Annotated in this window: 48 protein-coding genes and 3 tRNA genes (1 of these 51 running past the window's edge); 23 read left to right on the plus strand and 28 right to left on the minus strand. The window is 42.6% G+C overall.

Annotated elements, in window-relative coordinates; translation table 11 throughout:
* Positions 1 to 126: 126 nt before the first annotated feature.
* The gene (locus AC59JO_RS22775) at positions 127 to 588 is read right to left on the minus strand and encodes a hypothetical protein (RefSeq protein WP_413667142.1); all 462 of its coding nucleotides are present in this window, start codon (positions 586 to 588) and stop codon (positions 127 to 129) included.
* Between the two features lie 334 nt (positions 589 to 922).
* Here AC59JO_RS22775 and AC59JO_RS22780 point away from each other — a divergent pair, with 334 nt between their 5' ends.
* Positions 923 to 1171 carry a helix-turn-helix domain-containing protein gene (locus AC59JO_RS22780; protein ID WP_497308203.1) on the plus strand — a complete coding sequence of 83 codons (249 nt, stop codon included), beginning with the start codon at positions 923 to 925 and terminating at the stop codon, positions 1169 to 1171.
* 348 nt (positions 1172 to 1519) lie between these two features.
* Here AC59JO_RS22780 and AC59JO_RS22785 read toward each other — a convergent pair whose 3' ends face one another.
* Both AC59JO_RS22785 and AC59JO_RS22790 read right to left on the minus strand, forming a co-directional pair.
* A complete protein-coding gene (locus tag AC59JO_RS22785; RefSeq protein WP_497308205.1) occupies positions 1520 to 2074 on the minus strand; it encodes an RNA 2'-phosphotransferase in 555 nt (184 codons plus the stop codon).
* Positions 2075 to 2098: 24 nt separating this feature from the next.
* Entirely contained in the window at positions 2099 to 3160 is a 1062-nt protein-coding gene (locus tag AC59JO_RS22790) for a helix-turn-helix transcriptional regulator (RefSeq protein WP_497308207.1), read from the minus strand.
* 400 nt (positions 3161 to 3560) lie between these two features.
* Between AC59JO_RS22790 and AC59JO_RS22795 the strand changes: the two genes are divergently transcribed.
* From AC59JO_RS22795 to AC59JO_RS22810, 4 genes are all read left to right on the plus strand, one after another.
* A complete protein-coding gene (locus tag AC59JO_RS22795; RefSeq protein WP_497308209.1) occupies positions 3561 to 5015 on the plus strand; it encodes an RtcB family protein in 1455 nt (484 codons plus the stop codon).
* Between the two features lie 344 nt (positions 5016 to 5359).
* A complete protein-coding gene (locus tag AC59JO_RS22800; protein WP_497308211.1) occupies positions 5360 to 5830 on the plus strand; it encodes a DUF4145 domain-containing protein in 471 nt (156 codons plus the stop codon).
* Positions 5831 to 5950: 120 nt separating this feature from the next.
* Positions 5951 to 6760, plus strand: coding sequence for an ion channel (locus AC59JO_RS22805; protein WP_497308213.1), 810 nt, complete (start codon positions 5951 to 5953; stop codon positions 6758 to 6760).
* 45 nt (positions 6761 to 6805) lie between these two features.
* Positions 6806 to 7549, plus strand: a complete 744-nt coding sequence (locus tag AC59JO_RS22810; protein ID WP_497308215.1) for an AAA family ATPase — start codon at positions 6806 to 6808, stop codon at positions 7547 to 7549.
* Between the two features lie 180 nt (positions 7550 to 7729).
* Here the strand turns inward: AC59JO_RS22810 and AC59JO_RS22815 are convergent, their stop codons facing one another.
* Positions 7730 to 8323, minus strand: a complete 594-nt coding sequence (locus tag AC59JO_RS22815) for a dihydrofolate reductase family protein (protein WP_497308217.1) — start codon at positions 8321 to 8323, stop codon at positions 7730 to 7732.
* Positions 8324 to 8713: 390 nt separating this feature from the next.
* Between AC59JO_RS22815 and AC59JO_RS22820 the strand changes: the two genes are divergently transcribed.
* From AC59JO_RS22820 to AC59JO_RS22850, 7 genes are all read left to right on the plus strand, one after another.
* Positions 8714 to 8905 carry a cold-shock protein gene (locus AC59JO_RS22820; protein ID WP_413667131.1) on the plus strand — a complete coding sequence of 64 codons (192 nt, stop codon included), beginning with the start codon at positions 8714 to 8716 and terminating at the stop codon, positions 8903 to 8905.
* 70 nt (positions 8906 to 8975) lie between these two features.
* On the plus strand, positions 8976 to 9428 hold the full coding sequence (locus AC59JO_RS22825; RefSeq protein WP_413667130.1) for a cold-shock protein: 453 nt from the start codon (positions 8976 to 8978) through the stop codon (positions 9426 to 9428).
* A 118-nt stretch (positions 9429 to 9546) separates the two neighbouring features.
* The gene (locus AC59JO_RS22830; RefSeq protein ID WP_413667129.1) at positions 9547 to 9891 is read left to right on the plus strand and encodes a hypothetical protein; all 345 of its coding nucleotides are present in this window, start codon (positions 9547 to 9549) and stop codon (positions 9889 to 9891) included.
* A 290-nt stretch (positions 9892 to 10181) separates the two neighbouring features.
* Positions 10182 to 10784 carry an NUDIX hydrolase N-terminal domain-containing protein gene (locus AC59JO_RS22835; protein WP_497308220.1) on the plus strand — a complete coding sequence of 201 codons (603 nt, stop codon included), beginning with the start codon at positions 10182 to 10184 and terminating at the stop codon, positions 10782 to 10784.
* A 236-nt stretch (positions 10785 to 11020) separates the two neighbouring features.
* Complete coding sequence (locus AC59JO_RS22840; protein WP_497308222.1) at positions 11021 to 11200, plus strand: hypothetical protein; 180 nt, start codon at positions 11021 to 11023, stop codon at positions 11198 to 11200.
* Positions 11201 to 11281: 81 nt separating this feature from the next.
* Positions 11282 to 12721: a tetratricopeptide repeat protein gene (locus tag AC59JO_RS22845; protein WP_497308224.1), complete on the plus strand. Its 1440-nt coding sequence runs from the start codon at positions 11282 to 11284 to the stop codon at positions 12719 to 12721.
* A gap of 285 nt (positions 12722 to 13006) precedes the next feature.
* Positions 13007 to 14140: a glycoside hydrolase family 76 protein gene (locus tag AC59JO_RS22850; RefSeq protein WP_497308226.1), complete on the plus strand. Its 1134-nt coding sequence runs from the start codon at positions 13007 to 13009 to the stop codon at positions 14138 to 14140.
* 54 nt (positions 14141 to 14194) lie between these two features.
* Here AC59JO_RS22850 and AC59JO_RS22855 read toward each other — a convergent pair whose 3' ends face one another.
* Both AC59JO_RS22855 and AC59JO_RS22860 read right to left on the minus strand, forming a co-directional pair.
* Positions 14195 to 14854, minus strand: a complete 660-nt coding sequence (locus AC59JO_RS22855) for a DUF4844 domain-containing protein (RefSeq protein WP_497308228.1) — start codon at positions 14852 to 14854, stop codon at positions 14195 to 14197.
* A 101-nt stretch (positions 14855 to 14955) separates the two neighbouring features.
* The gene (locus tag AC59JO_RS22860) at positions 14956 to 15291 is read right to left on the minus strand and encodes a hypothetical protein (RefSeq protein WP_497308230.1); all 336 of its coding nucleotides are present in this window, start codon (positions 15289 to 15291) and stop codon (positions 14956 to 14958) included.
* Positions 15292 to 15449: 158 nt separating this feature from the next.
* On the opposite strand from AC59JO_RS22860, the gene AC59JO_RS22865 reads away from it, so the two are divergent.
* Together AC59JO_RS22865 and AC59JO_RS22870 are read left to right on the plus strand one after the other, a co-directional pair.
* Complete coding sequence (locus tag AC59JO_RS22865; protein ID WP_112573716.1) at positions 15450 to 15605, plus strand: lmo0937 family membrane protein; 156 nt, start codon at positions 15450 to 15452, stop codon at positions 15603 to 15605.
* 122 nt (positions 15606 to 15727) lie between these two features.
* Positions 15728 to 16048 (plus strand): hypothetical protein, encoded by a 321-nt coding sequence (locus AC59JO_RS22870; RefSeq protein WP_497308232.1) that lies wholly within the window; start codon positions 15728 to 15730, stop codon positions 16046 to 16048.
* A 21-nt stretch (positions 16049 to 16069) separates the two neighbouring features.
* Here the strand turns inward: AC59JO_RS22870 and AC59JO_RS22875 are convergent, their stop codons facing one another.
* Positions 16070 to 16756 carry a DUF2461 domain-containing protein gene (locus AC59JO_RS22875; RefSeq protein WP_497308234.1) on the minus strand — a complete coding sequence of 229 codons (687 nt, stop codon included), beginning with the start codon at positions 16754 to 16756 and terminating at the stop codon, positions 16070 to 16072.
* Between the two features lie 172 nt (positions 16757 to 16928).
* Here AC59JO_RS22875 and AC59JO_RS22880 point away from each other — a divergent pair, with 172 nt between their 5' ends.
* From AC59JO_RS22880 to AC59JO_RS22890, 3 genes are all read left to right on the plus strand, one after another.
* Positions 16929 to 17720, plus strand: coding sequence for an NIPSNAP family protein (locus AC59JO_RS22880; protein WP_497308236.1), 792 nt, complete (start codon positions 16929 to 16931; stop codon positions 17718 to 17720).
* 230 nt (positions 17721 to 17950) lie between these two features.
* Entirely contained in the window at positions 17951 to 19168 is a 1218-nt protein-coding gene (locus AC59JO_RS22885) for a multiheme c-type cytochrome (protein WP_497308238.1), read from the plus strand.
* 42 nt (positions 19169 to 19210) lie between these two features.
* Positions 19211 to 19435 carry a DUF4287 domain-containing protein gene (locus AC59JO_RS22890; protein ID WP_497308240.1) on the plus strand — a complete coding sequence of 75 codons (225 nt, stop codon included), beginning with the start codon at positions 19211 to 19213 and terminating at the stop codon, positions 19433 to 19435.
* A gap of 659 nt (positions 19436 to 20094) precedes the next feature.
* Here AC59JO_RS22890 and AC59JO_RS22895 read toward each other — a convergent pair.
* The 3 genes from AC59JO_RS22895 to AC59JO_RS22905 all read right to left on the minus strand — a co-directional run bounded on the left by AC59JO_RS22895 (position 20095) and on the right by AC59JO_RS22905 (position 20334).
* Positions 20095 to 20168: transfer RNA gene (locus tag AC59JO_RS22895), tRNA-Cys, on the minus strand.
* 3 nt (positions 20169 to 20171) lie between these two features.
* Positions 20172 to 20247 (minus strand) — tRNA-Ile (locus tag AC59JO_RS22900).
* 13 nt (positions 20248 to 20260) lie between these two features.
* Positions 20261 to 20334, minus strand: a tRNA-Pro gene (locus tag AC59JO_RS22905).
* Positions 20335 to 21038: 704 nt separating this feature from the next.
* Between AC59JO_RS22905 and AC59JO_RS22910 the strand changes: the two genes are divergently transcribed.
* The 4 genes from AC59JO_RS22910 (at position 21039) to AC59JO_RS22925 (ending at position 26109) form a co-directional block, all read left to right on the plus strand.
* Positions 21039 to 22610, plus strand: coding sequence for a TROVE domain-containing protein (locus AC59JO_RS22910; protein WP_413667117.1), 1572 nt, complete (start codon positions 21039 to 21041; stop codon positions 22608 to 22610).
* Between the two features lie 908 nt (positions 22611 to 23518).
* Entirely contained in the window at positions 23519 to 24271 is a 753-nt protein-coding gene (locus AC59JO_RS22915; protein WP_497308242.1) for a nucleotidyltransferase domain-containing protein, read from the plus strand.
* Entirely contained in the window at positions 24271 to 25347 is a 1077-nt protein-coding gene (locus AC59JO_RS22920; RefSeq protein WP_413667115.1) for a DNA polymerase beta superfamily protein, read from the plus strand. The genes AC59JO_RS22915 and AC59JO_RS22920 overlap by 1 nt, the downstream gene beginning before the upstream one ends.
* A 78-nt stretch (positions 25348 to 25425) precedes the next feature.
* Positions 25426 to 26109, plus strand: a complete 684-nt coding sequence (locus tag AC59JO_RS22925; protein WP_497308244.1) for a TIGR02117 family protein — start codon at positions 25426 to 25428, stop codon at positions 26107 to 26109.
* 105 nt (positions 26110 to 26214) lie between these two features.
* Here AC59JO_RS22925 and AC59JO_RS22930 read toward each other — a convergent pair whose 3' ends face one another.
* From AC59JO_RS22930 to AC59JO_RS22940, 3 genes are all read right to left on the minus strand, one after another.
* Positions 26215 to 28503: a GH92 family glycosyl hydrolase gene (locus AC59JO_RS22930; protein WP_497308246.1), complete on the minus strand. Its 2289-nt coding sequence runs from the start codon at positions 28501 to 28503 to the stop codon at positions 26215 to 26217.
* A 162-nt stretch (positions 28504 to 28665) separates the two neighbouring features.
* Positions 28666 to 29337 carry a basic secretory protein-like protein gene (locus AC59JO_RS22935; RefSeq protein WP_497308248.1) on the minus strand — a complete coding sequence of 224 codons (672 nt, stop codon included), beginning with the start codon at positions 29335 to 29337 and terminating at the stop codon, positions 28666 to 28668.
* Between the two features lie 332 nt (positions 29338 to 29669).
* Positions 29670 to 30698, minus strand: a complete 1029-nt coding sequence (locus tag AC59JO_RS22940) for a LacI family DNA-binding transcriptional regulator (protein ID WP_413667111.1) — start codon at positions 30696 to 30698, stop codon at positions 29670 to 29672.
* Positions 30699 to 31095: 397 nt separating this feature from the next.
* On the opposite strand from AC59JO_RS22940, the gene AC59JO_RS22945 reads away from it, so the two are divergent.
* Together AC59JO_RS22945 and AC59JO_RS22950 are read left to right on the plus strand one after the other, a co-directional pair.
* On the plus strand, positions 31096 to 32424 hold the full coding sequence (locus AC59JO_RS22945; protein WP_497308250.1) for an APC family permease: 1329 nt from the start codon (positions 31096 to 31098) through the stop codon (positions 32422 to 32424).
* A gap of 3 nt (positions 32425 to 32427) precedes the next feature.
* Entirely contained in the window at positions 32428 to 33585 is a 1158-nt protein-coding gene (locus AC59JO_RS22950; protein ID WP_497308252.1) for a trans-sulfuration enzyme family protein, read from the plus strand.
* A 59-nt stretch (positions 33586 to 33644) separates the two neighbouring features.
* Here AC59JO_RS22950 and AC59JO_RS22955 read toward each other — a convergent pair whose 3' ends face one another.
* The 15 genes from AC59JO_RS22955 to AC59JO_RS23025 all read right to left on the minus strand — a co-directional run.
* Positions 33645 to 34247, minus strand: a complete 603-nt coding sequence (locus AC59JO_RS22955) for a hypothetical protein (RefSeq protein ID WP_497308254.1) — start codon at positions 34245 to 34247, stop codon at positions 33645 to 33647.
* A gap of 150 nt (positions 34248 to 34397) precedes the next feature.
* Positions 34398 to 35789, minus strand: coding sequence for an outer membrane beta-barrel protein (locus AC59JO_RS22960; protein ID WP_497308256.1), 1392 nt, complete (start codon positions 35787 to 35789; stop codon positions 34398 to 34400).
* A gap of 440 nt (positions 35790 to 36229) precedes the next feature.
* Positions 36230 to 37570, minus strand: coding sequence for a sigma-54-dependent transcriptional regulator (locus AC59JO_RS22965; RefSeq protein WP_497308257.1), 1341 nt, complete (start codon positions 37568 to 37570; stop codon positions 36230 to 36232).
* Positions 37545 to 38717 carry a M20/M25/M40 family metallo-hydrolase gene (locus AC59JO_RS22970; RefSeq protein WP_497308259.1) on the minus strand — a complete coding sequence of 391 codons (1173 nt, stop codon included), beginning with the start codon at positions 38715 to 38717 and terminating at the stop codon, positions 37545 to 37547. The genes AC59JO_RS22965 and AC59JO_RS22970 overlap by 26 nt, the downstream gene beginning before the upstream one ends.
* A 6-nt stretch (positions 38718 to 38723) precedes the next feature.
* Positions 38724 to 39269 (minus strand): GNAT family N-acetyltransferase, encoded by a 546-nt coding sequence (locus tag AC59JO_RS22975; protein WP_497308261.1) that lies wholly within the window; start codon positions 39267 to 39269, stop codon positions 38724 to 38726.
* A 208-nt stretch (positions 39270 to 39477) separates the two neighbouring features.
* Entirely contained in the window at positions 39478 to 39660 is a 183-nt protein-coding gene (locus AC59JO_RS22980) for a hypothetical protein (RefSeq protein ID WP_497308263.1), read from the minus strand.
* Positions 39661 to 40069: 409 nt separating this feature from the next.
* Positions 40070 to 42019: a sigma 54-interacting transcriptional regulator gene (locus tag AC59JO_RS22985; protein ID WP_497308264.1), complete on the minus strand. Its 1950-nt coding sequence runs from the start codon at positions 42017 to 42019 to the stop codon at positions 40070 to 40072.
* Between the two features lie 4 nt (positions 42020 to 42023).
* Complete coding sequence (locus tag AC59JO_RS22990; protein ID WP_413667101.1) at positions 42024 to 44336, minus strand: histidine kinase dimerization/phosphoacceptor domain -containing protein; 2313 nt, start codon at positions 44334 to 44336, stop codon at positions 42024 to 42026.
* A gap of 297 nt (positions 44337 to 44633) precedes the next feature.
* On the minus strand, positions 44634 to 45962 hold the full coding sequence (locus AC59JO_RS22995; protein WP_413667100.1) for an ATP-binding protein: 1329 nt from the start codon (positions 45960 to 45962) through the stop codon (positions 44634 to 44636).
* A 1-nt stretch (position 45963) separates the two neighbouring features.
* A complete protein-coding gene (locus AC59JO_RS23000; protein WP_497308267.1) occupies positions 45964 to 46914 on the minus strand; it encodes an eCIS core domain-containing protein in 951 nt (316 codons plus the stop codon).
* 7 nt (positions 46915 to 46921) lie between these two features.
* Positions 46922 to 47905 carry a tetratricopeptide repeat protein gene (locus AC59JO_RS23005; RefSeq protein ID WP_497308269.1) on the minus strand — a complete coding sequence of 328 codons (984 nt, stop codon included), beginning with the start codon at positions 47903 to 47905 and terminating at the stop codon, positions 46922 to 46924.
* On the minus strand, positions 47902 to 51516 hold the full coding sequence (locus AC59JO_RS23010) for an eCIS core domain-containing protein (RefSeq protein WP_497308271.1): 3615 nt from the start codon (positions 51514 to 51516) through the stop codon (positions 47902 to 47904). The genes AC59JO_RS23005 and AC59JO_RS23010 overlap by 4 nt, the downstream gene beginning before the upstream one ends.
* Complete coding sequence (locus AC59JO_RS23015; RefSeq protein WP_497308273.1) at positions 51513 to 53021, minus strand: contractile injection system tape measure protein; 1509 nt, start codon at positions 53019 to 53021, stop codon at positions 51513 to 51515. Before AC59JO_RS23015 ends, AC59JO_RS23010 begins: the two co-directional genes overlap by 4 nt.
* 9 nt (positions 53022 to 53030) lie before the next feature.
* Positions 53031 to 57254: a hypothetical protein gene (locus AC59JO_RS23020; protein WP_497308275.1), complete on the minus strand. Its 4224-nt coding sequence runs from the start codon at positions 57252 to 57254 to the stop codon at positions 53031 to 53033.
* Between the two features lie 18 nt (positions 57255 to 57272).
* A protein-coding gene (locus AC59JO_RS23025; protein ID WP_497308277.1) for a baseplate wedge protein crosses the window boundary here: on the minus strand, positions 57273 to 57671 show its final stretch. Its footprint extends 2313 nt past the window's final position; the window shows 399 of its 2712 coding nt (coding positions 2314-2712); the start codon falls outside the window, past its right edge; its stop codon occupies positions 57273 to 57275.

Below are 57671 nucleotides of genomic sequence, written 5' to 3' on the forward strand. Positions count from 1 at the left end.
AGGTGAAAGGTGAAAGGTGAAAGGTGAAAGGTGAAAGGTGAAAGGTGAAAGGTGAAAGGTGAAAGGTGAAAGGTGAACACTTACGAAGTTCTTCAAACTTCGTAAGTGTTCATTACAGCATAATTATTAGGCCGAAACCAGATCTGGATTGTGGTTTACCTGGCTTATAGTAAGGGCCTGCTGAATATTGAGCCCGGCACCCTGCTGGTCCGACATCCATTTTTGGATGAGGGCATTCAAGGTATTTAGCTGACCTGCGTAAGCATCTGGATTGACGCCTTTCAGTTTTGCCAGATAAGCCACAGCATCGGCTATCTTTTGTTCATCGGTTTTGCCGTCTTCCTGCACAGCCCAATTCAAGTCTGTAACCACTTTAGGCAGCCATAATTTAATACCATTTACAATCACGGCAGATGCCGGCACCAGGGTTTCAAGTGTTGATTCCAGGAATTGACCAGCCTGACTTGCTTCAAGGTTTTTGAGGGTATTGGCAACATTATCGGCCACAGTGATAATTTCATGCACAGCGCCAGAAGCGTTGTGGAACAGGGATTTTACATGGTCCCAAAGGTTTGATAAAAAAGACATAGGTTGTAATTTAAGGTTTATATAATTTGATGTTGATTAGTTCGCACAGATATTCAGCAACAAGCCATCTCATCGGTTAAGAAAACCGCAAATTGATGTTACGGCCAGCCGGTTTTAATTAGAGAAGATAAAATTGAGGATAAAAATCCCCGGTTGGCACCGTGTTTATACGCTTTCGAAATGCGGGTTTTACGTTATTTAACGGTGCCGGTGTAACCATACCCCTCCTCAAATAACAAGACGAAGCCTGTAGTTTCATAAACTATTTTCAGGTTCAAAAATCCAATCCGATAAAAATTTCGTAATTAGATATATTTTATACTACTATGAAATAATGAAGAAAATAAACATACCATATGCGGAGATTAAGGATAAGCTTAAACTGATAACAGATAATATCAGAAAGCTACGGGAAAACAGAAACTACTCGCAGGAGTATATGGCGGCCAGGCTTGATATTTCTCAAAATACGTATAGTAAACTTGAACTTGGTTATACAGCCTTAACGCTTGAGCGGCTTATATTAATTGCGGATATTTTCGGGGTTAGGGTGATAAATCTTGTAAACATCACCGAAGGATAGCCAAAAACCGGATAGTGTTTTGCAGCAGGTCCCGCTTTGATTACAAGACCTGCTATGTTAACGATAAAACTTCAGGAACGGTTAACGGATTTCAGCATCCGCCTTTGTTCGGCTCTTTTACTTAACCAACATTTTACAAATGCGTTAATCATAATGCCCAGGATACAGCAGGCAACCAATACGTAAATAATCAGGATGTGTTTTGGCATTTCAGTTTATAATTTCCTAAATGTAACAGGTTTGCTACATGTGCTGCAAGTGTTTTGAAAAATAAAGTTTCGACTAATTTGGTACAAAAGTCAATTTTGATTTCGGAATTCGGATATTCGATTTCGGATTTATTTAAGCTTAAGAGGAATGTTTTCCGATAAAATCTGTTGGTACAAAATCAGTAAGCCACACTTTGTTTTCTGACAGATAGAATTTGTGACCTTGCAAATGCATTGTTCCTGCCGCAACGGTTAATATAACAGGTTTGCCATGACGCTGCCCAACTTTAACAGCTGTATCAATATCGCTGCTCAGATGCACATGTTGCCGGCTTCGTTTTTCGAGCCCTGTTTTCAAAATAGATTCGACCGACTGTCTCCCGGTTCCATGATACAATATATCAGGGGGCGTTTGCGGCTCATAACCAAGCTCCACTTCAACCGAATGTCCCTGGCTGGCACGGATCTTCTTCCCGGTATCATCAAACGCGAAACGTTTTTTTGCATTAGTTTCAACTATATGGTTCAGTACATCCGGGGATATATTTTTACCATGTGCCTGCGCTTTTCGTAGCAGCTCATCAACTGTTACCCAACCTTGTTCATCAAGTTTGATATCAATTGTTTCGGGCTGATGACGCAATACAAGACTTAAAAATTTACTTAGGGAGGTAGTTTCTTTTTCACTTATCATAATAGTACTAAGATAAATTTTATATCATGAATTCAACAAACCACTCAAATTCTTTCCCTGCAGAACCGGGCTATCGCCTGTGTAATGCTCCAGTGATCTCCGGTACAGGTCTTTCATTTGCTTAACCAATATCCGCGGACCAAGCACTTTTAGTTTAGGCCCAAAACCAAGCAGCTCGCGTTCCAGTTCAAAATTCATGACCACTTTTATACTGAATATTGTCCCGTCCACTGTAACCTTTAATATTTTTTGCGTGTGATGCAACGGTTTGGTAATAACATACGGGGCATTTTTATCATCTACCCAAAAAGTTACCTCAACATCGCGCTGTCCTGCCGACTTAGTTACACCCAACACATCATTGTAATACGTAGCGAGGTTAACCTGTTTATTTTCAATATATTCATCTGTGTGTACTTCAACAGTCTGGATCCTGTCGAGTGCCAGCGTAAGCAATTGTTTATTCCCTAAATTCTTTACGCCCAGCACAAACCAGCGGTTACGGTACTCCTTCAGCAAATAAGCGCTGAAACAAAATGTGCTGGCTTCCCTGGCCTTGAACGACTGATAGGTAATACAAACTGTATTTTTAGCCACAATTGCCTTACGGATAATCTCTATCCATTCCAACCCTTTCAGGTTATCATTTTTTTCAAAATCTACCACCGGTACGCTATGTGTTTTCTGGCTGTAGATCTTGTCTTCCAGTTTGGTAACCATTTCGTTAAGATCAGCAAAGTGGCCGAGGCCTTTAAATTGGCCCAGCAAACCGGCAACCTCACTGAGCACCTGCATATCCTGGTTGTTAAGCGGAATGTTGTTGATACTGTAATTTTTATCCGAATAGGTATAGTATTTTTTATCGATCACTACAATGGGGGCTTCGTAACCAAGCTTATTACTGCGCATCATTTCAATATCGGCCTGTACCGTACGGCGGCTTACACCACTGTCAATCCCCTGGTACTCATACAAAGCTTCGGAGCAGGCTTCAATCAGGTCGTCAAGCGTCCATTGTTTGCGGCGGTTTTGCAGGCAACTGTCAATGGTTCGGTATCGGATAAGGGCGTTGCGGTTTACAGGCATATTTTGATTTCGGATGTGGGATGTTCGATTTCGGATTTATTTAATTCGGATTTATGGCTGTGTTTACTCACCCTGTCTGCGCTGCGCTGGACATCCCTCTCTTCGCCTGCGGCGAAAAGAGGGAATTTTCCCTGTTTTTTCTTCCCCTCTTTGCGGCGAAGCCGGAGAGAGGGGCGACAAGCGAAGCGATGTCGGGGTGAGTCGGCACCAGGGTTCCTCATTTTTTTTATAATATTATTAAATTATTTTTCACTACGCAAGTACATTGCGCAGTTGTGATATTACTTTGTATCGTTAACCCGCCCCCCTCCCTAAATGGGAGGGCTTTAGAAAAGGTGGGAGTAAAAAACAATTAAATTAATCAATCCCCTCTCCTTTGGAGAGGGTTAGGGTGAGGTTTATGGAAAAGATAAAAATAAGCAACAACGAATTAACCGCATTAGGTATTAACGACGTAAAAATATTAGAGAACTTTAGCCGTGTGGCCAATGGCCTGTTAAAACATGGCGTAATGGATAAGGAACAGATCCTGGCTAATTTGGAAGCCCTTATTGACGACCCTATGCCTTATGCCCTTAAAAAAGGCGGTAAATTTAAAAACCTGGCCGAAGCGGTTATCGATTTGCGTAAAGAAGGAAAATTCCTGAAACAACCGCGAACTACTTTTGCCCTGAAACAGGAGATTGCCGATTTCCCGGTTTACGGTCTTGAGCATATTGAGGTAGGTGCGCTTGCGCAGATGAAAACCGCGATTAAATTACCGATAGCCGTGGCAGGAGCTTTAATGCCCGATGCACATCAGGGTTACGGCCTGCCTATCGGCGGCGTACTGGCTACAACTGCCAATACCATCATTCCTTTTGCAGTTGGGGTAGATATTGCCTGCCGTATGTGTTTGAGCATTTTTGATTTGCCTGCAGGTGTGGTTGATACCGAAACCGACATGCTTAAAGGGCTTTTGCTTGATCATACCAACTTTGGCATTGGCGGAGTTACCAAAACGCATTTTGATACCTCGCTGTTCGACCGCCCTACCTGGAGCGAAACCAAAGCGATCCGGAACCTGAAAGACAAAGCTTATGCCCAGTTAGGTACATCAGGAACCGGTAACCATTTTGTTGAATGGGGTGAGCTTAGCGTTACCGAAGGTGCGCTTGAAGGCATCCCGGCCGGTAGTTACCTCGCTTTATTGTCGCACTCGGGTTCACGCGGATTTGGGGGTAGCATTGCCGATCATTACTCAAAAATAGCCATGAGCAAAACCAAACTTCCGCAGGAAGCCAAACATTTGGCATGGTTAAATTTAGATAACGACGAGGGGCAGGAATACTGGATTGCCATGAACCTGGCCGGCGATTACGCCAGCGCCAATCACCACGAAATCCACAACAAGATTGCCCGTGCCCTCAACCTTAAACCGGTAATGATGATCGAGAACCATCACAACTTTGCCTGGAAAGAGCAGCTTGCCGATGGTACCGAAGTAATGGTGCACCGGAAAGGCGCCACCCCGGCCGGTGAAGGTGTATTAGGGGTCATCCCTGGTAGCATGAGCACACCGGGCTTTGTAGTGCGTGGTAAGGGTAACGCGACTTCCATCAATTCGGCATCGCATGGTGCAGGCCGTTTAATGAGCCGAAGCGCCGCCTTTAAAACTATCGATCCAAAAGCGGTGGCTGCTAATCTCGTAGATAAACGTATCACCCTGATGGGCAGCGACCTGGACGAAGCACCGATGGTTTATAAAGACATCCATGCCGTAATGGCCGCCCAGCATGATCTGGTTGATATATTGGCAAGCTTTCAGCCGAGGATTGTGAGGATGGCGGATGCTAAGGAAAAGCCGGAGGATTAAGCCCCCCGGCCCCCTAAAGGGGGAGTTTGTATTTTAATTTAGACGCTTGCAGAAGCGGGGATGACATTGGTATCCCCCCCTTTTTTCAGGCTATTTTTGTTATTTTTATTACCAGATATACTAAACAACAAACGAAGTATTTTAATATCTTAATTTTATCTCAAATGGACATTCGAGTTAGTTCTCCTAATGGAATCGTAGAAATATATGTATCAACTTTACCAGATTATTGCCCACATTGTCACTATTCTTTGGTTCCCAATTATATTTTTGGATACGTAAATCATGATGCGCTATTCGCATCTTTTACATGCGTGAGAAATGAATGTTTGAAATACTTTGTCGTGAAATACGAAACTGACTTTAGAAACACTCATCACCTTTCGAGATATCTTTTAGGAAGCCCTCTTCCGACGGAACACCCTGATATCATTAACAAAATATCTCCATCTTTTGTTAATTTATATAATCAAGCCGAAATATCAGAACAAGGTGGTTTAGATGAAATTTGTGGGATGGGTTTTAGAAAAGCTCTCGAATTTCTAATTAAGGATTATATAATATTTAAGGACCCTACCAAAAAAGATTCAGTAGAAAAGAAATTGCTTGGTGATTGTATTAAAAATAATATCGACAGCCAGAAAATAAAAGAAATTGCAAGTAGGGCGGCTTGGTTAGGCAATGATGAAACCCATTATGTTAGAAAATGGATTAACATGGATGTGACACATCTTAAACAGTTAATACAATTGACTACCCATTGGATAGAAACCGAGTACCTAACTGATCAGATGATCAATGCAATGCCGTCATAATATTATAAAGCTGCTATTCATTATCCGTAGACTCAGTCCACGGATAATGAATTAGAAAATCTCAAATGATATTCGTTGATTAACGGAGAAAGATTCTTACTAAACGATAACCATAGCCAAATGTCAGAAAATAAAAGATGGCGGTCTATAAAAAAAACAATCGATAAAATACTGTTATTTTTTACGATACTACTATTAGGCCAGGATCACGCTCGTCCGACCAACAACTTACGTCCGGCAATAAAAAATCATTGTTTAAATGTCAAACGAATATGGAACAATAAATATTACAAAGACTTTGGAATTGAAAGATTAATTCGGCTGTCTTTAGCATTACTAATCTTTGTATTTCCAGGACTATATATTCGTTCTTTATTTGGCAAATTAGGTTTACTTGGTAGAAAACTTGGAGTTGAGTTCTATGTAATATTAAAACTTCTCCTGCCAATTTTATTTTTCAAGTTAACTTTAACAAATTATCCGGCCACAGCTTTAATTGTTGGATATCTGGGATTAGAAACGCTCGTATATTTAGCTGCATTGATTTTCTTATCAAATGAATTTGCCGCTCCAATTTCTTATCGACGTTCTCTTACAAGTCTCTTTATAAATTACATAGAGATATGTCTTGATTATGCTGTAATTTATAGCTATTGTAATTTTTCTAATCCTAATTTTTTCAACTCTACATTAACAACACATTTACAGGCTATTTATTTTAGCTTTGTTACCTCCGCAACGGTGGGTTACGGAGACCTATACGTCAAAAATTCCTTTGGACAATATTTGGTCATTTCCCAAATAATTGTTTTTTTAATATTTGTAGCTCTTTTCCTAAACTTTTTTGCGTCGAAAGTACAAGACCCAACTTATTATAACGCAAAGGTCAAATATCCTAACAAATGGAATAACACTCGAAAACCAACCTAAATTTGTTAATTCTCATAGCCTCCGACTACAATATCAGTCCTTAACATGCAAGCCAAACCCTTTCTCAAAGAGATCCAGCTAAAACGCGATATGGTGCCATCTTTCAACGCCTATCCTTTTCAGATCCCGGCTATCAGGAGTTTAAACTCATTAAAGTTTCACCCCGATGTTACATTTATCATCGGAGAAAACGGCTCGGGGAAATCAACGCTGATTGAGGCTATTGCTTTACATATGGGTTTTAGTACCGAGGGCGGCTCAAAAAATGCACAGTTTCAAACGCATAATAATTCGTCGCAGCTTTTCAATTATTTAACAAGCATCAAAAGCTTTAAAAAGCCAACCGATTATTTCTTTCTGCGCGCCGAAAGTTACTACAACCTGGCTACTTATATGGAAGATGTTTATGAAAATGATAAAGGTACATTTGAAAGGCAATATGGAGTAAGGTCGCTCCATGAATGCTCGCATGGCGAATCGTTTATGGCTACGCTCACCAACAGGCTTACCGGCAACGGTCTTTATATATTTGATGAGCCCGAGGCCGCGCTTTCGCCCAACCGGCAAATGGCAGCACTCTCGCTGATCAATACATTGGTGAATGAAAACTCACAATTCATTATTGCCACGCACTCCCCTATTTTATTAGCCTATCCGGGCGCAACCATTTACCAGCTGGACGATTCGGGCATCAAACAAGTGCGCTACGAAGAAACAGAACACTACATGGTTACCAGACATTTCCTGAATAACCATGCCGAAATGACCAGGATTCTTTTTGGAGAATGAGTGTTTCTAAAATAATCCGGTATGAGTAAAACCTATTTCTGAAATTTCTACACGAATGCTTTTCAAACCTGCCACAATTAATCGAATTACACGAATCTCCAATTTGGCTCAAATCGTGTAATTCGATTAATACGTAAAAATTCGTGTGAAAATTTTTCGCCTATAAGCAGTCATGCCGTTTTAAGCCCCCATATTACCAGTCTTAACCTCTCCGCCCCGTTTATAATTAACAAAGATCACTCCGCTTGGCGTAACGGTGCTTTCTGTTAACTCCAATGTTGTTGGTACGGTGTCCTGGCTGAATATAGTTTTCCCTTTACCAAGCAGTACCGGGTATATTTTGAGCCAGAGCTCATCTACCAAATCATGTTTCAGTAACAACTTAACCAGTTCTCCGCTCCCCCAAACTTTAATATCTGCACCTTCCGAATCTTTAAGCTTTTTAATATCTGCTATGCTTGTAAGGAATACGCTGTTGTTCCAGTCGGATTTGTCTTTTGTGTTGGATAGCACATATTTGGTTACCTCGTTAATACCTGGCCAATAATCTGCATGCTTAGGCCAATACTCCTCAAAAATATCAAACGTTTTCCGCCCCAGCAGAATATCTGTCGCTTCCATTTGTTTTTGCATCATTTTGCCCGAAACTTCATCGGTAAAAGGTGCCGACCAGCCGCCATATTTAAAACCACCTGATTGATCTTCTTCCGGGCCACCGGGTGCCTGCATTACGCCATCTAATGTCATGAATGTTAAAACGATTATCTTTCTCATAAGATTTTAATTTAATGTTTAAGTTATTGCTTTGGTGATGACACAAATCTCCATAACAGAACGATAATACCTGCGGTGTGTATGCGACAAATAATAGGATGATTGCGACGGAAAAAAATATAAAATAGAAAACTGAAAGACGAGAGCTTATAGATGGCAACCCATACTTTAAAACCACCTTTTAACAATTCTTTTCACTGCAGAATTAACCGCAAAATTTACATCTCAGCCTTATAAGAATGAGAAATGAATAAGCCAATTCATTCTATTATGAACAATTATTAAAAACACTTCAAATATAGCATTTGATAATTATTGTTAAATTTTTTTACCAAAAGGAAAATGTATCAATTTTTATACTTACCTTGCAGACTTATTAAATAAAATATAATGCAACAAGGAACAGTAAAATTTTTTAATGAAACAAAAGGTTTCGGATTTATCACACCTAATAGCGGTGGCAGCGAGATCTTCGTTCATTCTACAGGTCTGATTGACAACATTCGTGAGAACAGCGTGGTTAGTTATGACGTAGAGGAAGGCCGTAAAGGTCCTAACGCAGTAAATGTAAAAATAGCTTAATACACTATATCATCATTGTAAAAGCATCCTCTATTCGGGGATGCTTTTTTTGTTACACTTAATCAAAAGCATGGGTAGATCCACCGAAACATTCAATAAAAAAGAGCGTGAAAAGAAAAAGCTCAAAAAACAACAGGGTAAGAAAGAAAAGTCCGAAGATCGTAAAACAAATTCGGTAAAAGGCTTGGGCTTAGCAGATATGATGGCGTATGTTGACGCTAACGGCAATATTACTTCAGTGCCGCAGGAGCTTGGTAACCGGCAAAAAGTATCCGTAGAGGATATCCGGATAGGTACACCAAAACAGGAAGATATCGAAGTGGAGGTTATAAGGAAAGGGACGGTCACTTTCTTCAATGAATCCAAAGGCTTCGGTTTTATCAAAGACCTTCAAACCCAGGAAAGCATCTTTGTGCATGTCAATTCATTAGCATTCGCAATCAAAGAAAATGATAAAGTTACCTTTGAGGTAGAAGCCGGACAAAAAGGGCCTACCGCCGTCAAAGTCACGAAAGCTAATTAATTATGAATAGGGAGTAGCCAATTAAGAACGAAGGCCGTAAATAGAATTACCTACGCTGAACTACGATTGTTTTGCTTTGAGCGCCTCGATGATGGGAGCCTGGTATAATTAGAAGAAAATGGAAAGATTAACTATGACTAACGATAAACAAACCGCAAACTACAAAGCCAGTGAATATATTTATGACCTGGGTAATACAGCACTGGAAAATGGATTTAAACCCGAGGAGCATTGGGACGTACAAATAGCTACTGCCGCTGAGAAAAAGGCGTTTGAGAAACAGTATTATCCAACGGTAGCAACAAGGGTATTACCTGAACTATTGAACGAAACTTTTGCGTTGGTTAAGGCCCGATTGAACCAGGTGGTTAAGATTCAGAGTGCAGTAATTCTGGACCGCTTCGCGCCTGAGCCATTGTACGAATATTTAGTTGCATTTAATTCGGCCCGCATCAGGCGTTAACACTAATTTGATTTTGCCCTAAAAGGAACTTTCGGGTCTCCGCTACACAAGCGTCAAGCCGGCTTCTCTGTATTTGAGGCCGGCTTTTTAATATCCGATAAATAAACCTGGAATTCTGCTCCTTTACCCAATTCGCTTTTTAGGATAATTTTTCCACCGGAAGCTGTTACGATTTCGTTGACGAGGTACAAAAAGTAACAAATCCCCTCCATCCGCAAAACACTTAAACAATGATTTTATAATTTCTTTACCCCGGTTATATCAGCTGTTAGTTATATTGCGGTCTCCATATGAAAAAGAACTATATCGATCTGCTTGAAAATATTTATGCCCTGGCGCAAACCGGCATCAGGTACACCAAAAGTCCTTTCGATATGGAGCGCTATCAAAAACTGTTGGATATAGCCACACAGGAGTATAGCGAATTTACCGGTCTGCAAACTGAAGTATTAAAGGAACGGTTTAATAAAGACCTTGGATATGCTACGCCCAAAGTTGGGGTTAACGGCATTTTGTTTGATGAGCAGGGCCGCTTACTGGTTGAGCACCGCAGTGATGATTTTTTATGGGGACTGCCCGGCGGTTGGGTTGATGTTGGCGAAGATCCGGAAACAGCCATGAAACGCGAATTTTGGGAAGAAGCCCGGCTGGTTGTTGAACCTATCGAGATCATTAAATTTTTCTCCGTGCCAGCCGGACAATTCGGACAGCCACACAGCTCGGTAGTTGTGCTTTACTTATGCAGATACATCAGCGGCAACATCGAAACATCTATAGAAAGCCTCGAAATTAAATTTGCTGACCCGGCCGAAATAACCAGCTGGCATAAAAACCATGGCGAATATGTACAGGCTGCTTTACTCCACCAAAAAAAGGGCCCTCCGCAATTATAAATTAGCTTTATTGCCGGTTAACTTCTGTTTATCTCCCATATTACAGGCTCATTTTTCTTCCTTTTTCGGCTCTCCACAGCCACTCATATCGCTTGCCGGGCAAATAAGGCCTCAAAGCATCACATTTGCTTCACATAATTCGTAAAAATTTGACTATCAATAAAATATAATTGTATATTTATATACCTGCCTGCTGAGTTATTAACTGAATTTAAACTGATTTTAACGTTAAAGCCATGAGCACATCAACCAAAGCATTCGACAAAAACACCTCCATGGGTTTTAGGGACAAAAACACCTCCATGGGATTTGCTGAAAATGAAACAAGCCTGGAGCCCGAAATTGAAGCTGCCGACGGATTTGTAGCCTCTCCTGAGCCAGATGATGCAACCGAAGAACCGTCGATGGATAGTTAGTAACTGTTTTACCCGGCCGGTACCATTACCCTGTATATCTGTCCCCCGTTGTAAAATGGGGCTTTGTTTTATTTAATAATTATGCTTAACCACATACTAAAGGGAATGGTTTGCGTATGCCTTTTAACCGGCATCGCCTCGAATACCTACGCTCAAAAAAAACCACTAAACGAATTAAGGGCACAGGCAGCACTGCATAAAAATGATACCGCAGGTGTTGAACCTTTACGGCAACTAAGCTTGCAACTGCAAGCTACCCGGCCCGACAGTGCACTCATGTACGCCCAACAGGGACTTGAGCTGGCCCGTAAATTTTCGTTCAAAAAAGGCGAAGCCGATTGCATGAACAGGCTGGGCGTAGTTTTATGGAAAAATGGCAAGTACGATCGGGCGCTTTCTTTTTTACTCAGCTCACTAAAAATACGCGAGGAGATTAACGACCGTCTCGGCATCTTAAAAAGCCTGAGCGATATAGGTATTGTTTATTCCGACCAACTGGATAATGTAAAAGCCCTATCCTATCATTTTAAGGCCAAAGCTGTAGCCGAAGAACTGCATGAAACCGCACGCCTGGGTATTATTCTGGCCAATATCGGCAACTGTTATATTAAGCTTAATAAAGTAGATTCTGCTTTAAACTATGAGATGCAGGCTTATGCCATAAAGCAAACCCTGAAAGATACGGCTACCATGCCCAATACACTCTCCATTTTAGGCGATATTAACTATAAAATGGGGCACACTGCGCTGGCGCTTGATTACTACCGAGTTAGTGTAAACTATGCCACCAAAATAAACGACAAAAACAGCCTTGCAGATAGCTATAACAGCATAGCCCAGCTCTACAAAGAAACCGGCGTAACAGATTCCTGTATCTATTATGCAACGCTTGCCCTTAATGCTGCAAAAACTGCTGTGTACCCGGAAGGGATTTTTCATGCCAGCAACCTGCTTACTGACGTTTACAGGGGCAAAAACGATCATCTCGAACTGCAATATCTGAAAACTTCTATCGCTGCAAAAGACAGCATGTTCAATGCCGAAAAAATAAAACAGATCCAAACCCTGAGCTTTAACGAAGCCGCCCGGCAGGAAGAAATTGCCGAAGAAAAGCACCGCGAAGAAGAAGCACGGATAGTTAACCTGCAAATGGTTGGCATCGCTGTGTTTATACCCACTTTTTTCCTGATTGTATTATTATTAAGCAAGAGCCGCACCCATCGCAAAGTAATTGAGTTCATGAGCGTTTTGGCCCTTTTGCTGGCCTTCGAGTTTCTTACCCTGTTTATTCATCCTTTTGTGCAGCGCATTAGTAATCATTTACCCGTACTTGAACTGGTGATCCTGGTATGCCTGGCCTCGGTACTGGTACCTTTTCATCATAAGCTTACACACTTTATGCATGAACGACTGGTGCACGGGCATAAGCCACAGCACCCGGCAACGCCAGCCTCAGCACCTTCGCCAGAGAAAAAAGAAAGTAAAGTACATGCTGCAAAGCGTAAACCCGCACAGGGTTAAAGCTTTGCATTAGTTGTCTACAGTAATACATACGCTTGATGCTAAAAAACACTGCGTCTTCGCGCCTTTGCGAGAAAAACATTCGCTAAACATAAGATAGCACAAGAGCTCCCGGTTAAAATCACGGTTAAAAATTGGGTTAACGATTTTTTGTTGGTTAAAACCTCAGTTAGCGCGCGTTTTTAGCCTATAATTGCCCCACCGGTGATTAATTAACCAATAATTAAATAACCTTATTACACCACCAATCAAAACCAGGCCAATTTCCAACCAACATCCATAATTATGAAAAAACCGATCTGCTTTTTAGCCCTAAGCTTATTTATTACCATTGTAAGCTGCAGCAAGGGCAAAGAGATTACACCCACTACCTCAAAGCCTGATACGAATACCACCACCCCAACCGATAATAGTACAGGCTTTAGCAGCGCCGATGCCGACCTTGCTTATACCGCCTTCAACAATGCCTTTTACGATCCAAACAATAAACTTTACTTCAGCACCTCTAAAAAAGATGGTGTAGCCGCCATTTGGACACAGGCCATTTACTGGGACATGGCTATGAATGTGTATGAACGCACCAAAGCCCCGGCTCAGCTTACCAAAATAGCCGACATATACCAGGGCAATTACAACCATTACGATGGCTATAACTGGAACAACACTACCGTTTGGTTTATTTATGATGATATGATGTGGTGGGTTATTGCCCTGGCACGCGCTAACCAGCTTACAGGCAATGCCACTTATCTTGAAAAAGCCAGAGCAGGGTTCGACAGGGTTTGGAACGGCTCATACGACCCTGTAAATGGCGGCATGTTCTGGGATTTTCAGCACAGCGGCAAAAATTCATGTATCAACTTCCCTACCATTATAGCAGCCATGAAATTGTACAGCATCACCAAAGATGCCTCATACCTTGATAAAGCCAAATCTATCTATACCTGGTCCAAAACTAATTTGGTTGACGCCTCGGGCAAAGTGAACGATAACAAAATTGGCAACAACCCTCCGGGCGGTCAGGATTACACTTATAATTCAGGCACAGCTATAGGTGCAGCGATGGCGCTCTATAAGCAAACAAACGATGTAGCTTATCTCAATGATGCCAAACTATATGCCGACTACGTAAAAAACAACCTTTGTACCAACGGCATCCTCCCTGCCGAAGGTGATTTTAATGAACAGGGGGTATTAAAGGCTATTTTTGCCCAGTATATAGTACAACTGATCAACGATGGGAGCCAAAGCCAATACCTTGGCTGGATCCAAACCAACGTTAACACAGGCTGGAAAAACCGCGACAGTCGTAATCTCACCTATCGTAATTATGCAGTAAATACCCCAACCGGTGATATTCAATCATACGAAGCCAGCAGCATTGTAACCTTTATGCAGCTGATACCGCCAACCAAATAATTCTATGGCTTTAACAAGGGGCTCAATTCATAGGGCCTCTTGTTCTTATTCACTTCATTTCCTGTATAGCCGAATCTGTTCAAGCCTCATCACTGCCTGTTCATAACTATACTTCGCCTTTAACAATGTTTCTATGCACTCGTAGTTGGCAAACTGTACTCGCTTTGCCCCCTCCATAAGGCTTAATAAATTGATTCCCTTGCAATTGTGGCAACGAACAATCATCCAGCTTGCATTGTCTATACCTGCCTCTTTTTGCAGAATGTGGGTTTCCAATTCAACTTCGCATTGCACACAGGGTTCTGATTGCACTTCTGTCCTGCTCGGTTTGTTAAATAAATCTCCTAATCTTTGCAAGGTATTAAACGTCCGGCCATAAAGCCAATCATTCAAGCTATCCGAAAATTCAACATTTACAATTTTTTGCAGTTGATCGAACATATCGCATATAAACTCCCGCTCTTCAGTGTCATATTCAAACTTATCTAACTTGCGAAGATTGTCTTTTAATACTGATTTCAGCACCTTTAAAGAAGATTCACTCCTTACAGCATTAATAAGTTCGGCGGCGCAATCATTAAAAAACCGCTGCAAGTATGTACACATTTCATATGACGATGGATTTAACCCCCGCTCTTCCCAAGCCGATTCTGAAAATTTATCTATGTTCTGAAATGAAATAAGTTTGTTTATAACATCCTCGCTATTGTGCATTGATTTAGTTTATAAAGCAAACCTACACAATCAAACTTATTAATGTTAAACATTATTAAAGTCAGTTAGGTCGCAGGCATAAAATATAATCTGCACTAACACTAAATAGTCCACAATTGCGGCGTATTTCTAAAATGATTTATCTCCTCAATTACCTCCACTACTTCATCTGCCGATAGCGCATCTTCGCCGTCGGCAACGTAATTAAATACTTTACCGGGCTGCTCAAATGTGATGTAACCCAGGTAATCAGGATTATTTTTTTTGCTGAGCTGCAAAAGTTTGTCGGGTTGATTAAGCTGGCTTAATGTGTAAGCATCGCGGCGGTAAATACTGTATGAGTAAGTTAACACCGGATGCCCGTCCATATGAGCGTCACTTTCGGGCATAATTATAAGTGTTAAGTTTTTGGCTGTAGTAATAAAGAATGGTTTCATATCCGGATTCGTAATTGCAAAATACAACAAGCGCAATGCCACAAATCCACTTTCGATAAAATTAATTAAATATCGAAATAAATAATATTTTTCAAGGAAGATTGATTTATGGCATGATTTTTAAAGTGATATACATAACAAACTAAATACATCAAACTATGAGATCACTATTGTATATCATCGCAGTTATCCTGATAATAGGATGGGCGATCAGTGTGTTTGCTTATTCGGCAACAGGTTTAATACATGCTTTACTGGTAATAGCCGTAATTTCATTTTTACTGGGTGTTATCAGAAACCCATCAACAGTTTAAAAATCATTTTTATAAAGAACAGAACGCGGGCCATAAGCCCGCGTTTTTTGTTTTAGGATTTAGCTAAAAACATCACACAAACTTTAATAACATTTGTTTAATACACAATAAGATGTATTACAATGACATTAAGCGACGAAGAATTCAGAGAAGAGTACAAACCACTGCACATCCCATCACATTTTGATCCGCAGGATACCCAGCAAAACAAGGCCATTTATGCGCTGGCGCAGATTGGACAGGGTAACGTAAACAGTGTATTGAAGGAGATGGAAGTATTGCAACCGGGCATTGTTGATGAGCAGGTTACTGCGCTGGTTAAAGCTACACTGGCTAATTTATACAACAAAGGACTGCTTAAGGGCGAAGAACATAACGGGCAGATGCACTACAATCTCAGTAAAATCACCGAGGCTAATGATGGTTCAACCGGGCATGAATAAATCAACCAAAAAAATATTTAATCAATCTTCCTCGCCGTTTACATTTGCAGTGAGCACATCGCTCATATAATCAAAAAACGGACGCATAGCTTTAAACGTATCAGAAGCCCGGTTCAGGAAATCCGGCTTTAAAGCTTCAGCATCTGTAAAACGTCTCCTCACTAAAAACTGCTTATAGCGTAGCAGTTCTATCGCTTCATGATCTGCAGCGTAGCCCTTTGGTGCAGTTTTTAGCTGCTCACCTTCCAAAACACCAAAAGTTGTTTTAAACTCCGTGCTGCTTATGATTTTTTGTAAGGGAGAAGCATCAAAAGCAATATCGTCACGAATACGCTTCAGATCCGGGTTGTTGGGTGCCCAAAAGCCGCCTCCTATAAAGGTATTACCCGGTTCCAGATGAAAATAATAACCGCCACGACGATGCTTGCCCGCCCGTTTAAAATTACCGCTCCAGTTAGTTTTAAAAGGCGTTTTATCCTTCGAGAAACGGATATCGCGGTAAATGCGGTGTAAAGCCTTTTTTGCACTCGGCGTTTCAATAACATCATGCGTATTCATCAAATTCAATAACCCGCCAGCGAATACTTCCACCAGTTCAAGTTGCTGCTGATAGGTTTCTTTATTTTGTGCAAACCACTCCCGGTTATTGTTTTGTTTAAGTTGCCTCATAAAGTCAAAGCAGGAGGCTGATAATAATAGCTGGCTCATAGTAAAAGGTGATCTGCAAAAAGCATGATGGCCAAATTAGAGAAATTTGCAACCCGGCCAAAATCAGTTGCAGTTGTATTACATTCAAATGATGCACCTGTATCCGAAAACCATAAATAGGTTATCGCATTCTTAACTAAAAACTTATCTTAGCCAAACAATCAAACCTACTATGAAAAGGCGCTCCTTTGTTAAATCAACTCTGTTAACCGGCGTTACCGCAACTGTTTTACCTGCTATGAGCAAAGCTACCGAACCCGCCCCCAAAACCGCTGAATACTATGAACTAAGGGTATATAGCCTTAAAAACGTTGAACAGCAAAAGATAGTTGAGGATTATTGGAGAGATATAGCTATACCAGCACTTAATAACTTGGGTGTAAAACATGTGGGCGTATTTAACGAATTTAAGCCCGATGCCCAAACCAGGCTTTTTGTGTTAATACAGTTTAACAGCCTTAACCATTTCAGCACGGTGACCGAAAGTTTTGACAGCGATACTAAATTGCAGACAAAAGGAGCTGCCTATCTTAACGCCCCTGCCGCTGCACCGGCTTATGAACGCATTGAAAGCTCATTGTTAAAAGCATTTGTACATATGCCACACCTCGAAGCACCCGAAAACAAAACGCGGATTTTTGAGTTGAGGCAATATCAAAGCGCCACCGAAGCGGCGGGCAAAAAGAAAATAGAAATGTTTAATGATGAAGGCGAAATAGATGTATTTAAACGCCTTGGCTTCAAACCTGTTTTTTGGGGCGAAACGGTGATCGGCCCGCAAAGGCCTAATCTAACTTACATGATCACCTTTGATGATCTTGAGGCCAAAAGCGCCCATTGGAAAGCTTTCGGCAGCGACCCGAAATGGAAAAAGATCAGCGCTGTGCCCGAATACGCAGATGCTTTGTTGGTTAGTAAAATAACATCAACCATGCTGGCGCCTACAATATACTCTCAGATTTGATCATTCTTCCCAGACTTACGAAGTTTTTAAAACTTCGTAAGTCTTTGTGCACCCTGATCCATCAAACCGAAATCAAAATTCCCAATTCCGAAATCCCCTATCCCCTACATTACCTCTACTGCCTGTTTCGGCATTTGTTTTATATAATTATTGGTTTAAATTGGATTTGGATTTTTCGGGGTTAACCCAAATTCAAAACCAGTTTATAACCAGCCATATAACCGTAAACAATGCTCAAAAAAAGATATCTTTTTTTAGTTCTTATCGCTCTTGTACCTTTTAGCTTCATTTTAACCCAGTGCTATACATCAACTTCAGCTGATCCTCGTGGCGAGATTTATGCCGGATCCGAAAGTTGTAAAAAATGCCACAGTGATGTTTACAACTCATTTCTGCATACCGCGCATTTTCAAACATCGCAATTAGCCAACATCCATAATATCAGGGGCAGTTTTGCCAATGACTCAAATACTTTTGAGTTTGGTATGGGCCAGAAAATAAAAATGGAAAAACGGAATGACAGCCTGTACCAGGTGGGTTATATTGATGGCAAGGAAACTGAGGCCGAGCCGTTTGATGTTGCCATAGGTAACGGAAAAGCGCAAACTTATATGTACTGGAAAGGCAAAATGTTGTACGAACTGCCAGTATCCTACTTTGCAGCTATTCATAACTGGGCAAATAGCCCCGGCTATCTACCTGATCATATGAATTTCGGTCGCCCTATTTTACGCAGGTGTTTGGAATGCCACAGTTCGTACGTAAAAGAAGCCCCTCCCCAGGCCGGAGATTTCGGTTTTGAAAAAGCGTCTCTTATTTATGGAATCGACTGTGAGCGCTGCCATGGGCCTGCTGCCAATCACGTTAATTACCACACCGATAACCCGGACGATAAAAAGGCCAAATACATTGCTACGTATGCCTCCCTGTCGCGCGCGCAAAAAATGGATGCCTGTGCCGTTTGCCATTCGGGCAATAAAAACATCCCTCAGCGCTCGTCATTTGAGTTTGAAATGGGCGACACCCTGCTAAAAGACCGCACGCAGCCACGCGTTACGCCGGGCAGCAATATGCCCGATGTTCATGGCAACCAATACGACCTGCTCATTGCCAGCAAATGTTACACCATGAGTAAAATGGATTGCGGCAACTGCCATAATCCGCATGTAAGCTTACCCCAAAGTATGGCAACCTATACACAAAAATGCCTGAGCTGCCACAGCGAGACTAATCACAACTTCTGCAAACTGGCCCCGCAAATGGGCAGCGCTATTAAAACATACTGTATCGATTGCCATATGCCAAATAAAGCATCAAACGTGATCAGGCTTGAATCGGCACAAAGCAAAATGAAGGTACCTTATATGGTTAGGAGCCACTACATTGGCATTTATCCCGAAGAAACTAAAAAAATCCTCGATTTTGTGAAGGGCAAAAAAGGGGCTTAATTTTTGTTAACGCTTACTACATTTACTTAAAACTTGCAAACCATGTCATTCCAGGGATATCTAAAAACAATAAAAGAAAAAACAGGCAATGGCCCCGCTGATTTTCGCCGGTTGGCCGAAGAAAAGGGCTTTACCAAAAATGGCGAACTGCTTGCCAAAGCCGGCGACATCACTAATTGGCTCAAGACCGATTTTGAATTGGGACATGGTCACGCCATGGCTATTTATGCACTGTTGAAGGGTATAAAGAACGAGGACAGCGAGTAAACTTAGTGCCAGTCGTACCCGCAGAATCGGCATTGTTTAGCACGTGGCGTACGGGTAAGTTTACCACATATTTTACAGCAATTAAAAAACACCTTGCCGGGATGGTTTTTCAATACATTTTCGGCAGCTGATAAACGCAGTTGCTCATAACCGTTATCAAGTAACTTCAATATCTCAGGATCGTCCGTAATCTTTCATTTTTTTATCAACCACCTCCTCGCTTTGCTATCTGGCCCGGTCTTATATTCATCCGAAAAATTGTAATGGCTTAAAGCAATCATTTCCCTGCTGTTAATCAGGTCACTGAAATACCAAATAATATAATCTACTTCCTCTGCGGTCATCAAAATAAAAGTACAAATCCAATGTCAATTATAAAAATGAAGTCGGCTTGCTATCCTTTTAAGTATTTGAGGATATATATTGATATAAAGCTTTTCGGTGTTTTTTGGCACTTTAGCAATAATGCCTGCAGATCGTTCAACAATGAAAGATATTATTCAAACAAGCAAAACAACTATTACAAAATAAAAAATATAAAAATATCATTATAAATACAAATTAATAAGTATTTAATAACAATAAAACCCTAATCCCGGATCAGGATACCCGGCAATCAGCTCCGCAGCGTAATACAATTACGCATCAATAAATAAAAGAGGCCGGTACAAGATTCGAACTTGCGGACATTCCTTTTGCAGAGGACTCCCTTGAACCACTCGGGCAACCGGCCTTGTGGTGGAAATAAAAGGACTTGAACCTTTAACCAACACCGTATAAGGGTGCTGCTCTTACCATTGAGCTATATTTCCAGCTGTAAATCAGTAGGGTAACCCGGACTCGAACCGGGAGCCTCCACATCCCAAATGTGGTAATCTGACCAATTGATATACTACCCTGTAAAGCAAAAAATCCCCTTAGTTTTTATCTAAGAGGATTTTTCAATGTTGTTATATACTTACTATATATACATAGCTATCTCCTCTGATAAATCAGTATGGGTGATGGGCACTGTATACATATTGTTGTTTTCATGATGCAATTATACAAACAATATTTAAATTAAAAAATAATTATTAAAATATTTTTTTTCTTCGCAAAGGCTGCGTTAGCGATAGTAGCGGATACCGGCCCGTGGTTAAGGCCTGTGCAGTATGAGCGGATAGCGCGGGCCGCAGGTAACGCCATTATTGATTTCGGAGTTGGGATTCTCGATTTATATCATACTGAATTAAATGAATTAAGGAATGTTTTCTATTGGTTAAGCATTCATTCAATTCTCAGATTCTGTAAATTCTGATTCGGACAATGGCATTGCCTGCGGCCCGGGCTGTACGTTCCAAGTCCTCGCCTGGCCTCCTCGCTATACCAATACACGCTGCGGGCTTTCCACTGCCATCCCTAACGCTGCCCTGCGCACCGAAAGTTCAAAACCTAAAATATATTCCGTTTCTACCGACTTTTTAAAGATCATGAGATATTCACAACTACCCCGGCGTGTTAACAATTTTAAAAAAAAATAAAATATTTTCCCACTGCGCAAATACACTGCGCAGTAGCCTCCAACCTTTGTATCAACAAAACGAAATAAAGGAGGTTCAAAATGAAATTCAACCTGTTAAGCAGAGTAAAAACCAAAACGACAAATCATGAAGGTGCAAAAGCCTTTGCCATGAGTGCCGAAATGGAATTATACACCACGGTAGTAACCTGGAGCTTAAACGACACCTTTTACGAAAAAGACCAGGCACGTATGGAACGCCTGCGCAACCTGATAGCTAAATGCAACCCGGTATTTGTTGGTAAACTGGCAGTTTATGCACGTACCAAAATGTATATGCGTTCGGTACCGCTGGTTTTGGTTACCGAATTGGCTAAGCTGCACTCGGGCAACAATCTGGTTGCCCGGGTTACCGACGGGGTCATAGGTCGCGCCGATGAGATCACCGAGTTACTGGCTTGCTATGAAATATTAAACCAGCGCAAGGGCGCTAAAAAGCTCAACCGCTTATCAAAGCAAATGCAAAAAGGTTTATCACAAGCATTTAACCGCTTTGATGAATACCAGTTTGCTAAATATAACCGCGACGGCGCTATCAAAATGCGCGACGCTTTGTTCCTGGTGCACCCACGTGCCAAAGACGATTTGCAACAGCTGATCTTTAACAAGATAGCGGCAAATGAACTGCAAACGCCTTACACCTGGGAAACAGAACTCTCGGCCCTTGGTCAGCTGAATTTTGACAGCGCCGAAGCTAAAGCAATTGCTTTCCGCGCCAAATGGGAAGAATTGATTGACAGCGATAAAGTTGGTTATATGGCCTTGCTGCGTAACCTGCGTAACATACAGGATGCCGGTGTAAGCTATGCACACTTTAAAAAAGTATGCGCAACATTAGCCGATGGCGGACAGGTGGCTAAAGCCAAACAGTTCCCATTCCGGTACCTGGCGGCTTACCGCGAGTTGATAACACCTGCATCGGCGGTACAAAATATTGCGAGGGCAGCCAAAGCAGCCATAACCGGCAATAAAGGCTACACCGGCGAGCTGCTGGATGCGTTGGAAAAAGCGGTACAGGCAAGCGCCTCCAACATTAGGGGATTTGACGAAAATACCCGCGTGTTACTGGCCTGCGACGTATCCGGCTCAATGCAGAAGCCCATATCGGCAAAGTCAAAAGTGCTGTTATATGATATTGGTTTGATGCTGGCTATCCTGCTGCAATCGCGCTGTAAAAATGTGGAAGTGGGTATGTTCGGTAACTTCTGGAAAACCATTACGGTACCACGCGGTAACATTTTAGGCAACGTGCAGGAGTTTTACCGCCGCGAAGGTGAAGTGGGTTACTCCACCAACGGTTACCTGGTTATCTATGACCTGAGTACCCGCCGTGTGCAAATGGATAAAATAATGCTGTTTACTGATTGCCAACTGTGGAACAGTAACGGAGGTAGCAATCACATACAGGAGCAATGGGTTTATTATAAACAACACATTGCGCCAGAGGCAAAACTGTACCTGTTTGACCTGGCAGGTTATGGCCAGGCACCATTGCAGCTATTGCAAAACGATGTGTATTTAATTGCAGGCTGGAGCGATAAAGTTTTTGATGTGTTAGCGGCAATTGAAAACGGAAGCCCGGCACTGAACATCATTAATAATATAGATTTATAAAACGTGCAGGGAGGCTAACATCCCTGCATTTTAAAAATAAAGATGCCGTAGGTGAGAGTTACTTCGCAGCCAATTTCGGGGGAGGGCATTGTAGCGTAAGCTGTGATGGAGGTTCGAGTCCTCGCCATGCAGGTCCCCTAAGTCTCTTGCCGCCTGTTGCTCTTTATAAAGAAGGTGTCGTTTATTAAGTGTTACTTCGATTTCCAAAACTGAGGCGTCGGTTCGAGTCCGGCCCCGTAAGGGTAGTTAAGATGGTTAAAACGCAGAGTAAGCAAGCACTTATAGCCTATTACCCTTCTTTTAAAATATTAAAAATAAAATAAGGTGCCGTAAACAAGTACTACTTCGATTTGGGACGTTAGGGTCGCCGGTTCAAACCCGGCCCGCTGGTAACCACGGTAGCTCAGTTGGTTAGAGCATAATGCAGAAGATTTGTTGACCATTGCCCTTATTTTTAAAAATGAGCAACAGGTTAAAGTGCCGTAAACAAGTATTACTTCGCTTTTTAACCCCAGGGTCGCCGGTAAAAATCCGGCCCTTAGCCACAAGCTAAGGTAGCTCAGACAGTTTGGAGCATGGGACGACTGAACCACTTGTTAGCCATTGCCTTTAGCCTGTTGTTCATAAATTTCTTTTACCTAAACCTGCTGCAATCAGGAATAAAGATGCCGTTGGTAAGCGTTACTTCGCCTGTCACGCAAAATTACAACACTTGCTGCTTATTGCTCTTTATTCCCTGATTTTTAAACTAAGCATTTTTTCTTTCGGGAAAGAATAATGAGAGATGCCGTAAGCAGGTGTTACTTCGATGGTTGAAAACATGTAGAAATACATGTAGCCAGGTTCGAATCCTGAAAGCCACCCGCTGCCTTTTGCTCTTTCATTTTTAACTTTTAACATTAAAAACAATGACTGAAACTATACAACAAAAACTGCTTGAATTGGAGCAGACCGAAAACATAAAAATACTTTACGCCTGCGAATCGGGAAGCCGGGCCTGGGGCTTTGCCTCACCCGATAGTGATTTCGATGTGCGTTTTATATATGCGCGCCCGTTAGATTATTATCTTGGCATAACTGACAGACCCGATTTTATAGACTTACCTATAAATGACGTACTGGATATACGCGGCTGGGACATACGCAAAGCGCTGAAGCTTTTCCTAAAATCAAACATATCATTGTTTGAATGGATACAATCGCCCATAGTTTATAGGGAAGACAATGACTTTGCGGCTGAGATAAGAAACATCATGCCGGAATATTTTTCACCGAGGGGCTCAGCCAACCACTATTCGTCGTTGGTATTTAATACCTTGCGCGATGATCTGCTGGGCAGCGAAGTTAAATTGAAACGCTACTTTTATGCGCTGAGGTCAACACTGGCCTGCCTTTGGATAGTTGACCTTAAAACAGTACCGCCAATGGAGTTTAGTAAATTGAGACGTTTGGTAACCGACCTGAGTTTCCAGGATACTGTAGATGATTTACTTGTTCAAAAGCAAACAGCCGATGAAAAAAAATTGATAAGTCCGCTGCCGTTAATACAAACCTGGTTGCAGGATACGCTAACTTATTGCAAAGAGCGGATAGCATTGTTTCCTTCGGAAAGAAAGCAACCGGATGAATTGAACCAATTGTTCAGAAAACACATACTATAATGACCTTTGATCATCTGCAACAAAACCGGCAACTGCTCCTGCTTGATTGTATCAGCGGGAGCACTGCTTATAACCTCAACGTTAAGGGATCTGACACGGATAAGAAGGGCATATTTATCATGCCTCAAATGCAATTGTATGGCTTTACCCAAACCGATCAGGTTGCCAATAATACTAACGATGAGGTTTATTTTGAAATCAGGCGTTTTCTGGAACTGCTTACCAAAAACAATCCTAACATACTGGAGCTGTTAAGTACACCCAGACAATTTGTATTATACCGCCATCCGCTGATGGATTTGATAAAACCGGAAGATTTCCTTTCAAAACTTTGCCTGGATACTTTTGCCGGTTACGCACATTCGCAGATAAAAAAGGCGCGTGGTTTGAATAAAAAGATCAACAGACCGATGGATGAGGAACGCAAGTCGGTATTGGATTTTTGCTACGTGATCCATAATAACAGCAGTATATCGTTAAAAGATTGGCTTAAGGAAAATAACTTCACGCAGCAGCAGTGCGGCCTGGTAAATCTGGATCATTTCAGGAATGTATACTTACTATATCATCAAAAGCAGTTAACAGGCGGGGTTTTCAGGGGGATCATATCCGGTGCCGATGCCGATGATATACAACTGAGCTCGGTACCAAAAGGGATAGAACATTTAGCCGTAATAAATTTTAATAAGGATGGCTATTCGGTATACTGCAAGGAGTACAAGGAATATCGCGACTGGGAAGCCAAGCGAAATGAGGCACGCTATCAAAGCACTTTGTCGCACGGTAAAAGCTATGATGCTAAAAACATGATGCACACTTTTCGTCTGCTTAATATGGCGGGTGAGATAGCACAATACGGGCAGGTAATTGTAAACCGGCCCGACAGGGGTTTCCTGTTAAAGATCCGTAACGGTGAATTTGAGTTTGATGGGCTAATGAAAATGGTTGACGAAAAAATGCAGCACATCAATGAACTATATAGAACCTCGACCTTGCCCGACAAACCGGACGTGCAAAAAGCTGAAGCTATCTTATTGCAAATAAGAACAGAATTTTATAGCCTCAAGCGCGTTTAACAGACAAAATCTGCGGCAGGGTCACCTTCTGCTAATTCCGGTATTAATTAAGGTAAACCAAACCTAAAAACCTTAATTATGAAAACCATTAAAAAAATTGCAAAAGTAATTTTAAGGCTTGTACTGGGCTTTGTAGCATTTGTACTGCTTTACATCTTTGCGGCTTTTGTATTTTCTGTATGGACTGTTAAAAAAGAGACAGAAACATCAAATGATGTAGCCATTTATATCCTAACCAATGGCGACCATACAGATATCGTTGTACCGGTAAAAAATGCCGTTACCGATTGGAGCAAAGAGATCAGCTACCAAAACACGATAGCCAAGGATACAACAAACCAATATTTGGCCATAGGTTGGGGCGATAAAGGTTTCTACCTCAGTACGCCTAACTGGGCCGATTTGAAATTTAGCACAGCATTGAAAGCGGCGTTCGCGTTAAGTACATCCGCTATCCATGCTACTTACTACCAAGCCATGCCTGAAAGCAACGACTGCAAAAAAATAATGATCAGCAATGAACAGTATAAGCGATTGATTGCCTATGTGGACAGCAGTTTTAAAAGAAACACCGCGGGCAACATCATCAATATAAAAACAAATGCCAATTATGATAAAAACGACGCTTTTTATGAAGCACATCGTAGATACAATTTGTTTTACACCTGCAACACCTGGGCCAATAACGCGCTAAAATCATGCGGGCAAACTGCCTGCGTATGGACACCGTTTGACAGGGGCATTTTTTATCATTACAGGTAGATAAATATACACAGCTTTAATTTTTCATTTTCAAACAAAAGGGCCTTCCAATGCGGAAAGCCCTTTTTAACTCCGAAATCGGAAACCCGAACCCGAAATCAATCACTATTTATGCTTCGAACTCATGTAAAAAGTGATCTCGCCGCCATTCATGATCTCATCATGGCTGATGAACAACTTATCAAGCGGTTTGCCATTTAATACCATCTTTTGCACATAAACGTTTTTAGCGCTTTGGTTCTTCACGTTGATGGTAAACTTTTTACCGTTATCCAGGTTGATAACCGCATGGTCAACAGCCGGGCTGCCGGTTGAATATTGATCTGAACCAGGCGCTACCGGGTAAAAACCAAGCGAGGTGAAAATGTACCAGGCGCTCATCTGGCCGGTATCATCGTTACCGCCCAAACCATCAGGGGTTGGCTTATACATCATCGGCAAAATCATGCGTACGCGCTCCTGCGTTTTCCACGGTTTATCCGTCCAGTTGTACAGGTACGCTACGTGGTGTGATGGTTCATTACCATGTACATAGTTGCCGATAATACCATCACGTGTAATATCTTCTGTTTCGGCAAAATATTTATCGGGCAGGTTCATGGTAAATAATGAATCAAGATAACGCACAAAACGCTTATTGCCACCCATCAGTTTGATCAGGCTTTCAGGATCCTGAGGCGCAAATAGCGTATAGTTCCAGCTGTTACCTTCAATAAAACCCTCATTAATAGTGCTCAACGGATCAAACTTGGTTCTGAAGCTACCGTTAGCCAGTTTGGGGCGCATGAAACCAACAGCAGGGTCATAAACATTTTTATAGTTTTCCGAACGTTTGATAAACTCTTCATAAATGTCGTTCCTGTTTAACTTTTTGGCAAGCTGAGCTATGGCCCAGTCGTCAAAAGCATACTCCAGGGTTGAAGACACTGATACGCCACTTTTTTCATCAGGAATGTAGCCTTTATCCATATACTCGCCAATACCTTCGTAATCGCGGTGGCGGGCTGTGGCAACGCAGGCATCAAGCGCTTTATTAGCATCAAAGTTTACATTGCCTTTTATCACAGCATCGGCAATTACAGCAACGCTGTGGTAGCCACTCATACACCAGTTTTCGTTGCCCGAGTTTGACCATACCGGCAACATATGCTCCGGGCTTTGATCAAAGTGAGCCAGCATCGACTGGATCATATCAGCATTACGTTTTGGCTCTATGATATTGAACAGCGGGTGTAATGCGCGATAAGTATCCCAAAGTGAAAACGTGGTGTAGTTGGTAAAGCCATCTGCCTTATGTACATTTTGGTCGAGCCCTTTGTACTGGCCATCAGCATCCATATACAACGTAGGGTTGATCATGGTATGGTACATAGAAGTGTAGAAGTTTTGCTTGGTTTCTTTGCTTCCGGCAATCTCAATTTTATGCAGTTCTTTTTCCCAAAGCTGCTGACCGTCATTTTTTACTTTATCAAAATCCCAGCCCGGTGCTTCGGTACGCATATTATTCATAGCGCCGTCCATGCTTACAGGAGATATCGCAAATTTGATCTTGATCTTCTCCCCTTCTTCAGTTTTAAAGTCGAAGTAGCTGCGGATCTGCCTGCCTGCAATTTCAGGGAAGTTTTTGGTTTGATTGAATTTACCCCAGAACCCGCCATACACCTCGCGTTTATCATACTTTTTATAGCCATGCTGATAAAAAGGTTTTGAAAAACTCATAGCGAAATATAGCGTACGGGTACGGGCCCAGCCATTGGTTTGACGGAAACCAACAACGGTTGAATCATTAACTACCTTAAGGTAAGTCCATATATTTTTGTCGGGATAGTTATAGATCCCCGCCATAAGGTCAAGTATAATGTGCGACTGATCAGACTTAGGGAAAGTATACTGATGAAAACCAACCCTGGTTGTGGTCGTAAGTTCGGCAGTTATGTTATTATCATCAAGCTTTACTTTGTAGTAGTTAGCAGCACTTACCTCATTTTGGTGCGAAAATGCCGAACGGTAACCGCTTCCTGACTTGTCTGCAGTACCTGGATTAAGTTTCAACCGGCCAACTGTAGGCATAATTAAAAAATCCCCCAAATCTGAGTGCCCCGTACCACTGAAGTGTGTATGACTAAAGCCCACTATGGTTTTGTCGTCATACTGATATCCCGCGCAGTATTTGTACACATCAGGATTATAGTGACCGTCTTTTTCATAACTGGCGGTATCCGTTTCAGGGCTTAATTGTACCATACCAAATGGCACCGTAGCACCCGGATAAGTATGCCCCATGCGTTGAGTACCTATAATAGGGTTAACATAATCAACCAGCTTTTCTGTCTTGGTTTGAGCCTGGCTGTAAACGGCCGAACCTATTAATAATGCTGTAAGAAATCTTTTCATTTGTACTTTTAGTATATCATTGCTTCTGGCTGCGCAGGAAAACATCCATCGTCACCGGCCTTACTATTATTTCAGCCATTAGCTCTTTTTTGTGATAAGTTGGCTAATTTATATAAAACACAGCGCCCAATATGATTGAACTGTATTTGTTACATATATAAATTAAACAGTAGGGTTAGCCGCATATGCAGCCCACAATTCATCTACTGTTTTGCCGGTAAGGTTTTTCCAGCTATCGTTGGTAAAAGTATGCTCACGCAGTTGCTTGTCAAGTATTTTCACCAGATCAGGCTTTATATTTTTCTCTGCCCAAACCAAAAAGCGCGCAGTTACACGGTAGGCATTATCATAGTTTTGGGTCGACTTAAATGCCGGCAATGCCCATTTAGCTCCGGCGTTATCAACGCCAAATTTAAAGCGTGCATAATCAGCAATCCCTTCGGTAAGCCATCCCGGGCCATCGCTGTTGCCATAGGCCTGTACAATGTGCATTACCTCGTGTGTAACCACATCAATATCACCGGGATGCTTGGTCATATATTTTGCACTAAATACTACGGTATCATTACCGGTAGCCGCTACGCCATCATAGGCAGTATCAATAACAAAGGTCACTTTTTTAGATGTTTTTTTGTTGTACTCCTTTGCCAGTTTAGGGTATACTTCAAAAAATGTTTTAATCAGCCTGTCTTTCAAACCGGTGCTGAATGCTGCATCTTTATTGATAAAAGTTACCTCGTAACCCTTTTGCTTAAAAACTTCCTGTGCATTAACTTTAAAGTTGGCGAGTGAACCCGAAATTAAGAGGAGTGAGAAAATAAATATTTTTTTCATGAATAGTTTTGGTTTTTGCGATTGTGATAGTGGTAAAACCGTTCAAATATAGATAAAACGTTTTATCATTAAAACACAATCTTATGTAATATTATTAATAGTTTCTGCTTTGCTTATTCAAAATAAGCGCCTGTTGCTCTTCAAACAACAGGCGCTTTTATTAATTAAACAATATTAGTAAAAAAGAACTATGAAGCATTTGAATCACTGGAGATCCCACTCTCCTGTTGCATTACCACCCGATTTGGACAGTACATTATTCAAATGTAAATAAATAAAACGTTTTACCAACCTGTTTTAACATTTTTTGTTTACCAATACTAAACTCAGTTTTACGCTGAAGTCCTGGATACCGTTGATCCCCGCTCAATCAGTTTAGAGGGAATCTGGAGATCGATTTTGGAAGCATCAAGTCTATGGGTATTGATCTGCGCCATCAAAATATCAATCGCTGATTTTGCAATGTCATAAGTTGGCTGCTGGATAGTGGTAATACCCGGCGGATACAGACTAAATACCTCATTATCATCAAAGCTAATTACGGCAAGGTCTTCGGGGATTCGGAGCTTAAGGTCTTTAATGGCTTGCAAGCCCATGGTGCCCAAATAATTGGTAGTAAAGAAAACGGCATCCATCTGCTTTTGCTTTTCAATAAATGCTTTAATGGCCTCTACCCCTTCATTTTTATCCATGTCAAACGGGATCTTTAAAACCTGCTTACTGGTGTCTTTCAGTTTATGATCCTTTAACGCCGCCTTGTAGCCGAGGCTCCGATCATTAAGCTGAATCAGGCCCAAATCTGCCGTTACCATCCCGATATTTTTATAGCCCGAACGTACAAAGCAATCCACCACATTATAGGCGCTTGCAAAATTATCAACCAGTACATGGGGAATACTTGTTCCGGGGAAATATCCGTCAATCAACACCACCGGCTTTTCATTATCAACCAGGTTCTGGATATCCTTTTCCAGGCCTTTCATTGGGGTGATGATATAACCATCAACCAATTGCTGGCTTAGCATCCTGATCATATCCCTACCTTTTTGCAGGTTATTGTTGGTGCTGCAATATATAATACGGTAGCCGCTTTTTTCGGCCTCCTCTTCTATCACTTTGGCCATCTCTCCAAAAAAAGGCCCGCCAATACTCTCAACCACAAGCCCGATAACTTTTGAAACACCTGTACGCAACCCCACAGCCATACGATTGGGCTCATAGCCGTTCTTCTGTGCTACATCTAATATTTTTTTGCTTATTTCTTTGCTAATACGGCCTTTACCATTTAAAACAAATGAAACAGTGGTTATTGAGGTATCGGTAAGTTTGGCTATATCCTTAATGGATATCTTTTTTTTCATCATTGTTTCTCAAATTCAGGTTAAGGTTTAGTACGCCCGCCGTTTTAAAAATTCTGTCAATTTTATGCTCAATCAATAATCAGTCAAAATAGGGAAATTTCTATCAAAACCCGGATTTCTGTCTCTTTTTTGGTCAAAAATGGCAAATTTATCCTACTAACTGCCAATATTTTGTCCACACGATCAAAAGATTTCGAACCGAAATGGTAAATATAGTGCATGACTTCCATTTTCGACCTTTTTCGCAACAATTTGTTACAAAACGCTCAAAACGGGGATAATTTACGGTGAGACCAAGGACGCATTCAATAAAAGCCTTCATGTTATCAAATGATAACGAATTAATGCTAAATTTAGATTTTGTGTTTTCCCTGGTTAATTGACATTTTAAAACTACATGAGCATAACGCCAAAACTTAACCGTTTTGATCTTTCAATGATCGTTGTGAGCCTTGTGATAGGCATGGGCATTTTTGCAGCCCCTGCCGAAGTAGCCAAAAACTCAAGTACACCTCTTTTATATTTCGGCGCCTGGCTGCTTGGGGGGGCAGTAAGCCTGTGCGGTGCGCTCACCTTTGCCGAAATTGGCGCCCGCTACCCTACCACCGGTGGTTTCTACAAAGTATTTTCATATTGCTTCCATCCTGCTTTTGCTTTTATGATTAATTGGGTGCTGGTGATAAGCAACGCAGCCTCGGTGGCTGCCGTAGCGCTTATAGGTGCGGAATATATTAATCCGGTTATTATGCCCCAAAGTTTGCAAAACGATACAGGCATCAAGATCATGACCATAACCTCAGTACTTATTCTATATATTATCAATTACCTGGGTATTAAAATGAGTGCACGCACCCAAAACGTACTTACACTTTTTAAAATAGGCATGATCCTCATTTTATGCGCCGCGGTGTTCAAAGGCAATATAGCTACCACCAAGGAAGTTATTGCTTATCATAATAATAATAACATAAGTGCGTTCGGATTAAGTTTGGTGGCCGTATTTTTTACCTATGGCGGTTATCAGCAAACTATAAATTTTGGAGGCGATATTATAAACCCGAAAATCAATATCCCCAAGGCTATATTTTTTGGAATAGCAACAGTGATATCATTATACATGCTTATCAACTTTGCCTATTATTCGGTTTTAGGTATCAGCGGGCTTCAGCACAAAACCACGCTCGCAGCGACACTTGCCGGGGTTTTATTTGGTGCAGCAGGTTATAAAATTGTATCGTTGCTCATGTTTGTCTCCGTATTGGCCTTTGTAAACGTTAATATCATGGCCAATCCCCGTGTTTATTATGCTATGGCCGAAGACGGCATACTACCTGCCCGCTTTAAACGCGTAAACAGCCAAACCCAGGTACAGGAATTCGGTCTTACTTTTTTTGTTGGCGCAGTGCTCGTTATCTTGTTTTTCGCTAATTCGTTTCAAACAATATTAAGTTATGTGATGTTTTTTGATACTGTTGGCCTTTCAACTGCTGCTATCACAATCTTCATTTTACGGCGCAAAACCAAACAGCTTAACAATACCGGCATATACATTATGAAGTGGTACCCGCTTATCCCTGTCATATTTATTACCACGTATTGGTTTGTCACTATCAGCATTTTTATCGAAAATCCGCAGGCAGCTTTAATATGCATCAGCGCATTTATTGCAGGCCTTGTTATTTACTATATCACAAAACGAAGCCAAAAACCTATTACTACACTTTAAACTATGGATTTGTCATTTATTTTAAATGAACTTGGGGAGGAGAGAGAAAACTACTTTAACGCCGTTTCACCGCCCATTATGCAATCAAGCAATTTCTGTTTTAAAGATGTTGCCGGGTTAAGGGAGGCCATGAGTGATGAATTTGAAAGCAACCTGTACTCAAGGGGGCAAAACCCCACACTCAATATACTCAGAAAAAAACTCGCCGCTTTAGATGGGGCCGAAGATGCCCTTTTATTCAGTAGCGGTATCAGTGCTATAAGTGTCCCCATTTTATCACTCTTAAAAACCGGCGATCATATTATCGCTGTTGATAATCTGTACAGCTGGACAATTAAGTTATTTAAAGATTTTCTACCCAAATTGGGTATCACCACAACGTTTATTGATGGAACAGTTTTTGAAAATTTTGAACAGGCGGCAACACCCCAAACCCGCTTAATTTACCTCGAAAGCCCTAACACATTTTGCTATGCATTGCAGGACATCAGAAAAGTGACCGGCTTTGCCAAATCAAAGGGAATCACAACCATGATCGATAACAGCTACTGTAGTCCCCTTTATCAGCAACCCATATCAATGGGGGTTGACCTGGTGGCGCAATCGGCTACCAAATACATCGGCGGTCACTCAGATGTTGTGGCAGGTGTGCTTACGGGCAGTAAAGCCCTGTTAAAAAAGATCTTTGAACATGAATTTATGAATACCGGACCGGCACTGTCACCAAACTCGGCATGGCTGCTGCTCCGTGGATTAAGAACGTTGCCGCTTCGCTTGCAGCGGAGTTTTGAAAGTACCCGGATCATTACAGAATGGCTTGCCACCCATCCGGCGGTGCAGGATGTGATCTGGCCTTTTAGCCCGCAATTTAACCAGGCTGATTTAGTTAGCCAGCAAATGCAGGGCTGCGGGGGACTGTTTAGCCTTATCTTAAAAAACAGTTCATTTAGTAAGATTGAAAAATTTTGCAACAGCCTGCAACATATCCTCCTTGCTGTTTCATGGGGAGGGCACGAAAGTCTTGCTGTTCCGGCCATTGCTTCATTTAGTGAGGCTGAATACTCGACCGATAACGGCCATCACCAATTGATCAGGATGTACATTGGCCTGGAAGATCCTCATTATTTAATAGCAGATATTAAGCAAGCTTTAGAAAAGTAAACAATCCCGGCCTCGCGCCGGGATTACTGTTTGGTTTGGAAAATCAATAGTTAATTTATTTATAAGGATGCGTGTTGGGTGCCTTTTGCATGCTGATGCTCAAAATACAGGTATTTGATCTGGTACTCCCTGACAATACTATCATAAGCCATCAGATCGGCATCGCCATGAAAATAATTGCGGATGCTGTACCTGAAGTCATTCTGCTCCGGGAAACTCCTGTACACATTTACTACAGTTAAGTTTAAAACAGGTGTTGCAGTACCAGTGCTGTAGAAGTAAGTTTCGGCTCGGGAATAACCTTTTCCCTGCGGTATCAATTGTACATGTGCATAAAGCGGAAAACCGGCTGTATCAATTATCTGATATGCTTCATTTTGATAAAACCTGTAATCTTTACCTCCATCGCGGTAGCCAAAAACATTGCCCTTTAACAAACTGATCTTTTTACTTCCGGAAGTAACGCTGATATGGTTTCCTCCTAAAAATTCATGGAGCTTTAGTTTTTTACCCGCTTCGGGTACGTAGCTCAGCTTACCGGTTTTATAATCCTGAGCTGTAAGATAAATCCCCGCTTTTACATTTTCGTTTTGTGCCATCAGGCGGTTTGCCTGTATACCGATCACCATCATGATGATGATCATTTTAATTGAAGTTTTCATTTTGTTTACTATTTAATCTTGAAATTAAGGGCATAAAAAAGCCGGGCGGCAAAACCCGGCCTCCAACCTTTACTAAACCTACCCTTACAATCCAAACGGGATAAGTTATCGCGGTTTTAAAGTATGTTTATACTGTACGCCTCTCTGCGCTTAAAAACGCACCAGTAAGGCAGCTATAAATCTTGTTTCAGAATTCACCAGATCGGGCGTAAAATTGGTACCGCCGAGCGGTGTAGTATTATAACCATCGGGCGAGGTAACGCCACCATGACCGGCAAAATAAGGCACATCGGCGTGGCGGTGAACTACCTCCATTCTGAAAGTCAGGTAATCGTTAGGCATCAGGTCGACAGTGGTTGAATAGTCATAAGCATGAAACTTATCGCCAGGATTAGCCGAGAATGGATGTGTGCCGATTGCCCCGGTACCTACCGCCGGAATTGGGTTTGCATCACCTGTTGGATAAAGTACCAGGTAACGGCCCGGGTTATTCATTACGCCACCACCTATAGTCCAGCCTAAGTGACCGTTAGCCATCACCATACGATTGTAAAACATAGCGCTGGCAAAATATTGGGCAGGGCCTTTAACAGGGTCTGATTTAAAGCCGTTAACGCCATCGCCTTTTTCAAAGCCAAGGTCGCCGGTTAGCGAGAATGCCATGCTGTTTACAAAAGTGTTTTTGTTTTTGTAATAGCGCATCTCTACGCTGTTATCAGTATGGAAACGTTTACGGCCTGGCTTGTCCTGGGTGTCGGCGCCGTAGTAGTTGTTGGTTAGCAATTGCAGCCACTCTTTTGGGCGCCAAAGGATTTGCCCACCAATACCCGGCCTGCTGTTAAACATACCATATGATTGCCAGCCGTTGATCAACCAAGGCTCAATTTTCAGTTTATCTGATACGAAGATCTGAACGCGGATACCATTAAAAAACCATGGCGTATTATCACTTGTGAAGGATGGCTGGTAAGCCCAGTTCTCGGCATTATAGTACGAGAACAAGCCTACGTACGACATGAATATACCCGCATCAACGTTAATACCATTCAATACATTGAAGTGATAACCGGCGTTAGCCTCGCTCAGATAGCGATAAGCGGTAGAAAGATCAAACTGCCCGCGGGTAACACTAAAGTCATTGCGGGGTACAACTGTCGACCGCGTACCGAATTGGGTAAGTACGCTGGCGCGAACGTTATCGTAATGGAAATCGCCACCTAAGGCAACAGTTGAAATTTCAAACTCATGATCACGGGCTAAAGCGGTTGAACCAACTACTGTATGGTCTATGGGGTTATTATTTGATGCAGTGTAATTAAAATCAAGCAGGAAACGACCGGTGAAATATTTAGTATCAAGCAGCGCCTTGTGACGGTGGTCGTTGCCGTTAAGCCAGGTAAAATCGCCAAAGGCAAATGGCTCGGGTTTTGTTTTTACAGTGTCTTTAACAATGGTGCTGTCTTGTAAAGATGCAGCGTTTGCCTGGGCATAGGCTAAAAGTAGTGTAAGACCTAAGGCAATAAATAAGAGAAGTTTTTTCATTTCGAATATGAGATTATTTGTTCGCGGCCGGGACGGTTTGCAGTGTTTAGTTTAATTGTCCCGACCTGCGTTAATTATGGCACGCCTGCCAATTGCTATACCAAAGCAGCTGCAATGTTTTTGGCCGATTTGATTATCAGCAGTTTATTAGTTTTTACTTTATTTTTTATTTGTGGGTATCTGAATGATCCTTTTCATTTTGAGATGGTGGTTTTCTCATGCTGAGTTTGAAAATCCTTGACCTCTCATCGCTACCGCAAGCGTCCTCGCTTGTGGACTTTATGCTAAACTATGCAAGCGACTCCTTTTTCTGGCGCAAGTCTTGTGTGGTGGATGTTGTAGGGCTGACTTGTGCCTTCCTAAAGTCACAAGTCAACCGCCCTCATGGCCACCACACAAGACTTGCGCCTGAAAAAGTTAATTTTGATTGCTCATTTTTATCAGTTCATAATAATATGGTACTCTTCAATTTTGCGGTACAGGGTAGCTAAGCCAATTCCAAGAACTCTTGCAGCCTCCGATTTATTCCCTTTAACATACTTCAGTATCCTGCGGATGTGGTGGCGTTCAACACTGTCCAGGTCAAGTGCTACCAGGTCATAATATCCGCCGTTATGAAATTCATTCGGCAACAGTTTTGGGGTCAGCATCGGCTCATCCATCAGGATAATTACCCGCTCAATTACATTTTTAAGCTCGCGGATGTTACCGTTCCATTTATGCTGGTTAAGTAGCTTAAAAAAGTTTTCATCCACGTCGGGCTGCTTTTTCTTCACTTTGGCCGAATACAATTTAATAAAATGCCTTGCCAACACTTCGATATCCCCCATCCTGTCCCTTAGCGGAGGCAGCACAATTGAAAATCCTGAAAGGCGATAAAACAAGTCGAGCCTGAAATGGCCTTCTTCCGATTCTTTTTGTAAGTCGCGGTTGGTAGCTGCAATGAGACGTACATTTACCTTTACGGTCCTCGTTTCTCCTATTTTAATAAAAGTTCCGTTTTCCAATACCCGCAATAGTTTAGCCTGCAGGTCATGGCTCATTTCGCCAAGCTCATCTAAAAATATGGTACCGCCGTTGGCTTCTTCAAATAAGCCTTTCTTGTCCTTCAGCGCGCCGGTAAATGCACCAGCTTTATAACCGAATAATTCGCTCTCTAAAAGCTCCTTGCTAAAAGCGCTGCAGTTAACAGCAACAAAAGGCTTGTCTTTGCGCAAACTTTCATAATGGATGGCTTCAGCAAATACCTCCTTACCTGTACCTGTTTCTCCCAAAAGCAAAACGGTGGCATCGGTGAGGGCTACTTTTTTTGCCAGTTCAACCGCTTCCAGTATCGCCGGTGATTGGCCAAGCACTATCGGGAAACCATGTTGAGTTTCAACCTCATTTTGCAGCTCGTTAATGTGATATTGCAGGTTGGCCTTATCAAGCGCTTTACTTACCAGCGGAATGATCTTGTCGTTATCATCTCCCTTGGTTAAATAATCAAAAGCCCCGTTCTTGATAGCCAACACCCCATCGCTGATAGTACCAAAAGCCGTTAGGTTAATGATTTCGATGTAGGGTTTTATTTGTTTGATGCGTTGTACCAGCTCAACACCGTTGGCGTCGGGCAGCTTTACGTCACTTAATACTACCCTTATATCCTCGCGCTCAATGAGGCGCAAACCTGCTTTTGCATTGGCAGCCTGAATCACATGATAGCCTTCCAATACCAGAATGCGGGCCATCAGTTCGCTGAGCTTTACCTCGTCATCAATTATTAATATGCTTGATTTCATTTTTGTATTTGTTTGGATTATTGATGAGCATCAGCGGTAGCGTTTCCAGCAACCGTACGTATAAACTGATCCCCTTCTTGATCTCTTCGAGGTAGATAAATTCGTCGGCCGAATGCGAACGTGCCGAATCGCCGGGACCAATCTTTACCGAAGGAATAGATAACCAGGCCTGATCAGATGTGGTGGGCGAGATATAAGTTTTGCAACCAACGGCAATCCCCGTTTTAACAATAGGATGCTCAGGAGATACCGATGAAGCCCCCAGCGAACCCGGGCGCGGGTTTACCTGGCAGGATACATTACGTTTAATAATATCAACAATCTCATGTTGTGAAAAGGTATCATCATGCCTGATATCAACAGTAAACTCGCAGCGGCCGGGCACAATGTTATGTTGCGAACCCGCTTTGATAGTGGTTACCGTCATTTTTACCGGCGAAATCCCTTTTAACTGTTGTGGAAACTGATACAGGCTAAACCATTCCAAATCACGCAGGCATTTATGAATGGCGTTATCACCCTCCTCACGCGCAGCATGACCAGGGCGACCGTTACTAATACAATCAATAACCAGGTTGCCTTTTTCGGCAATGGCCATTTGTAATAAAGTAGGTTCACCAACTATGGCCAGTTCGCAGTTACCTAACAACGGGAGGATTGATTTGATACCATTTTCGCCAGAGTTCTCTTCTTCGGCAGTAATGGCGAGACAAAGGTTAAAACCTAAACCGTGGTAGCTGTAAAAATGCAGGAAAGCGGCTATTAACGATACCACACAACCACCTGCGTCATTGCTTCCAAGTCCATAAAGTTTTCCATCTGTTATTTCCGGGCAAAACGGATCTTTTGTGTACCCCTCGTTTGGCACAACCGTATCCAGATGAGAGTTAAGCAGTATTGTCGGTTTAGTTTCATCGTAGTATTTATTAAAGCACCAGATATTGTTCCCCTGCCGTTTCACCTTTACCGAATAACCAAGCAGATGTTGCTGTATGATATCAGCAACCGCACTTTCATCGCCGCTGAGCGATGAGGTTTTGATCATATGCTGCAGCAGCACAACAGACTCGCTGAAGAAATGCGGATTTAAAGGCAGTGTATGTCCCACCAGGGAGGTGGCGGGCAGCTCATTCAATGTTTTTATCATAGCTAATTAATTTAGTTGAGGATCGAATAACATGGCAGTACACAAGCAATTGCAGCGATTTTTACTTTGCAGCACATCATAGTTTACACAACTTTTGCAGGCATCCCAAAAACGTGGCTCACGTGCTACTTCGGCATAGGTTACGGGCTCAAAACCAAGACGGGTATTCATTTTCATAACGGCCAAACCGGATGTGATACTGAATATTTTTGCTGTTGGGTATTTACTGCGCGAAAGGTTAAAAATGCGGTTCTTAATTTCGGAGGCTACACCTTGGTTACGGTGCTGCGGCGAAACAATAAGACCGCTGTTTGATACAAATTTTCCGTCATCCCAGGTTTCGATATAGGAGAAACCTACCCATTCGCCATTTTCGGTCACGGCAACTATAGCCTTTCCGCTGTCGATCTTTTCTATTACTGAGGCAGCCGATCTTTTGGAAATACCTGAGCCCCTTGTCATGGCCGAACTCTCCATCTCTTTGATAATCTGATCGGCGAACACCACATCGGTCGGGATAGCCGGCCTCACAATAATTCGTTCATCTTCCATTTTATATGTTTATTTCAGCTATCAGCACGGATTTGTTGAATAACTGTACATACCCCAATGCCAAAAGAATGCCCGTTGTGGCACGTATGTACCATTTATAGGTTTAGGCTGTGTAAATGAAGATTTTAGTTTTTGGCAAATGGTTGGAGCATAAAAAAAGCCTATCAAAATGAAAGGCTTCTATTTTCAAAACAAGTTATTTTGATAATTATTGAACCGGCTGATGGTATTCAGGGCTGTTTTCGAAATGCTCCAGATAGCCGTCGGCGTTTACAGCAAGCTTGCTCATTTCTTTTTTGGGCAATGCTTTTTTCTTTTTGGGGCCGGTGATAGAAACAATAATGACTGCTATTAAAGCGGTTATTTTAAGTATGATATAAAATGTTGCCATGGCTTTTAACTTTATTTAAAAGCCGATAGTAAACCAAACGTATGCCAAAAGGCTATAAAACCCCTCAAAGTACACACACTGCATTAAAGCAGGCATTACCCCACAACCACCCCATATCATTTTGGGAGATATAAATTATCAAAATGATAAAGTATTGAGACCAAGCCTATATTATTAAGAAATTGTTACCTCCGGCACAATAAAATACCGCTAACTTAGGTCTGCACCGGGGGGGGTTAACAGGGTTAACAGAAATTCGTCTTATTCACACACATATCACTGATAATCAGAAAATTAAACAAAAAACAGTGTTAACCCCCAAAAGCCGTCACTAAAGGGCGCTTACCTCAAGCACATTACAACAAAAAACACACTCTAAATCAGCAAGTTACCATGAAATACAGCAACCCTACTCCCATTTCTTGATCCCCAACTTTTGCATTTTTGAGTGCAGGGTTGACGGCGGCAATCCTAATTTAGATGCGGCCCCATCCTTGCCGCTTATTTTGCCATTACAACGTTTCAGTACTTCTAAAATATGGTCGCGGGCATGCTCATCAATGGTTTTCAGTCTGTCGGTTGCTATTTCAGCAAATGCAGGGCTTTCTTTTTTACCCTGCAATTTGGGCAGATATGCATCTTTTATCACCGGCCCATCAGTTAACAGGATGCTGCGTTCAATAAAATGCTCAAGCTCGCGCACGTTACCGGGCCAATGATAATCAAGCAATTGGTTCATTACACCGGCCGATATACCTGTTATTGTTTTACCAGTTTTTTGCGCATATCTTCCTAAAAAATAATTGGCCAATACAGGAATATCATCTTTACGTTCCCTTAATGGAGGAATTGTGATCGGAAAAACAAATAGCCTGTAATATAAATCGAGCCTGAAACGGCCTTCTTCAACTTCCTTCTCGAGATTCCTGTTAGTAGCCGCAACTATGCGTACATTGATTTTAACCGGGCCTTTACCTCCTATCCGTTCAATTTCCTGCTCCTGCAATACCCGTAACAGTTTTACCTGCAGCTCGGCGGGCATTTCGCCTATTTCATCCAGGAAGATGGTACCGCCATCGGCCAGCTCAAATTTGCCCGTACGTTTTTCAACAGCTCCGGTGAAAGCTCCCTTTTCGTGACCGAACAACTCCGACTCGATCAGGGTAGCCGGCATAGAGGCGCAATTCACTACCACTAAAGGCTTATTTTTACGAGGCGACAGGTAATGGATGCTTTTAGCTATCCGCTCTTTCCCCGTCCCGCTTTCGCCCAAAACCAGTACCGAGGTATCAAGCGGGGCTACGATACCAATATGGTCAAGTACGGTAAGCATCTGATGGCTTTTGCCTATGATATCTTTAAAGCCTGCAGCTTTATTTTTTTCGCTTAATTCATTTGGGGCTAATTTATCAACTCTGGCTGCTGTGGGCTCGGGAGCATCAAATGGGATAACCTCTTCAATCGTTCTCAATAACGACCTGTGCAGGCGGTCTAACAAAATCAGGTGATCATTGGTATAACAATCTGTTTTACGGCTGTAAAACGAAAAGTTAATAATATCGCCATTTGAGGACAGCAAAGGTACCCCCAAAAATGATTGTATATTAAAAACCTGGGCAATAAGCTTCTTAACAGGAAACTGCGGCCAGATCTTGACAAAATTAGTAGCATTATAAAAATCAGCCTTGGTTATCCGCGGACTGTCATCCTGCATCTGGTTCAGCTGTTTTTTATTAGTTTTTGTGATGTTTACAAATTCATCCGGGCCTATAACCTGGTATTCATCAAATCCTGTACGCAAAAATGAAATGGCATTATCGGGAAAACCCGCACCATTTTTCATGGTAACAGTTAAATAATCAAACGGCACATGCGGCTGGATACTCATTGCTATTTTCAACAATTTCTGTTTCCAGTTTATAGGTTCGGCAACAATATTTTTAAATACCTGTTCCAATGCCTGCTCCTGGCGCAATTTGGATTCGATACTGTTTTGATGCCGGTAAAAAGCAACATCAAGGGTTATCAAAAGCTCCTTTTCACGAAATGGCTTTACCAAAAAACCATAAGGCTGTGTAGCCTTAGCCCGTTCTAAAATGCTTTCCTGAAAATTGGCCGACAGGTATACAAATGCAATATTTTTTGAAGTAAGGATCCTTGCCAAATCAATACCGGTTTGATTTCCCTTTAAAAAAATATCAAGCAGTACCATTTCCGGTTTTTGCTCTTCAATGATCTCCAATGCTTCCGGTACCGAATCGGCAATGCCGCAAACTTTATAACCGGCACGGGTTAATATTAATTTCAGGTCGTACGCTACCAGCGATTCGTCCTCAACTATTAATATCTTTTTGTTCATATAATTAATTAGCTGCAAAAGTTTTTTGTTCAATATTATTTAATTGCTTCTCGGCCCTAAATTCGACCGTGATCACAGCGCCACCGCAATTTTCCATTTTAAAATAGCCTCCCAGTTGCTTACTTAGGGCTTTCATCATTTCCATTCCCAGCGAGCTTGCTTTTTGGATATCAAAATCAAGAGGCAGGCCTATCCCGTTATCTGCTATAGTGAGTATAATGGTTTCTTCGGCCAATTGCAGGGCTATTTTAATTTCGCCCCGTTGCATCGGGAAAGCGTATTTAATAGCATTCGTAATAGCTTCATTCAATATAAGGCCCACCGGCACTGCCTGGGCAACATCAAGTTTTACAGGTTGTACGATCTGTTCAAAACGGATCCCCCTGTCGCCGGGATTATAACAATCGGCCAGGTAGCTGATCAGTTCATTAATATAAACCGACATATCGATGTATGATACATCCGAATTACTGTACAGCTTTTGATGAATAAGTGCTATGGCCTGCACCCGGTTCTGACTTTCGCGAATGGCGGCAAGCGCAGCATTATTTTTTAAAAATGCCGATTGCGTATTAAGCAGGCTCATTACAATTTGCAGGTTGTTTTTTACCCTGTGGTGCACCTCCTTTAATAACCAGTCCTTTTCGTCAAGCAGGTTATCCTTTTCGTTAAGTAATTTTTGCAGGGATAGATTCTGGTTATTGATCTCCATTTGTTTTAACTGCAATTGCTGATTGCTCCTTTGCTTATGCCGGTAACCATTAAATGCCAGCCCAGCTATGATAATGAGCATGGCTATCCCGGCAAAGGTTATATTGCGCTGCATGTTTGCCTTTTGGATCTCATTTTTTTGGCTCTTGCTCTGCTCCTGCAAAAACCTTATCGACTGTTTGTTCTCCTTGGTTTTATAACTGATCTCAAGCTCTTCAATCTGCTTGTTCTTAATGGCGTTAAACAGCGAGTCGTCAAGGCGCTTATGGATCTCGAAATGTTTTATCGCAGTTATATAGTTACCCGACGCCGAATCAACCCTAAACTGCATGCGATGGATCTTGGTAAGCGTAATAGGCCTTATTTTATTTGATGGTAACGATAAGATCTGCTGGGTATAGATCCCTGCTTTTTTAAATTGCCGGGTTAGCAGATAAAAACCGGCCATGGTTTCGTTGTAATGCACAAAATCGGTAACCATTTGCTCGTTGGTGGTATAAAAGTCTTTACTAAAGTTTGTTACTTTATATACCTCCATCATTTTCAGATAATATTGCTCGGCTTTAGGGTAATCCTTCAGGGCAACGTAGATATTGCCAAACGCTTCATACATATCTACCTGTTGTGCAAGGATCTTTGGCGGTACGTCAATTACGGCCTGTTTTAAATAGGCCAGGGCCTCTTTAGGCCTTTTAGCTGTTATGAAATCATAAATAATGAGGCTCAGGTACCCGTAAAAATCTTCGTACTGCTTTCTTCGCTTTAATATCTCGGCCGATTTAAGGATGTAAACAAGGCTTTGATCATATTTATTAAGGTCGGCATACACCAATGCAAGTTTGGCGTAGTAAAAATCGGCGAGGGCGGTATCGGCCGTAGCGGTCATGCTTTTTATTACCTCATGACGATATAAAAGCTCTTTATGAAGATCAACCTTTTGTTTGCTTAACTCGGCAAGGGAATGGTAAGTATAGTGAAGCTTTTTATATCCTATTGCTTTGTATTGTGCCAGCACCTGCAGCAGTTCCGTTTCGGCCAGGTCAAGTTTTTTTTGATTAAGATGGATGTCGGCTATGTTCTTGTTCATGTCAGCCTCATCCAGTTTATGGCCTGTTTGCTGAAATAAAGCCCTCGCCTGCTCATAACTATTTATTTTATCAGGAATGGCAGCAGCATTGTCTATAGATATATTATCGCTTAAACGGGCCAAAGTTTTACCTTCCTGGTATTTATCAGCCATTTTACGGTAATAATCAACCACTTCCATAAAAACCGCTTTGCCCTGCTTCAGGTTATCTTGCTTGAGGTATGCTGCCCCCTTAAGCATCATAGCTTCATTAAGCCATTTTGCCGAATGGATAGTCACACTCATTTGTATGGCTTTATTGAAGGCGGTGATTCCGCTATCCAGCACGTCTTTGTGATCGCCCTGTTTGTTGAGATAGTAGTTGCCTAATTGTATTTGCAGCTTTATGGTATTGGTGTCGGCTTTGTTTTTTTGATTATCGAGGTTTAGTTTAATGGTAGCAATGTCCATCTTTTTTTGCCCTGACGCGCTTAAGGCAAAAATTAAAACAATAAAACATGTCGCTATATATTTAAACATACACTTAGTATTTTATTGCCCCAGAGATAATTACAAACAAAACCATAACAAAATCATCTCCTGTGAAAGTCACGGAATTGCGATAGGCGATGACTTGCTAAATTTATTCAATTTTATGCAAACCGCACGAATAAGTACGAAGCTAAATTTCCTTTATCGCTGAAGTTTAAATAGGATCCAGGCCAACATAAAAATGCTTAACCCGATCGAACCAATCAATGCACGGATCATGGATTCAGTTGTACAAATTACGGATAGCCGATATTTACAATGAGAGCTTCATGTGCCGGACGGCTGCTACCAAACGCGGTTCTCCTTGGTGTATTCTCTTTCTATTCCTTCCAGTATCAGTTCGGATGAAATGCGGCTTTCCTTACGGGCCAGCATCTGTAAACAGGCAAATTGTACAACATTGAGTATACCAGAGCCGCTAAGTTCATATTTACGCGAGATTTGTTCGAGGTTAATATGCCCGTTAAGGTTAGCTTTTGGTGGGAATGATTTTTGCCAGATGGTATACCGTTCATCGGCATTAGGCAGCGGGAAATTTATAACTGATTGAAACCGGCGCATAAAGGCCTCATCAATGTTATTTTTAAAATTGGTAGCGAGTATTACCAGGCCGTTGTGTTGCTCCACACGCTGCAGCAGGTATGATGCTTCCTGGTTGGCATATTTATCATGCGCATCTTTTACATTAGTACGCTTACCAAAAAGTGCATCTGCCTCATCAAAAAACAGGATCCAGTTTTTATTATCGGCCTTTTCAAATAGTTTGGAGAGATTTTTTTCCGTTTCGCCGATGAATTTAGACACGATCATCGACAGATCGATCCTAAAAACAGGTTTGCCTGTATACTTACCGAGCAGAGATGCGGTAAGCGTTTTACCGGTTCCCGGTGGGCCATGGAATAAGGCGCGATAGCCGGGCTTCAGTTTTCGCTCCATGCCCCAGTCGGTCATGAGTACTTGCTGATAGTTTACCCAGTTTTCCAATTCGGCAATTTGTTTTCTTGTAGTATCGTTAAGTACCAGGTCATCCCAGTTATACGTAGTTTCGAGGTGCTGGGCAGGGAAGTTCATGCTCAGTTTAGGGATAGATTCGGTACCGCTGATCAAAAGTTCAACATACTCAGACTGCAATATCAGTCTTCCGGACAAAGCAGGTTCTCCTTCGGGCACATCCTCCAGATGTAAAATATGCTGTTTCGCCAAATTGCTATGATGATGGAAAAGATCTGCGATCTCCAGCCGTTTTTCAAGATCATCGCCCGCCAAAACAAAAACTGCTGTTTGGCCAGTTGGTAAAAAGCTGCGCCCATTGCGGCTCCTAACGCCACCAATCTGCTGAAAGTCGCCCGATTCACGCATGTATGGCTGAATGATCTCATCAAAAAACTCAACCTGCAAATGCGGCGCCAGGGCCATCATCAATATAATGATCTCATTACTGCTCAGGCCATGATCATCAATTAATTTCTCGAGTACGCTGCCATTTCGCTCCAACTGGGGCAGCAGCGGAGGCAAATAAGTTGTGCCATTTCCAAATACAGTTTGCAGCCTGGCCTCAACACAACCGGCTGTATACTGCATCAGCGCTTTTAATTGCTTAATATTAGTATCCATTTTATTTACGCGGACCGTTTTGCTGTACAACATGTGTTAACTCGTGCGCCAGCAGGTTCATACCGGCGGTGCTTTCGGGGTCAAACTTGGCGGCATTAAAATAAATATCGTTACCATGTGTAAACGCCTGTGCCTTTGAAAGGTTGCAAAGCTCAACAGCCTGCTGCCCGGTGTGGATCTTTACCTGCTCAAAATTAGCGTTCATCTGGTGTTCCAACTGCGCACGCACTTTTGCCGGCAGAGGGCTGCCGCCACCTTTACTTTCGTTCAGTAACCTGTCGAACTTTGCTTCGGGAGCTTCGGGCTTACCTTCTGTTTTCTCTACGCTGCCACCCTTTTCTTCCTTTTTTTGTGCCGCAGCTTTATCATCTTTCTCTTCGCCTTTTTCTTTTTTCTGCGGCTTACCTTCATCCTTTTTATCTTCTTCGCCTTTTTTCTGTGGCTCCTTGTCTTTCTTATCTTCTTCCTTCTTTTGTGGTTCTTTATCCTTCTTCTCTTCCTCTTTTTTCTGAACACCTTCCTTATCTTTTTTATCCTCTTCCTTTTTCTGCGGCTCTTTATCTTTTTTATCCTCCTCTTTCTTTTGAGTTGGCTTTTCTTCTTCTTTCTTCTCGTCCTTTTTCTGCGGCTTGCCTTCCTTCTCGTCCTTTTGTTCTTTCTTCTGGCCGGCTTTCGCATCTTTCTCTTCGTCGGCTCCTTTTTTCTGAACACTCATTTGTCCCATCCGTTGCGATGAATTAGCCGTTGCCTGTTGTGCCGTGGTTACTTTATGCGCTACAGCATCGGCCTCCTGTTCAAGGGCACTGTCCTGGTTACCGTCAATTTTCCTCGCCTGGAAAAAGGCATCACTATCCTGTTTGCTTTTTTCCCGGCTACCGTTAAAGAAAGGCTTTTCGGCTTTATCCGCCTGTTTCTGGCTAAGCGGCTGGCGTGTGTTATGGATGTATTTCATAGGTGGTTCAGTTTAAATTATTTAACAGGTCCAATTGCTTTTTGGCATGGGCAGCCCATTCTCCGGGTTCATGCAGCAGGTCTTCAAAAACTTGTTTGGCTTTATCTTTTTGATTTAAGTTAGCCAGGGCTATACCCAGGTATAGTTTCCCCTTTTTGTTTCCGGGATACTGTTTAAGCAATAGTTCCAGATGTGAAAAAGCATCTTCAGAACGGTTAAGCCCAAGACAAAGCACCCCGGTATTTAACCTTATCTCCTCGTTTTCGGGATCATATTCAAGGATCCGCTCATATTCTGCGGCCCCTTCATTTAACTGACCGCTTTGCAAATAGGCAACTGCCAGGTGGTTGCGTACAGCAATATCACCAGGAAACAGCATCAAATACCTGATCAGGTACCCGGTAGCCAATGCATAGTTCTTTATCATCAACTGCGACAGACCTGCTGTTTGTAAAGCCCTGCTGTTTTGCGGATTTTCGGATAAAACATAATCAGCCATTTCAAATGCTTCATCATACCTGCCGGTTGAGAGGTAAACCTGCGCCAACCCCATCAATAAACTTAAATTGGTGGGGTTAAGCTCAACTGCTTTTAGCCAGCATGTTTCTGCGCTTTCCATATCTGCCGATAGCATATACAATTTAGCCAGTCCTTCCCAGGCCTCAAACTGATCGGCCTTAAGCATGATCGTTTGCCTGAAAGCGTTTAAAGCCTTATCATACTGCCCCAGCAAAACCTCTGTATTAGCCAGGTTGAGCCATGCCGAGGCATTTTGACTATCAATTTCTAAAGCGCGTTCAAAAAGCGGCTTTGCTTCGGCAAATTTGTTTTGTTGATAAAACAACATTCCCCGGTTATTGAGCAGGGTAACATTGGGCTCATTTAAATCGGCAGCTTTTGCATAATAAGCTTCGGCAGCTTCAAAATTGCCATTAAGCTGCTGTATGGCACCAAGGTTTATCAGTTCGGTTATTTGGCTTCGGTTGCTCATAACATTTCTTCTTTAACTTTATCTGCTATACCACCTGCTATATCAGTGATACTGATTTGCGGATAGGTAACTTTAATATCATCAGTTTTCACATCAAATGGTTCACCGTCTTTATAGTGAATTGGCAGGGAAACTTTAACCTGCAAATCAGGGCCATAGCTAAATGATGCCAGGTTTTTAGTCCATTCTTTTGAGATATCCGTAACCCAAAGATCAAGCTCAGCTTTAATGAAGGCATTTACATCAAACGTAAACTTAGGATGTACCTCTATTTCACCCAAAGCGTTAAACTCAAACCCTGTTGTTGGTGACCATGCCAGATCGGCGGCAGCGCTGGCTTCCCCCTCCAATCCCAATCCGCCAACTATTTGGATGCCTCCGGTAACGCTGGCGGGCCCAATACTCAAACCAATACCTAATGCGGCCTTCAATTTTAAACCTGCATGAGCAGGGATCACAAATTTTGCCCCGCCGCTAATGCGTGTATTTTCGGGATGTGAAGGATTAAATTCTATCTGTCCAAAAACGTCTTTCAACTGGCCGGGACCTACAGCAGCATCAAAATCAAGGCCGCCATCAATAGTGGCCACGATACCAATACTCTTAGGCCCAAGCGGGATGGCAAATATTGGGATCTGGATGGTTGGTACTTTAAACAGCTCTTTATTGATGCTCTTCTTAGGAAAAACATCAACTGCCGAAGGAAGGTCCAAACGGCCAACAACTTCTATCTCGCCCGCCGGGGTAACCCTTACGCTTGCAGAGGCCTGTAACCAATCGGTAACTTTGAGCGTTAACTTACCCGAACCATAAGCCGTAAACTTATCGCCTGCCGGCCCCGATGGTGTACCGTCTGCGGCAATAGCGCGGTTGGTTGCCCCAACAGTTACCTCGCCCGATACCCTATCAGCAGCATAAGATGCCTTGCCTTCAATGGTCAGCGCGCCATCGTCATAAGATATTGACAGCTCGGTATTGATCTTAGGTATTTTGGGGATCGCTTTACCGTTGGCTTTTACATGGTAAATTTCATCCGGCCCGCGGGTAACCTCAACATTACCACTACCACTTTGGATGCCCGGCATATTTTCGTCAAGCACGAAGCTGCCACCGATAACTAAGGTTTCGTTTCCATAAGTAACGTGGATCTCGGCGCTTTTTACACCTTTGATATCCGGCTCGGCTGTGCCGGAAGCATTAAATACGCTTTTTGCGTAATCAATTTTAATATGTGCTGATTTAAGTCCTTTTATTTTACCTGCGGGAATGCCAATTTCGCCCGATGCACTAAATTCGCCATTGGCATAAGAGGCTTTAATTTGTGCCGGATTAAAGGTTTTTGAATCAAAATCAAAAGTACCGTCAAGCGCAAACTCACCGGCCGAATTGGCTTTGGCGCCTACCTGTCCCTTACCCAATCCTTTTATTTCAAAATCGGCAATACCCTTTACACCGATACCCGATGTTGCGGCATAAACTTCGAGCGAGGTATTGGTGATCTTGAACGGCGGAGGTACCTTAAGCTCGCCACTATTAAATACCTTGCTTATTTTGATGCCATCTGCATCAAAGATGATATCAATAGCCGAACCTTTTATAAAGGGGACATCGGTATTAATTTTACCAAACCCAACCAAACCGGTATTGGGGTCTATATCAATTTCTTCAATTTTTATCGGACTAAAACCTTTTGCTTCAAGCTGAGCGCTAAGTGCAGTTTTTATAGCGGCCTTATTTAACTTACCACCGTAAAAACCCGGCATAGCTTCAATAGGCTGCGGCAGCAATTTGATGCCTTTAACGTGCTTATCATTCATTAAAACATCGATATACGCAGTTCCTACTGAACCTGTGCTTAATATCGTTGGATTGTCCTGATGGATATAGTCTATCTTTTTAATTTCCAGATCAGCGCCCCGACTCTTGATAGCGCCAATGGGATGATTTATTGTTTTAGAACCCTTTGCCCCTGGTGTTTTACCCGGCTCCCAGTTTGGTATTTTGAGAGTTTTGCCAAAACGTTCGCTCGTGATCAAGGTTAACTCGGTATCCTTGGCAAGCTTAAATTTGGCCTGATCAGCAGATGAAATAAATGCCAATCCTGCAAGGTGCTTACTGGCCTGAATATCCGAAAGCTCCCATCCCTTACCGCCGCCGGCAACGCCCAGCGTACCGAGTATCTTACCTGCAGTTATGGTGTAATTTGCGCGAACGCTGTCGGCGCTCGGCTTTCTCTGACCATCGGGCATGGTTTTGATCTTGCTAAGCGTATCCGTTATTTTATTCTCTATTTCTGTTTTTATGTTACCACCCGACGAACGATTTGTGGCAGCCTCGAGCAACCATAAGTTAGGTGTATCATCCAAACCACCTAATTGTAACTCAACTTTATGGTCAACATCATACCCGCTCTCAATATTTTTACCCGATTCATCCCAAAATGGCCGGGTGATATTAGCTTGAATTGCAGCCGCGTCGCCGGTTATGATATGCGATAAACTGGAATGGTTTTTTTCTGAATCGAGCGTTAAAAAGAAATTTGGCTTATCCTTATCAGAAGGTATTTCCTTGGCTTTTTTCTTATTGAACTCAGATGTAAAGGTACTTGATGCTTTAGCTGCATTGTTCCATTTTTCTAAGTGGGTACCAGACCGTTCAACCTTATCAAAAGTATAATTAGCCTTTGACCCTGCCGGCATCATGTTATATTTTACAGTGGGGATATTTATGGAAGGTATGTATATGATCTTTTTCTTGGTATCTATCGGATCTTCTTTGGTAGCTTTTTCGCCTGTACTTGCAGTTATAGCCCCCGGCGTAGGTGCCGTTGCAGCGCGTTGAATAATCCCTTTCTTTTTAACCCCGTTACCCCCCTGTTGCACGGTATGCGTTACCTCATGCGCCAATAGATGTTGCCCCGATTGACTTTGCGGATCATATTTGCCCGCACCAAAATAAATATCATTACCATGGGTAAAAGCCTGTGCCTGCAAATCATTACTTAAACCGGCGGCCTCGCTGTTATTATGGATGCGCACGCCACTCAGGTCGGCCCCCATGGCACTTTCCATTTCGTCGCGGGTATTATCAGGCAATGGTTCGCCGCCGCCTTTGCTGTTTTCTATCTTTTGCTGAGTTTGCGGAGATACATCCGGTACTGCAGACTGGCTGCTGCGTTTTAAGGTATTACCTTCGTTAGGATCGCCATCACTTTCAAAAATGGGTCGGCGCTGTAATTCTTTGTCAGCTCCGTTTTGTTCTTTTTCCTGTTTATCTTCCTTTTTATCTTCTTTCTTTTGTACAGCGGAGGTAGTTGCAGCGGCAGGAGCGGTTGCTGTTGCAGGAGCAGTTGCAGCATTAGCTACGGTTTTAGGCTGATTAATGTGTTGAACAACTTTATCGGCTACCTGGTCGGCCTGCCTTTCAAAATGATCGCCAGGTTCATTCACCGTCATTTTGCGCTGAACCTTATTGCCCTCAAAAAAAGGCGATTCTGGTGCACGCTCTATATCATGAGCGGCTGCAAAAAAAGGATCTTTCCCTGCAGCCTGCCGGTTGGCGGGCTGATACTGTTTGGTATTTGCGGGTGCTGCCTTTTGAGGTGTTTTCATTGCCATTCCACGTAAAAAGGTTCATCCATCCAGGGTAGTTTAATTACGCCAATACCCCATGGCAATGATGAAAGCAGGATATCCAGGTCCATCCGCTCCACAATAAGGCGCACAGGCTGCTCTACTTCAATCAGCTTTCCCTTGCGCATCAAAAAGCCCTCGCGCAAGCCGCCCGGCGACGTGCTTTTCAACGCTTTCCAATACTTGATTACCGTACGAAGCATATTATCACCTTCGTCGAGCATACGTTGGGGGATCTCAATATCACGTTCCAAGGGTTCTCCGGCAGGCCAACGGCATAAAAACTTTTCAAAACCAAGATCATACTCAAAGCCATTTACATTACCAGTGCCTAAATAATGCAGCAGGTGAATGGCCAGTTGCCTTGCCGGCAGATCAACAAAATCATTATCCTCCAGCAAGCCAAAATCTTTAAAGAAATATTCGAGAAAAGGATGCAGGAGCACTAAACCAGCTTGATTTACATACCTGCCACCAACCTCTTCTTCTTTTTTTGAGCTTGTTTCAGGACCAATCTTCTCTTCTCTTTCTGAGCCTGCTTCAGAAGTATTATCAGGTGTTGCTATAGGTTTACTGGCTTGCAGTGCAGGTTTATTTTCTGCTGATTGAATAACCGTTTCAGCAATTTGAATAAGGTTCAACGTTGGCATTGCGCCAGAACCATTTAAGTTTTCATACCATAAAGCAGCTAACTTTTTATGGGCCGCACTACTACCAGGAAAGTCATTGTTGCCTGTGCGCAGAAAGATCATCAGTAAAAGTTTTTCGATAATATGCTCCGTTTTCCCGGTAAGTTCTGCTGATGACAAAGCTGCTTGATCACCTGTTGATTGGCCGCTTGCCAAAGCCCTGATTTCACCTATAGCAGCATCGAGTTTTTCTTGAAGTTCACGGGCATCTATATTCAGCAGAACCGGTGCCAACTTTTTAATAAATGTAATACTGAACTGGCTAAACAATCTGCTCAGTATAAGCTGCGAGCCTTTAAAAAGCTTAATGAGCTTTACCTGGTAGCTTTTATCATTTATTAACAGCCCTGATAGTTTACTTAACCAAATATCTTCGTGCTGCAGCCATTCTGCTGAGGCAACCACATACCACGGGAGCCTTCCCGTATCAAGAAAATAGACAAATACGCTAAAAGCCTGCTGCTCTTCAGTAAGCAATGAATAGCTGATCTCATTATCGGGTTCGTCGCTTCCGGGTAATACAGCAGGATTTAAAACCGGCTCAAGCGCCTTAGCCAGGCTTGCCTGCAATTGCTCAAAAACATCCTCCAGTTTACCCGCGCCCAGGTTAAGATCAATCTTATCTATCAAAACATGGGCAGGCACATCCATATCATCCAGCAATTGCTCCAGCTTTTTAAGCAATACCAGTTCAAAGTACCGCACGGCTTCATCCTGCGCCTTTCGGGCAGCATCGCGGTGCGGTACTTCGATATCAAGTACCAGCTTGTGGATAATATGTGTGCTACCTGCCATAATTCAGTCTTATTTAACAGTACCAGGATCTGTAGTACCCGGATCTTTTTTGATGATCTTCGGATCTATCTTAGGTGTTATCGTTGGTTTTACAACAGGGTCCTGTTTAGTCGTGGCCGGATCCACTTTAGGTGTTGCCGCCGGTGTTACCGAGGGCGTTTCTTTAATCAAAGCCGGATCCACTTTAGGTGTCACCGAAGGTGTTACTGCCGGGGTTTCTTTAATCACAGCCGGATCTACTTTAGGTGTCACCGCAGCAGCCGAAGGTGCATCTTTAACAACAAGTATCGGTGGGGTTGTTGTAGTTGTGGTTGTGCCTAAGGGTGGCAGGTTGGTAAATATCGGTGTAGTAATCGTAGAAGGTAAAGCAACAGGCGGAGTAGGTGTAAATACCGCACGGCATTTATCAAACTTAGCATTCACTGCTGTAAGTGTGATGACCGTATTACGACCGCGTGGAAACTGCCCCATGTTAAATACTTTTACAGTATTTACATCATTACTGGTAGTGCCATCATCAAACGTCCAGGTAAATTTGAAACTGCCAGGATTAGGTGTTTTATTGGTTAGCGTAACAGTAGCAGTACCTTTGGCCGGATCACCATCTACTTTATAATCAAACGAGGCCTGCGGATGCTCGTGGATCATCAGTGTACAAGCAGGAACCGGCTTGCCGTTCACCATAAAGTCGTTGATGCTAACATCATAAGGGCCTTTTGAAGGATCAACAACCCACTGGCTGCCGAGTAGTTTCACAGCGTCTCCCGCTAATTTTGAGGTAATGATACCTGTTGCAGGTTGTACGGTTGTAAAGTTTATATTACCTCCGTCCGAACAAACTTCGCTGGCAGCTAACTGCAGGTCTACAGGCTCCTCAGGAATGTCTACCGTAATAACAACCTGTTGTGTATCGGTACAATCATGATTATTGGCAGATAAGGTGAAGGTTAGTTTACCATCAGGGAATTTTGCGCGAAGATCGGCATACTGAAAGGTAATGTTATCAATCGGTGTGATAAGATTAGCATGCACCTGTCCGTCGGGCATTGTCCAGGTGTAGGCAAATGTATCGCCAGGCGCTTGATTGCTTGTAGCCGTTAACTGAATAAATACGGCAAACTGTGTTGTATCACTTATGCTGGCCGCAGGTTTAACAGACGGGTGTTTAAATACGGTGATAGTGCATTCTGTAGGCTGATCATTGACAGTAAATTTAATCTGCTGGCCAAATGTGCCATCTTTAACCTTGGTTGTATCGAAGTAGGTTACCGCTGCTTTAGTTACAACGGTAGTTTCAAAACCGGCAGCGGCTTTAATAACCCCATCAGCCGGACTAACTTTAAACTGCAGCAGGCCTTCGTCTGAGCAGGCTACGGCTTTAGGCAAGCTTAAACCTACCGGTGGCTTAGGCATAATGAATGCCACCGGCGGACAATCAGAGCAGCACATGTAAGGCAGGCAAAAATCTGCAAACACAATATCTTCCGGCACATCGGGATTTGTGGCCACTGACCTTACTTTACCAAGATCAACAGCTAAGGCCTGGGTTTTACTGATAACATCGGCCTCAATTGTTGGTGTAAATTTACGCGGCGACTGCACCTGGTAAAATTTCACAGCGGCAGAAATGTCATCAAAGTTGGTATTCTGAGCTATAAAAGTCATCGCGTCGGCATCACTTGCAAAACCTTTTACGAACTGAGGGTTAGCCTGGAGTGCCTTTAACCTTTCATCGAGCGAAAGTGTATTTGGAGGTATTGTTGGACTCGGCGTAGTCATGGTAGTGGCGTATACCATTACAAAGGTTCCGCCTGCAGGTACACCTGCAAGATGCTCCAAACCAGTATGATTTGCAGCATAAGCCGAAAAAGTAAGCTGAGCCAACAACTTAGCCTTGCGGTCCTGGATTTCTTTTAAAATAACGGCAAGCGCCTGGCCTGCACAGCAGTTTTCAGACAAGCGCCACAATTGCAGCTCGTAATCATCTTCATACCCCTTACGCACATAATCAGCCTTCGCAAAAATCTGGCGGCTTTTTACACTTGCCGCTTTTACCTCGTTGCACAGGTCATCTACCCGGGCCGAGAAGTTAGTAATAGTGTCATCGTCAATATCAACCAGCCTGTCGGGCAGCCACTGGCTTATATTTCGGGTACCGGCAATCACACGCACCGGGATATCGACAGCTATGGCCTGTTCATATGAGCCGGTTGCCGAAGTATCTATATTTTTAACTGCGGCGTCCGCATAGTCCGAAATACTTACAGCATCACCCTGCCTGCGGATCTGATCTACATAATAACCTATGCTGCCTTGGGCAACATTGATATTGTTATCCACCGCGCTAAAGCCACTATCAATCGCTACTCTGCCAATACTTTTATTGATTGCAAAGCCGCTGGTTGCTTCCATACTGCTCCCGATTGATAGGCCTGCGGTTTTTTCTGCTGTAGCTGCAGCCATCTTCCTTTTGGGTGTTGCAGCCGCAGGTGCCGCCGCTGCCTCTTCGTTAGCGAACGACAGTTGCTGCTGCGCAGCCTGGGCCAGAACCTGATTTGCCACCGTATAGCCTGTTTGGGTATTAAAACTTGAAAAAAACTTACTTACATCGCTGTAAAGGCAGTTTTGCTCGGCCTGGAAAGCTCTTAGCGTAGCCTCCAGGTCATTAAACTGGCAGGCATAGTCATCTATGTTAATATCGCTAAGGGTAACATCCCCCAGCCTGATGGTAACCACATCAAAAGGGAGGTTGGCATCCTGCCTGATCTTATCAACCGCAGCAAGCGCATCAGTATACTTTTTGCCGATATGTCCTTCTATTCTGAAAAAATTATTAGCATCAATGGAATAGTTTAATGGATTTACGACAACGTCATTTGCAGGCGAATAGGCGGAAGCATTATAACTAAGGATTAGCTTATCTGTACCCTGCAGCCATCGGCCATAACTCCATTTTTTAGCCAGGTCAACCGGCTTGCCGTAATAAAACGGGATAGCTCTTGCCTCTAAAGGTTTACTATTATCTGTAGATGGCGTTACCTTCACCACAGGGTTTGCAGGTAGGGTGAACCCACTGCTCATGATATTCAGCCTATCCAACAAATTCAAAGCAATATTCAGCTTATCCTTATTAGCGCTTACAGCAGGCGAAGCATAAAATTTATGGCGATAAGGCGTTGGTTTGGCTGTTAGAGTAACATTTAAAGCCCCCAGCATGATATGCTTTGGAAAGGCATAAATATTGGGGCAGCACTGGTAAATAATATCCGAAAGTATGGCCCGTAATTCATTGTATCCGGTTAGCAGGTCCTTGTAAAAATCATACAGGTATTGTGCCTGCATTGGGGCCGTAGCTTTGCTTAACGTGGTATTTATATTGGCGACGATACTGGTAATAGGGTAAGCAGATTGCGGATCAAGCGCGAATTTGAAAGTATTGTATAACGATTGAATGGCTGCTGATAAACCTGCTGCCCCCGTGTTTGCGATACTTGAAAAAGCAGCGGTAAGTGCAGATGATGATGCGGTTGTTTGCGTGTTAAAGAACACCCGTTTCGCAGCCAGCACCGGGGCATCAAAATAGGCGTTGTAAGCGTTGAAATACTTTTTGTAGATATCATCATAAATAACCTCCGAACCGGTTTGCTCGATGATCTGGTTCATATCGGCCTGGGCAACGAGCAGCACTTTTGGCTTGGCTACCTGCTTACGCCCCTGGTTATCACAATCAATAGCGGTACAGGCATCTGGGTCTTTAGAGTAATATTCCAAATAAAGCAGACCGTACATTTCTGTCAGATCTTTACCGGCTTTTGCTTTAAAATTGGTAAGGGCAAAGCTATCGGTAGGGAAAACGCCCTTGTCATCCGGGGTTACCAGTTCCCATAAAGCCATTTGAGCGGCATCTGTCCCTAAAGGGTAAAAAGGCGGGTATTTAATCAGCGAATTATCATAGGCCCTGAAATTTTTATAGGTTGTTTCGGGCATGTAAAGCAAATCACCGTCGGTAGTTACACCGCAGCCTTTACCTATGGTTATGCCGTTGGCATCGCCTTTAAAGCTAAGACCGCATACCAGGCCAACACCAATTAAACAGGTACGGGTAAGGCGCTGCTGATCTTCAAAAAACTCTACAATATCGTTCAGTTGCTTGGCTGTAAGCACCTGGCTGTCAACAAAGGAGTTATACTCTAAAGTTATATCGGTGAGCTTTATGTTGGTTACTGGTGGCATGGCTTTTTTATTTAGGTTTTAACTGTTATTATTTGTGCCGCCCTGCAAGGTGCCAAGGCTTGATTTATTCAATATAATCGGGTTGGTTTCCTGGGTGTCGTCGTCGCAATCGCTTAACTGCCCCTGCTGATAAACGGTGTACAGTTTTTCAAGCACATCTATGAATTTGCTGTTCAATACCGGGTCAATAGGTGTATCTGTACTTACCGCTATGTGTTTGGCGGCAAGCCAATCTTTATAAACCGCTTCAAAACCAACCATCTGATCATGGCCTATAAAGCAGATCCGCGGTAAAATATGGGCCGGCGTTTCTGTACGGATGAGCCGCTCGGCATAGGTGCGGAAAGCTGTATTACGCAACCTTACGCTGTAGCCGGGCAGTATCACACAAATCCTAAACGAATAAGGATCAAGCGG

The sequence above is a fragment of the Mucilaginibacter sp. A5337 genome (assembly GCF_059690695.1).

What these genes read in the sequence shown, in the direction of transcription:
- AC59JO_RS23020 (WP_497308275.1), bottom strand. Translation starts at nt 57,254, where the DNA reads ATGCCACCAGTAACCAACATAAAGCTCACCGATATAACTTTAGAGTAT.
- AC59JO_RS22805 (WP_497308213.1), top strand. Translation starts at nt 5,951, where the DNA reads ATGTCAGAAAATAAAAGATGGCGGTCTATAAAAAAAACAATCGATAAA.
- AC59JO_RS22955 (WP_497308254.1), bottom strand. Translation starts at nt 34,247, where the DNA reads ATGAAAACTTCAATTAAAATGATCATCATCATGATGGTGATCGGTATA.
- AC59JO_RS22835 (WP_497308220.1), top strand. Translation starts at nt 10,182, where the DNA reads ATGAAAAAGAACTATATCGATCTGCTTGAAAATATTTATGCCCTGGCG.
- AC59JO_RS22980 (WP_497308263.1), bottom strand. Translation starts at nt 39,660, where the DNA reads ATGGCAACATTTTATATCATACTTAAAATAACCGCTTTAATAGCAGTC.
- AC59JO_RS22890 (WP_497308240.1), top strand. Translation starts at nt 19,211, where the DNA reads ATGTCATTCCAGGGATATCTAAAAACAATAAAAGAAAAAACAGGCAAT.
- AC59JO_RS22910 (WP_413667117.1), top strand. Translation starts at nt 21,039, where the DNA reads ATGAAATTCAACCTGTTAAGCAGAGTAAAAACCAAAACGACAAATCAT.
- AC59JO_RS22795 (WP_497308209.1), top strand. Translation starts at nt 3,561, where the DNA reads ATGGAAAAGATAAAAATAAGCAACAACGAATTAACCGCATTAGGTATT.
- AC59JO_RS22885 (WP_497308238.1), top strand. Translation starts at nt 17,951, where the DNA reads ATGCTCAAAAAAAGATATCTTTTTTTAGTTCTTATCGCTCTTGTACCT.
- AC59JO_RS22965 (WP_497308257.1), bottom strand. Translation starts at nt 37,570, where the DNA reads ATGAAATCAAGCATATTAATAATTGATGACGAGGTAAAGCTCAGCGAA.
- AC59JO_RS22780 (WP_497308203.1), top strand. Translation starts at nt 923, where the DNA reads ATGAAGAAAATAAACATACCATATGCGGAGATTAAGGATAAGCTTAAA.
- AC59JO_RS22775 (WP_413667142.1), bottom strand. Translation starts at nt 588, where the DNA reads ATGTCTTTTTTATCAAACCTTTGGGACCATGTAAAATCCCTGTTCCAC.
- AC59JO_RS22990 (WP_413667101.1), bottom strand. Translation starts at nt 44,336, where the DNA reads ATGTTTAAATATATAGCGACATGTTTTATTGTTTTAATTTTTGCCTTA.
- AC59JO_RS22985 (WP_497308264.1), bottom strand. Translation starts at nt 42,019, where the DNA reads ATGAACAAAAAGATATTAATAGTTGAGGACGAATCGCTGGTAGCGTAC.
- AC59JO_RS22995 (WP_413667100.1), bottom strand. Translation starts at nt 45,962, where the DNA reads ATGGATACTAATATTAAGCAATTAAAAGCGCTGATGCAGTATACAGCC.
- AC59JO_RS22830 (WP_413667129.1), top strand. Translation starts at nt 9,547, where the DNA reads ATGGAAAGATTAACTATGACTAACGATAAACAAACCGCAAACTACAAA.
- AC59JO_RS22810 (WP_497308215.1), top strand. Translation starts at nt 6,806, where the DNA reads ATGCAAGCCAAACCCTTTCTCAAAGAGATCCAGCTAAAACGCGATATG.
- AC59JO_RS22850 (WP_497308226.1), top strand. Translation starts at nt 13,007, where the DNA reads ATGAAAAAACCGATCTGCTTTTTAGCCCTAAGCTTATTTATTACCATT.
- AC59JO_RS22820 (WP_413667131.1), top strand. Translation starts at nt 8,714, where the DNA reads ATGCAACAAGGAACAGTAAAATTTTTTAATGAAACAAAAGGTTTCGGA.
- AC59JO_RS23010 (WP_497308271.1), bottom strand. Translation starts at nt 51,516, where the DNA reads ATGAAAACACCTCAAAAGGCAGCACCCGCAAATACCAAACAGTATCAG.
- AC59JO_RS23000 (WP_497308267.1), bottom strand. Translation starts at nt 46,914, where the DNA reads ATGAAATACATCCATAACACACGCCAGCCGCTTAGCCAGAAACAGGCG.
- AC59JO_RS22925 (WP_497308244.1), top strand. Translation starts at nt 25,426, where the DNA reads ATGAAAACCATTAAAAAAATTGCAAAAGTAATTTTAAGGCTTGTACTG.
- AC59JO_RS22790 (WP_497308207.1), bottom strand. Translation starts at nt 3,160, where the DNA reads ATGCCTGTAAACCGCAACGCCCTTATCCGATACCGAACCATTGACAGT.
- AC59JO_RS23005 (WP_497308269.1), bottom strand. Translation starts at nt 47,905, where the DNA reads ATGAGCAACCGAAGCCAAATAACCGAACTGATAAACCTTGGTGCCATA.
- AC59JO_RS22950 (WP_497308252.1), top strand. Translation starts at nt 32,428, where the DNA reads ATGGATTTGTCATTTATTTTAAATGAACTTGGGGAGGAGAGAGAAAAC.
- AC59JO_RS22975 (WP_497308261.1), bottom strand. Translation starts at nt 39,269, where the DNA reads ATGGAAGATGAACGAATTATTGTGAGGCCGGCTATCCCGACCGATGTG.
- AC59JO_RS22860 (WP_497308230.1), bottom strand. Translation starts at nt 15,291, where the DNA reads ATGAAACCATTCTTTATTACTACAGCCAAAAACTTAACACTTATAATT.
- AC59JO_RS22960 (WP_497308256.1), bottom strand. Translation starts at nt 35,789, where the DNA reads ATGAAAAAACTTCTCTTATTTATTGCCTTAGGTCTTACACTACTTTTA.
- AC59JO_RS22875 (WP_497308234.1), bottom strand. Translation starts at nt 16,756, where the DNA reads ATGAGCCAGCTATTATTATCAGCCTCCTGCTTTGACTTTATGAGGCAA.
- AC59JO_RS22785 (WP_497308205.1), bottom strand. Translation starts at nt 2,074, where the DNA reads ATGATAAGTGAAAAAGAAACTACCTCCCTAAGTAAATTTTTAAGTCTT.
- AC59JO_RS22825 (WP_413667130.1), top strand. Translation starts at nt 8,976, where the DNA reads ATGGGTAGATCCACCGAAACATTCAATAAAAAAGAGCGTGAAAAGAAA.
- AC59JO_RS22940 (WP_413667111.1), bottom strand. Translation starts at nt 30,698, where the DNA reads ATGAAAAAAAAGATATCCATTAAGGATATAGCCAAACTTACCGATACC.
- AC59JO_RS22930 (WP_497308246.1), bottom strand. Translation starts at nt 28,503, where the DNA reads ATGAAAAGATTTCTTACAGCATTATTAATAGGTTCGGCCGTTTACAGC.
- AC59JO_RS22935 (WP_497308248.1), bottom strand. Translation starts at nt 29,337, where the DNA reads ATGAAAAAAATATTTATTTTCTCACTCCTCTTAATTTCGGGTTCACTC.
- AC59JO_RS22915 (WP_497308242.1), top strand. Translation starts at nt 23,519, where the DNA reads ATGACTGAAACTATACAACAAAAACTGCTTGAATTGGAGCAGACCGAA.
- AC59JO_RS22880 (WP_497308236.1), top strand. Translation starts at nt 16,929, where the DNA reads ATGAAAAGGCGCTCCTTTGTTAAATCAACTCTGTTAACCGGCGTTACC.
- AC59JO_RS23015 (WP_497308273.1), bottom strand. Translation starts at nt 53,021, where the DNA reads ATGGCAGGTAGCACACATATTATCCACAAGCTGGTACTTGATATCGAA.
- AC59JO_RS22865 (WP_112573716.1), top strand. Translation starts at nt 15,450, where the DNA reads ATGAGATCACTATTGTATATCATCGCAGTTATCCTGATAATAGGATGG.
- AC59JO_RS22970 (WP_497308259.1), bottom strand. Translation starts at nt 38,717, where the DNA reads ATGATAAAAACATTGAATGAGCTGCCCGCCACCTCCCTGGTGGGACAT.
- AC59JO_RS22815 (WP_497308217.1), bottom strand. Translation starts at nt 8,323, where the DNA reads ATGAGAAAGATAATCGTTTTAACATTCATGACATTAGATGGCGTAATG.
- AC59JO_RS22945 (WP_497308250.1), top strand. Translation starts at nt 31,096, where the DNA reads ATGAGCATAACGCCAAAACTTAACCGTTTTGATCTTTCAATGATCGTT.
- AC59JO_RS22840 (WP_497308222.1), top strand. Translation starts at nt 11,021, where the DNA reads ATGAGCACATCAACCAAAGCATTCGACAAAAACACCTCCATGGGTTTT.
- AC59JO_RS22855 (WP_497308228.1), bottom strand. Translation starts at nt 14,854, where the DNA reads ATGCACAATAGCGAGGATGTTATAAACAAACTTATTTCATTTCAGAAC.
- AC59JO_RS22870 (WP_497308232.1), top strand. Translation starts at nt 15,728, where the DNA reads ATGACATTAAGCGACGAAGAATTCAGAGAAGAGTACAAACCACTGCAC.
- AC59JO_RS22920 (WP_413667115.1), top strand. Translation starts at nt 24,271, where the DNA reads ATGACCTTTGATCATCTGCAACAAAACCGGCAACTGCTCCTGCTTGAT.
- AC59JO_RS22845 (WP_497308224.1), top strand. Translation starts at nt 11,282, where the DNA reads ATGCTTAACCACATACTAAAGGGAATGGTTTGCGTATGCCTTTTAACC.